At 55.2% G+C, this 56,334-nt stretch carries 56 protein-coding genes and 2 pseudogenes (2 of these 58 running past the window's edge); 33 read left to right on the forward strand and 25 right to left on the reverse strand.

Features of this window, described 5'->3' with window-relative positions; translation table 11 throughout:
* Together ACOTYH_RS13505 and ACOTYH_RS13510 are read right to left on the reverse strand one after the other, a co-directional pair.
* On the reverse strand, positions 1-364 hold the 5' portion of the coding sequence (locus ACOTYH_RS13505; RefSeq protein WP_086626538.1) for a glycosyltransferase family 8 protein. It extends 659 nt beyond the left edge of the window; the window shows 364 of its 1,023 coding nt (coding positions 1-364); the start codon lies at positions 362-364; its stop codon lies off the left edge, out of view.
* A gap of 220 nt (positions 365-584) precedes the next feature.
* The gene (locus ACOTYH_RS13510; RefSeq protein WP_127348473.1) at positions 585-1,943 is read right to left on the reverse strand and encodes an esterase-like activity of phytase family protein; all 1,359 of its coding nucleotides are present in this window, start codon (positions 1,941-1,943) and stop codon (positions 585-587) included.
* A 411-nt stretch (positions 1,944-2,354) separates the two neighbouring features.
* Here ACOTYH_RS13510 and ACOTYH_RS13515 point away from each other — a divergent pair, with 411 nt between their 5' ends.
* Entirely contained in the window at positions 2,355-2,900 is a 546-nt protein-coding gene (locus ACOTYH_RS13515) for a YfaZ family outer membrane protein (protein WP_006810254.1), read from the forward strand.
* A 181-nt stretch (positions 2,901-3,081) separates the two neighbouring features.
* On the opposite strand, the gene ACOTYH_RS13520 is transcribed toward ACOTYH_RS13515, so the two are convergent.
* Positions 3,082-4,452: an NAD-dependent succinate-semialdehyde dehydrogenase gene (locus ACOTYH_RS13520; protein ID WP_017694568.1), complete on the reverse strand. Its 1,371-nt coding sequence runs from the start codon at positions 4,450-4,452 to the stop codon at positions 3,082-3,084.
* A 153-nt stretch (positions 4,453-4,605) separates the two neighbouring features.
* Between ACOTYH_RS13520 and ACOTYH_RS13525 the strand changes: the two genes are divergently transcribed.
* From ACOTYH_RS13525 to ACOTYH_RS13535, 3 genes are read left to right on the forward strand one after another with little or no spacing between them, the layout of a single operon-like run.
* The gene (locus ACOTYH_RS13525; protein ID WP_058688946.1) at positions 4,606-5,358 is read left to right on the forward strand and encodes a helix-turn-helix domain-containing protein; all 753 of its coding nucleotides are present in this window, start codon (positions 4,606-4,608) and stop codon (positions 5,356-5,358) included.
* Between the two features lie 38 nt (positions 5,359-5,396).
* Positions 5,397-6,050 (forward strand): LysE family translocator, encoded by a 654-nt coding sequence (locus tag ACOTYH_RS13530; protein WP_017383862.1) that lies wholly within the window; start codon positions 5,397-5,399, stop codon positions 6,048-6,050.
* Between the two features lie 3 nt (positions 6,051-6,053).
* On the forward strand, positions 6,054-7,325 hold the full coding sequence (locus ACOTYH_RS13535) for a DUF445 domain-containing protein (protein WP_015572579.1): 1,272 nt from the start codon (positions 6,054-6,056) through the stop codon (positions 7,323-7,325).
* Here ACOTYH_RS13535 and ACOTYH_RS13540 read toward each other — a convergent pair.
* The 6 genes from ACOTYH_RS13540 to ACOTYH_RS13565 form a co-directional block, all read right to left on the reverse strand.
* Positions 7,322-8,398 (reverse strand): DUF2955 domain-containing protein, encoded by a 1,077-nt coding sequence (locus tag ACOTYH_RS13540; protein ID WP_015572578.1) that lies wholly within the window; start codon positions 8,396-8,398, stop codon positions 7,322-7,324. The genes ACOTYH_RS13535 and ACOTYH_RS13540 overlap by 4 nt on opposite strands.
* The gene (locus ACOTYH_RS13545; protein ID WP_100160624.1) at positions 8,388-9,455 is read right to left on the reverse strand and encodes an HlyD family secretion protein; all 1,068 of its coding nucleotides are present in this window, start codon (positions 9,453-9,455) and stop codon (positions 8,388-8,390) included. The genes ACOTYH_RS13540 and ACOTYH_RS13545 overlap by 11 nt, the downstream gene beginning before the upstream one ends.
* Positions 9,452-9,922, reverse strand: coding sequence for a MarR family winged helix-turn-helix transcriptional regulator (locus ACOTYH_RS13550; protein ID WP_032647140.1), 471 nt, complete (start codon positions 9,920-9,922; stop codon positions 9,452-9,454). Before ACOTYH_RS13550 ends, ACOTYH_RS13545 begins: the two co-directional genes overlap by 4 nt.
* A gap of 149 nt (positions 9,923-10,071) precedes the next feature.
* Entirely contained in the window at positions 10,072-10,791 is a 720-nt protein-coding gene (locus ACOTYH_RS13555; protein ID WP_058688944.1) for an ArsR/SmtB family transcription factor, read from the reverse strand.
* Positions 10,784-11,107, reverse strand: a complete 324-nt coding sequence (locus ACOTYH_RS13560; RefSeq protein WP_032652462.1) for an antibiotic biosynthesis monooxygenase family protein — start codon at positions 11,105-11,107, stop codon at positions 10,784-10,786. The genes ACOTYH_RS13555 and ACOTYH_RS13560 overlap by 8 nt, the downstream gene beginning before the upstream one ends.
* 259 nt (positions 11,108-11,366) lie before the next feature.
* A complete protein-coding gene (locus ACOTYH_RS13565; protein WP_010427243.1) occupies positions 11,367-11,846 on the reverse strand; it encodes a carboxymuconolactone decarboxylase family protein in 480 nt (159 codons plus the stop codon).
* A 102-nt stretch (positions 11,847-11,948) separates the two neighbouring features.
* On the opposite strand from ACOTYH_RS13565, the gene ACOTYH_RS13570 reads away from it, so the two are divergent.
* A complete protein-coding gene (locus ACOTYH_RS13570) occupies positions 11,949-13,337 on the forward strand; it encodes a PLP-dependent aminotransferase family protein (protein ID WP_017694575.1) in 1,389 nt (462 codons plus the stop codon).
* 85 nt (positions 13,338-13,422) lie between these two features.
* Here the strand turns inward: ACOTYH_RS13570 and ACOTYH_RS13575 are convergent, their stop codons facing one another.
* Positions 13,423-13,584, reverse strand: a complete 162-nt coding sequence (locus ACOTYH_RS13575; protein WP_015572572.1) for a DUF1127 domain-containing protein — start codon at positions 13,582-13,584, stop codon at positions 13,423-13,425.
* A 176-nt stretch (positions 13,585-13,760) separates the two neighbouring features.
* Between ACOTYH_RS13575 and ACOTYH_RS13580 the strand changes: the two genes are divergently transcribed.
* Positions 13,761-15,176, forward strand: a complete 1,416-nt coding sequence (locus ACOTYH_RS13580; RefSeq protein WP_026080655.1) for a PLP-dependent aminotransferase family protein — start codon at positions 13,761-13,763, stop codon at positions 15,174-15,176.
* A 76-nt stretch (positions 15,177-15,252) separates the two neighbouring features.
* Here ACOTYH_RS13580 and foxA read toward each other — a convergent pair whose 3' ends face one another.
* From foxA to ACOTYH_RS13595, 3 genes are all read right to left on the reverse strand, one after another.
* On the reverse strand, positions 15,253-17,361 hold the full coding sequence (gene foxA, locus ACOTYH_RS13585) for a ferrioxamine B receptor FoxA (protein ID WP_421637798.1): 2,109 nt from the start codon (positions 17,359-17,361) through the stop codon (positions 15,253-15,255).
* 121 nt (positions 17,362-17,482) lie between these two features.
* Positions 17,483-18,439, reverse strand: a complete 957-nt coding sequence (locus ACOTYH_RS13590) for a helix-turn-helix domain-containing protein (protein WP_017694577.1) — start codon at positions 18,437-18,439, stop codon at positions 17,483-17,485.
* Between the two features lie 135 nt (positions 18,440-18,574).
* Positions 18,575-18,808 carry a DUF2171 domain-containing protein gene (locus ACOTYH_RS13595; protein WP_003863067.1) on the reverse strand — a complete coding sequence of 78 codons (234 nt, stop codon included), beginning with the start codon at positions 18,806-18,808 and terminating at the stop codon, positions 18,575-18,577.
* 219 nt (positions 18,809-19,027) lie between these two features.
* Between ACOTYH_RS13595 and ACOTYH_RS13600 the strand changes: the two genes are divergently transcribed.
* Complete coding sequence (locus ACOTYH_RS13600) at positions 19,028-19,213, forward strand: hypothetical protein (RefSeq protein ID WP_023295865.1); 186 nt, start codon at positions 19,028-19,030, stop codon at positions 19,211-19,213.
* Positions 19,214-19,251: 38 nt separating this feature from the next.
* On the opposite strand, the gene ACOTYH_RS13605 is transcribed toward ACOTYH_RS13600, so the two are convergent.
* Positions 19,252-20,373: a cupin domain-containing protein gene (locus tag ACOTYH_RS13605; RefSeq protein WP_015572567.1), complete on the reverse strand. Its 1,122-nt coding sequence runs from the start codon at positions 20,371-20,373 to the stop codon at positions 19,252-19,254.
* 87 nt (positions 20,374-20,460) lie between these two features.
* The gene (locus ACOTYH_RS13610) at positions 20,461-21,372 is read right to left on the reverse strand and encodes a LysR family transcriptional regulator (protein WP_128772000.1); all 912 of its coding nucleotides are present in this window, start codon (positions 21,370-21,372) and stop codon (positions 20,461-20,463) included.
* An 80-nt stretch (positions 21,373-21,452) separates the two neighbouring features.
* Between ACOTYH_RS13610 and ACOTYH_RS13615 the strand changes: the two genes are divergently transcribed.
* The 4 genes from ACOTYH_RS13615 to ACOTYH_RS13630 are packed head-to-tail and all read left to right on the forward strand — an operon-like array spanning position 21,453 to position 26,199.
* Positions 21,453-22,109, forward strand: a complete 657-nt coding sequence (locus tag ACOTYH_RS13615; protein WP_223230152.1) for a cysteine hydrolase — start codon at positions 21,453-21,455, stop codon at positions 22,107-22,109.
* Positions 22,106-23,143, forward strand: coding sequence for a hydrogenase expression/formation protein HypE (hypE, locus tag ACOTYH_RS13620; protein ID WP_058688020.1), 1,038 nt, complete (start codon positions 22,106-22,108; stop codon positions 23,141-23,143). The genes ACOTYH_RS13615 and hypE overlap by 4 nt, the downstream gene beginning before the upstream one ends.
* Positions 23,115-25,493 carry a carbamoyltransferase HypF gene (hypF, locus tag ACOTYH_RS13625; protein WP_337277336.1) on the forward strand — a complete coding sequence of 793 codons (2,379 nt, stop codon included), beginning with the start codon at positions 23,115-23,117 and terminating at the stop codon, positions 25,491-25,493. Before hypE ends, hypF begins: the two co-directional genes overlap by 29 nt.
* A complete protein-coding gene (locus ACOTYH_RS13630) occupies positions 25,486-26,199 on the forward strand; it encodes an HAD family hydrolase (protein ID WP_077580355.1) in 714 nt (237 codons plus the stop codon). The genes hypF and ACOTYH_RS13630 overlap by 8 nt, the downstream gene beginning before the upstream one ends.
* Before the next feature lie 78 nt (positions 26,200-26,277).
* Here ACOTYH_RS13630 and ACOTYH_RS13635 read toward each other — a convergent pair.
* A pseudogene (locus ACOTYH_RS13635) lies at positions 26,278-26,883 on the reverse strand (ATP-dependent Clp protease proteolytic subunit); the annotation flags it as partial.
* An 85-nt stretch (positions 26,884-26,968) separates the two neighbouring features.
* Here ACOTYH_RS13635 and ACOTYH_RS13640 point away from each other — a divergent pair.
* Complete coding sequence (locus ACOTYH_RS13640) at positions 26,969-27,355, forward strand: VOC family protein (RefSeq protein ID WP_017383871.1); 387 nt, start codon at positions 26,969-26,971, stop codon at positions 27,353-27,355.
* Positions 27,356-27,534: 179 nt separating this feature from the next.
* On the forward strand, positions 27,535-28,152 hold the full coding sequence (locus ACOTYH_RS13645; protein WP_017383872.1) for a response regulator transcription factor: 618 nt from the start codon (positions 27,535-27,537) through the stop codon (positions 28,150-28,152).
* A 3-nt stretch (positions 28,153-28,155) separates the two neighbouring features.
* Here ACOTYH_RS13645 and ACOTYH_RS13650 read toward each other — a convergent pair whose 3' ends face one another.
* From ACOTYH_RS13650 to ACOTYH_RS13670, 5 genes are all read right to left on the reverse strand, one after another.
* Positions 28,156-33,741: a trifunctional serine/threonine-protein kinase/ATP-binding protein/sensor histidine kinase gene (locus ACOTYH_RS13650; RefSeq protein ID WP_421637779.1), complete on the reverse strand. Its 5,586-nt coding sequence runs from the start codon at positions 33,739-33,741 to the stop codon at positions 28,156-28,158.
* A 9-nt stretch (positions 33,742-33,750) separates the two neighbouring features.
* The gene (locus tag ACOTYH_RS13655; protein WP_017383874.1) at positions 33,751-34,131 is read right to left on the reverse strand and encodes a response regulator transcription factor; all 381 of its coding nucleotides are present in this window, start codon (positions 34,129-34,131) and stop codon (positions 33,751-33,753) included.
* A gap of 23 nt (positions 34,132-34,154) precedes the next feature.
* Positions 34,155-34,415: a XapX domain-containing protein gene (locus ACOTYH_RS13660; RefSeq protein WP_421637780.1), complete on the reverse strand. Its 261-nt coding sequence runs from the start codon at positions 34,413-34,415 to the stop codon at positions 34,155-34,157.
* A complete protein-coding gene (locus tag ACOTYH_RS13665; RefSeq protein ID WP_022646923.1) occupies positions 34,412-34,633 on the reverse strand; it encodes a DUF1427 family protein in 222 nt (73 codons plus the stop codon). Before ACOTYH_RS13665 ends, ACOTYH_RS13660 begins: the two co-directional genes overlap by 4 nt.
* A gap of 61 nt (positions 34,634-34,694) precedes the next feature.
* Positions 34,695-35,381, reverse strand: a complete 687-nt coding sequence (locus tag ACOTYH_RS13670; RefSeq protein ID WP_003863053.1) for a hydrolase — start codon at positions 35,379-35,381, stop codon at positions 34,695-34,697.
* Positions 35,382-35,601: 220 nt separating this feature from the next.
* On the opposite strand from ACOTYH_RS13670, the gene ACOTYH_RS13675 reads away from it, so the two are divergent.
* From ACOTYH_RS13675 to ACOTYH_RS13690, 4 genes are read left to right on the forward strand one after another with little or no spacing between them, the layout of a single operon-like run.
* Entirely contained in the window at positions 35,602-37,473 is a 1,872-nt protein-coding gene (locus tag ACOTYH_RS13675) for an amidohydrolase (RefSeq protein WP_421637781.1), read from the forward strand.
* Positions 37,473-37,880 (forward strand): DoxX family protein, encoded by a 408-nt coding sequence (locus tag ACOTYH_RS13680; RefSeq protein WP_017383877.1) that lies wholly within the window; start codon positions 37,473-37,475, stop codon positions 37,878-37,880. Before ACOTYH_RS13675 ends, ACOTYH_RS13680 begins: the two co-directional genes overlap by 1 nt.
* Positions 37,877-39,496, forward strand: a complete 1,620-nt coding sequence (locus ACOTYH_RS13685; RefSeq protein WP_023303025.1) for an MFS transporter — start codon at positions 37,877-37,879, stop codon at positions 39,494-39,496. The genes ACOTYH_RS13680 and ACOTYH_RS13685 overlap by 4 nt, the downstream gene beginning before the upstream one ends.
* A gap of 30 nt (positions 39,497-39,526) precedes the next feature.
* Positions 39,527-40,348 (forward strand): alpha/beta fold hydrolase, encoded by an 822-nt coding sequence (locus ACOTYH_RS13690; protein ID WP_047637761.1) that lies wholly within the window; start codon positions 39,527-39,529, stop codon positions 40,346-40,348.
* Between the two features lie 39 nt (positions 40,349-40,387).
* Here the strand turns inward: ACOTYH_RS13690 and ACOTYH_RS13695 are convergent, their stop codons facing one another.
* Together ACOTYH_RS13695 and ACOTYH_RS13700 are read right to left on the reverse strand one after the other, a co-directional pair.
* A complete protein-coding gene (locus ACOTYH_RS13695; protein ID WP_421637782.1) occupies positions 40,388-41,782 on the reverse strand; it encodes an MFS transporter in 1,395 nt (464 codons plus the stop codon).
* 45 nt (positions 41,783-41,827) lie between these two features.
* A complete protein-coding gene (locus tag ACOTYH_RS13700) occupies positions 41,828-42,916 on the reverse strand; it encodes a cellulase family glycosylhydrolase (RefSeq protein ID WP_023295856.1) in 1,089 nt (362 codons plus the stop codon).
* A 185-nt stretch (positions 42,917-43,101) separates the two neighbouring features.
* Between ACOTYH_RS13700 and ACOTYH_RS13705 the strand changes: the two genes are divergently transcribed.
* The gene (locus ACOTYH_RS13705; protein WP_421637783.1) at positions 43,102-44,109 is read left to right on the forward strand and encodes a LacI family DNA-binding transcriptional regulator; all 1,008 of its coding nucleotides are present in this window, start codon (positions 43,102-43,104) and stop codon (positions 44,107-44,109) included.
* Here ACOTYH_RS13705 and fosA read toward each other — a convergent pair.
* On the reverse strand, positions 44,095-44,520 hold the full coding sequence (fosA, locus tag ACOTYH_RS13710; RefSeq protein ID WP_023303023.1) for a FosA/FosA2 family fosfomycin resistance glutathione transferase: 426 nt from the start codon (positions 44,518-44,520) through the stop codon (positions 44,095-44,097). The two genes, ACOTYH_RS13705 and fosA, sit on opposite strands and share 15 nt — an antisense overlap.
* Before the next feature lie 185 nt (positions 44,521-44,705).
* On the opposite strand from fosA, the gene ACOTYH_RS13715 reads away from it, so the two are divergent.
* The 10 genes and pseudogenes from ACOTYH_RS13715 (at position 44,706) to ACOTYH_RS13760 (ending at position 52,005) form a co-directional block, all read left to right on the forward strand.
* A complete protein-coding gene (locus ACOTYH_RS13715; RefSeq protein WP_032634092.1) occupies positions 44,706-45,257 on the forward strand; it encodes a hypothetical protein in 552 nt (183 codons plus the stop codon).
* A 200-nt stretch (positions 45,258-45,457) separates the two neighbouring features.
* On the forward strand, positions 45,458-46,462 hold the full coding sequence (trpS, locus tag ACOTYH_RS13720; RefSeq protein ID WP_086524230.1) for a tryptophan--tRNA ligase: 1,005 nt from the start codon (positions 45,458-45,460) through the stop codon (positions 46,460-46,462).
* Positions 46,463-46,634: 172 nt separating this feature from the next.
* A complete protein-coding gene (locus ACOTYH_RS13725; protein WP_421637784.1) occupies positions 46,635-47,318 on the forward strand; it encodes a hypothetical protein in 684 nt (227 codons plus the stop codon).
* Complete coding sequence (locus ACOTYH_RS13730) at positions 47,311-47,658, forward strand: hypothetical protein (protein ID WP_421637785.1); 348 nt, start codon at positions 47,311-47,313, stop codon at positions 47,656-47,658. Before ACOTYH_RS13725 ends, ACOTYH_RS13730 begins: the two co-directional genes overlap by 8 nt.
* A gap of 2 nt (positions 47,659-47,660) precedes the next feature.
* A pseudogene (locus tag ACOTYH_RS13735) lies at positions 47,661-48,139 on the forward strand (Hcp family type VI secretion system effector).
* Positions 48,140-48,254: 115 nt separating this feature from the next.
* Complete coding sequence (locus ACOTYH_RS13740) at positions 48,255-48,626, forward strand: hypothetical protein (protein WP_058689002.1); 372 nt, start codon at positions 48,255-48,257, stop codon at positions 48,624-48,626.
* Positions 48,627-49,114: 488 nt separating this feature from the next.
* The gene (locus ACOTYH_RS13745; protein ID WP_023303016.1) at positions 49,115-49,597 is read left to right on the forward strand and encodes a hypothetical protein; all 483 of its coding nucleotides are present in this window, start codon (positions 49,115-49,117) and stop codon (positions 49,595-49,597) included.
* A gap of 3 nt (positions 49,598-49,600) precedes the next feature.
* Entirely contained in the window at positions 49,601-51,259 is a 1,659-nt protein-coding gene (locus ACOTYH_RS13750) for an S-type pyocin domain-containing protein (protein WP_058688931.1), read from the forward strand.
* A 1-nt stretch (position 51,260) separates the two neighbouring features.
* Entirely contained in the window at positions 51,261-51,509 is a 249-nt protein-coding gene (locus ACOTYH_RS13755) for a bacteriocin immunity protein (protein ID WP_077266469.1), read from the forward strand.
* Between the two features lie 124 nt (positions 51,510-51,633).
* A complete protein-coding gene (locus tag ACOTYH_RS13760) occupies positions 51,634-52,005 on the forward strand; it encodes a hypothetical protein (protein WP_248042673.1) in 372 nt (123 codons plus the stop codon).
* Between the two features lie 77 nt (positions 52,006-52,082).
* On the opposite strand, the gene ACOTYH_RS13765 is transcribed toward ACOTYH_RS13760, so the two are convergent.
* The gene (locus ACOTYH_RS13765; RefSeq protein WP_421637786.1) at positions 52,083-52,556 is read right to left on the reverse strand and encodes a SymE family type I addiction module toxin; all 474 of its coding nucleotides are present in this window, start codon (positions 52,554-52,556) and stop codon (positions 52,083-52,085) included.
* A 448-nt stretch (positions 52,557-53,004) separates the two neighbouring features.
* On the opposite strand from ACOTYH_RS13765, the gene ACOTYH_RS13770 reads away from it, so the two are divergent.
* The 5 genes from ACOTYH_RS13770 to brxC all read left to right on the forward strand — a co-directional run.
* Complete coding sequence (locus tag ACOTYH_RS13770; RefSeq protein WP_421637787.1) at positions 53,005-54,018, forward strand: HNH endonuclease; 1,014 nt, start codon at positions 53,005-53,007, stop codon at positions 54,016-54,018.
* The gene (locus ACOTYH_RS13775; protein WP_058688928.1) at positions 54,018-54,608 is read left to right on the forward strand and encodes a class I SAM-dependent methyltransferase; all 591 of its coding nucleotides are present in this window, start codon (positions 54,018-54,020) and stop codon (positions 54,606-54,608) included. The genes ACOTYH_RS13770 and ACOTYH_RS13775 overlap by 1 nt, the downstream gene beginning before the upstream one ends.
* A 294-nt stretch (positions 54,609-54,902) precedes the next feature.
* The gene (locus ACOTYH_RS13780) at positions 54,903-55,505 is read left to right on the forward strand and encodes a DUF1819 family protein (RefSeq protein WP_086626232.1); all 603 of its coding nucleotides are present in this window, start codon (positions 54,903-54,905) and stop codon (positions 55,503-55,505) included.
* The gene (locus ACOTYH_RS13785; RefSeq protein ID WP_044865654.1) at positions 55,502-56,104 is read left to right on the forward strand and encodes a DUF1788 domain-containing protein; all 603 of its coding nucleotides are present in this window, start codon (positions 55,502-55,504) and stop codon (positions 56,102-56,104) included. The genes ACOTYH_RS13780 and ACOTYH_RS13785 overlap by 4 nt, the downstream gene beginning before the upstream one ends.
* An 11-nt stretch (positions 56,105-56,115) precedes the next feature.
* Positions 56,116-56,334: the 5' portion of a BREX system P-loop protein BrxC gene (gene brxC, locus ACOTYH_RS13790; protein ID WP_058688926.1), read on the forward strand. 3,423 nt of this gene lie beyond the right edge of the window; 219 of the gene's 3,642 nt are visible here — the first part of the coding sequence; its start codon is at positions 56,116-56,118; its stop codon lies off the right edge, out of view.

Raw genomic sequence — 56,334 nt, forward strand, 5'->3', positions numbered from 1 at the left:
TAATTAAATACGGAGCCAGGAGACGGAAATATATTGAGACCGGGAAAATTGAATTCTTAGGAAAAACATCCAGAGCGTCAGCAGATACAATAATAATTGTCAGTGCATGTTGAGTATTCTTGATAATAGACTGCAATCTGGAAAACTCAACTTCATTGCTTTTATCTGTAATAATGAAAAAATGCAATGGAACTTCCGAAGTTTTTTCCACAATTGATAACATCGAGATCCCACAATGCTTTAGAAAATTTTCATCGACACCATAAACAACTGCTGAATATTGAACTTCAACATCGAGATTAAAATTCGTTACTTGCACGCCCAATATATTTTCGTTTAAATTAAGAATGGTTGGGTTCATCATTATTTATCGAGCTCAAAAATACTTATAATACATAAGATAACAAATAATAGCTGCCTTCCCCAGTACTTTCTCTAATTTGTTTAGCAATCATACAAAACATGATAATCTTGGAAAAAATGACAGGTTAACCTTTTGAATAACATATAAAAAAGCACTATACCCATAGACGCATGGGTATAGTGCTGCGTTACTTTAGAAATGGTCGATTAACCAACCGCTCTCATTTCAACGCCTCCGGCAGCGTCACAATCCATTGCTCGCTGTCGGACTCCGGTTTCTTCAACGGCTTCACGCTGAGGGTGGTTTCAACCGGTTTGTCATCCAGCGTCAGCGCCCCCTGCGCGTTCACCCTATAATCCTTGAGCTTCTTGCCTTCGACTGGCTTCTGCATCGCCACCTTCACGCCAAAGTCATTATCGTTCGCCACTGCCAGCGTTTTGCTGTCAATCAGCGCCAGCCCTTCGGCCTTTTCCTGCTGCCAGCCCAGCGCACGCAGATCGACCACCTGCGTTTTTTCCGCAAGCGTGATGCCGCGCTGCGCCAGCGTTTTCTCATCATCAAACTCCGGGTATTCGCCCGGCTTGTCGAAGGCCGCCAGATCGCTCGCCTTGCTCAGATCAACCCTGTAGATGAGGTTACGCATTGCGTCATTTTTATCCTCGCCCTGTTCAATCAGCAGGATGGTGTGGTTATCCAGCGCCACTATGTCGCCGATTTTGGCGTCGCTGTTTTTGCTGTAGGCCGCGCTGTCGACAGGGTAGCCGTACATCGCGGTTTTCCCGGTCGCCGGATCGAAGCTCACCAGACGCGTAAACAGCGCCTGTTTTTTGCTCTTCCCGTCGATATCCAGCGTGCTTTGCACGGCGGCGATAATGCGTCCGTCCGGCATGCGGGTCAGCCCTTCAAAGCCCCGGTTTGCCTGACGCCATTTGATAACGTTTGGCAGACCGCCCGCGATGGATTTCTCCCCTTCCGTCGCCTGCGGACCGTGGATCGCGAGGATTTTCCCTTTACTGTCGACGTTAATCAGGAACGGGCCATACTCATCGCACAGCCAGTAACCGCCCTTCCCGTCCGGCGTGATGCCTTCCGTATCCAGCCCGCGGTTATCGCCTTTCAGCACTTTTAAGGTGTCGCTTAGCGCGACTTCATTGGTAGATCCAATCACGCCGCTTTGCAGCGGCAGGCCGTTGATCTCGCCTTTATCATCATGCAGCGGTCGCGCGTCCACGGCCTCCGCTTTGCCGTTTAGCACACGGATCGTCATCAGCAGCGGGGCGAAATCCGGGGTAGCAAAGATTTTGGCATCGCTTTTCCCCATTTTTGGCGAATCCGCGTTAGGACCGCGATCGGTCACGGTCGCAAACGTCAGCGCATCGCCCTGCTTGCCCGTGAATAACAAACCCGAACCAATCCCCACCGGGAGCCCGTTCGGGAATGCGCTGGCAAACGCACCGCTGTATTTGACATGCGCGCCTTCGGGAAAGCTGACGACGTAGCGCTCCGCGGTTGGCTGTGCCGCCAGGCCAGAGAAAGAGAGCGCACAACCGATTAGCACAGGAATAATTTTTCTTTTCATATTGTTAGCATCCAGTAAGTGAAGCCAACAACGTAATGAAGAAAGGTGTCAGAAAAATGACATGTAATGGCAACGAAGCGGCGCGTACGGACGTATATCAATCACCAGAAATGTAAACCTCTGTCTTTATCTGTGTCAGCTGAAATACTTTTGGAAATTATTAGAAACCCAATTAATTCATGGCGAAGGACTATTTGCACCTCGTTCATTTTACGTTTAGCCAGGAATGTAAACTGTCCCTAAACGCGAATGTATTGGACATTGACGATTTGCCATATAAACAACTCATCAACATTTACCATTCAAAAACCCAACAAAAACAGCATATAAATGCGAGACATATCACATTTGCAGTCATAAACATCGCTTGTTAAGGTGTCCTCAGATTAATTTAATGACGAGGAAACACTCATGAAAAAACTTAACATCCTGATCCTTTCTGCTCTGACCGCCGTATCGGGCTCCGCACTGGCCATGGGTGGCAGCATTGAGCAGGGTAAAAACTTTACTAACCTCAATCTGGAAATGGGGAAATCCTCATCCGGCCTGTATGCGGAGAGCAACTGGCTGAAAAACACCGATGACGGCACCCAGACCGGCGGCGTTGGGGCAGGCTACAACCTGGAAGTGGGTCCGGTGATGCTGAACGCTGGCGCGAAAGCCATCTACATCGGCCCGAAAAAAGGCGATAACGGCGTAGCATTCCCGATTGGCGGCGGCGTTAACGTTGCGCTTACGGACAGCATTCACGTGTTTGGTGAAGGTTATGTGGCGCCAGACGGCCTGAACAACAGCGTGAAGAACTATGTTGAAGCTAACGGCGGCGTAAGCTGGACGCCAGTCAAACCTGTCACGCTGAAAGTGGGCTATCGCCACGTGAGCGTAGACGGTAAAGACGGTCGTCCAAACCACACGCTGATCGATGGTGCATATGTAGGCGGTGGAGTGTCCTTCTAAGCCTGTTTGCGCGTTTCGCCCGGCGGCGCTACGCTTGCACGGGCCTACAATGAAGGGTGCAATGTATTAAAATTATTGCACATTGATTGTAGGCCGGGTAAGCGCAGCGCCACCCGGCAAGAAAGGCGATGCGACCGTTAATAAAAAACCTGCCGGATGGCAGGTTTTTTTTATTACCGCATTACTTGCGAACGACCACCAGCTTCTGGTTCACAAACTCTTTGATCCCCAGGTCCGACAGCTCGCGTCCGTAACCCGAACGTTTTACGCCGCCGAACGGCAGCTCTGCCGCAGTGTCGGTGAGCCAGTTGATGTACACCATCCCGGTCTCAATGCGCGACGCCATTTTCTTCGCGCGCTCGATGTTCTGGCTGAACACCGCGCCGCCCAGACCGTAGTGGGAATCGTTAGCCAGTGCGACCGCTTCGTCGTCGCTTTTCACCACGTAAACCTGCGCTACCGGACCGAAGAACTCCTCGAAGTACGCCGGGTTATCACGCGAGATATGCGTCAGGATGGTCGGCTCAAAGAAGCTTCCGTCACGCTGAACCGGCTTGCCGCCATGGTGCAGCTTCGCGCCATTTTTCACCGCCTCGTTAACCTGTTTGGTCAGCGTTTCCAGAGCATCTTTAGACGACAGCGGCCCCAGCGTGGTGCTTTCGTCCAGCGGATCGCCAATTTTCACCTGCTTAAACGCCTCGGTGAATTTGCTCAGGAAGGCGTCTGCAATCTTTTCATGCAGGATAAAGCGCTTCGCCGCGGTACAGACCTGCCCGGCATTGTTCAGCCGCGCGTTAACGCCGATCTTCACGGCTTTATCCAGGTCGGCATCGTCCAGCACCACGAAGACATCGTTCCCGCCCAGTTCCAGGGTCGATTTTTTGAGGTGCTTCGCAGCCTGTGCCGCAACCACGCTACCCGCTTTTTCTGAACCGGTCAGCGCCGCCCCCTGTACGCGATCGTCGGCGATAATGTTCGCCACCTGTTCGGACGAGATAAACAGGTTGGTCCACGCCCCTTCCGGCGCGCCCGCTTCACGTACCAGTTGTGCAAAGGTCTCTGCACAGTGCGGCACGATGCTGGCGTGCTTGGCGATCACCGGGTTGCCCGCTGCCAGGTTTGGCGCCAGAACGCGCATCAGCTGATAGTACGGGAAGTTCCATGGCTCGACGGCCATCAGCACGCCGATGGGGTGATGTTCAACCCATGCTTCCCCGAGTTCAGAGTCATACTTCACCGGGGCCAGGAACTGCTTCGCGTTGTCCGCATAGTAGCGGGCGATTTGCGCGCACAGCTTCACTTCGCCGCGGCTTTGTTCGATGAGCTTACCCATCTCCTGACTGGCGATTTTCGCCAGATCCTCCACGCGTTCGTCGATCAGGTCCGCCAGCTTATGCAGCACCGGCAGGCGCTGGCTTATGTCGCCTTTCGCCCAGTCGGAGTGATAGAGCGCATCGGCTGCCTTCAGCGCCGCTTCAACGTCTGCGTCAGTGTGAGAGGGATATTCTTTGATGAGCTGGTTCGTGGCAGGATTTACTGTCTGGTAAGCCATATCGAATCTCCTTGTTTTACCGCTTAGGGTATTAAGGGTAGTCAATCTGACTGGCTTTGAAGGTAAAGTTGGGTATATACGGAGGGTTCTTAACAAGACGCTGCCAGGCGATGCGCAGACATGGTATAAAAAATGCTCATCAATGGAGTTCCTATGACCGATACCCGCCACATCCGCCAGACCTTTAACCGCGCAGCAGGCCTTGAGCTGCGCAGTACGTGGCAAAGCACCCGGGCATATAAACGTCATTGCCATCCACAGCTCTCCATCGGCGCGATTGTGGAAGGCCAGACCTGCTGCGTAAGTCATGGCAATGCGTACGATCTTGATCCCGGTGATCTTATCGTGATCCCGGCTTATGCCCCGCACAGCTGCAACCCCGTTGCCGGGAAGCCGCGCAGTTACCATATGCTCTATATCGACACCGATCTTCCCCTGGCGCTACAGGTTATTCGCGATCCCACGCTCTTTAAGCACTTTCTTGCCGTTGTCGGGACGATGTCCTCCGCATCCGTGGAGACTCTGCTTTCTGCCCTTCCCCGTTGCGCGGGTGAGATGAATGCACCTCGCTCAACCAGCCAGCAGGTTCAGCAGGCGTTACTCTCCGACCTTGCCGCACCGCCTTCCCTTGACGAACTCGCCCAACGATTCTCACTGCGCAAGGAGACGCTGATCCGCACTTTCAGGCAGGATACCGGCCTGACGCCGGGCAGTTTCCTCAACATTTCGCGCGTGGAGTACGCCAAAGCGCGGCTGCGCGCGGGGGATAATATCGCCGACGTGGGCTACCAGAGCGGGTTTGCCGACCAGAGTCATTTTCATAAGACCTTCGTGAATTATACCGCTGCCACGCCGCGCCAGTACGCCACGGGCCGATCAATATCAGACAATAATCAGGATACGTAACGTCGTAAGGTGACCTCAGATTTGTCACTGAGGTCGCTATGGAACTGTTATTTCCCTCCGCCTTTCTTGCCCTGGCGCTGGCGCATTTTGTTGCCCTGTTAAGCCCGGGCCCGGACTTCTTCCTGCTGGTAGGCTACGCCGCCCGCTACCGGCTGCGCGGCAGCGCCGGATTGTGTCTCGGCATCGCAGCAGGTAACGGGTTGTATATCTTACTGGTGATTATCGGCTGGAGCGCGCTGCGCCAGTTTGGGTGGCTGTTTACGCTTATCGAACTGTCCGGCGCGCTGTACCTGCTGTGGATTGGCTCGCACCTTGTGCGCAGCCGCCCGCAGCCGCTGGCGCTGGAAGAACCCCGCCAGCGCTGCCCTTCTCTGCGTAAGCAAATCCTGCTGGGGCTGGGTTCGGCGCTGTTAAATCCCAAAAACGCGTTGTTCTACCTGGCGCTAATGACAGCGTTACTCGGGCCGGACGTCACGCTGCTTCAGCAGGCGACCTGCGGCGTCTGGATGGTGATGGTGGTGCTGGTATGGGATCTGGCGCTGATATCCCTGATGGGGTTACCGGCGGTTCAGCGAAAGCTCAGCCGTTCGCTCTGGCTGATAGAGCGCACGGCAGGGGTGGTGTTGATGGGGTTTGGTGGGTGGGTGCTGTGGCGGTTTTTGCACTTTTCCCCCGTATCCCTCTATCCTTAACCCATGGAAAAACATACCGAACTCAAACGCGCCAAGCTTCTCGCGCTGTCGCTGCTGCTGATTGCCGTCGCAGCGTTTATCACCACTCTGTTCCTGCCGCAAACCTTCTGGGTGCGCGGCGTAAAGGCCATTGCCGAAGCGGCGATGGTCGGCGCGCTGGCGGACTGGTTTGCCGTTGTCGCGCTGTTCCGCCGGGTGCCAATTCCCTTTATCTCGCGCCATACGGCGATTATCCCGCGCAATAAAGACCGCATCGGCGACAATCTCGGCCAGTTCGTGCAGGAAAAGTTTCTCGATACGCAATCCCTTGTCGATCTTATCCGTCGCTACGAGCCCGCACAGATGATTGGGACCTGGTTCAGCCAGCCCGATAACGCCCGGCGCGTGGGGCAGCATCTGGTGCAGGTGATGAGCGGTTTTCTGGAACTTACCGACGATGGACGCATTCAGCGCCTGCTCAAACGCGCCGTGCACAAGGCTATCGACAAAGTCGATCTAACCGAGACCAGCGCCGTCATGCTGGAAAGCATGACCAAAAACAACCGTCACCAGGTGCTGCTGGACGCCATCATCAACCGCCTGATTACCCTGATTCAGCGGGAAAGCACGCGGGAATTTATTGCCGACCAGATCGTCCACTGGCTTAAGACCGAGCATCCGCGCAAGGCGATGGTGCTGCCCACCGAGTGGCTGGGCGATCAAAGCGCGGAGATGGTGTCGAACGCGGTGAACACGCTGCTGGACGATATCAGCCACGACCGCACGCACCAGATCCGTCAGGCGTTTGACCGCGCCACGATCAAGTTCATCGACAATCTGAAAAACGATCCGGAGATGACGGCGAAAGCCGAGAATATCAAACACTACCTGAAGAATGACGAAGCCTTTAACCGCTATCTGGGGGAAATGTGGGCTGACCTGCGCCAGTGGCTGAAAAATGACATGCAGAGCGATGATTCCCGCGTGAAGCAGCGTATCGCCAACGCCGGGCTGTGGTTTGGCGAAACGCTGACCAACGACGCCAGCCTGCGGGCGTCGCTGAATGAGCATCTGGAGCAGGCCGCGCACCGCGTGGCGCCGGATTTCGCCGCGTTCCTGACGCGCCATATCAGCGACACGGTGAAAAGCTGGGATGCCAAAGACATGTCACGCCAGATAGAACTCAATATCGGTAAAGATCTTCAGTTCATTCGCGTTAACGGTACCCTGGTGGGCGGAACAATTGGCCTGATCCTGTTTCTGCTCTCGCAGTTGCCTGCCGTGCTGGGGCATTAATCTGCTTTTGGCGGCGCGATAACGTAGCGCGTCGCCTCGAAGCGGTTCAGGATCAGGTGCACCAGAAAGACCATCGTCAGCGTGACCACCAGCGCGAAGGTGACGGAGGTGATGCGGTACAGATCGCTGAACACCAGGTCGCTGTCCGGGTGCATGTTCTGCCCGAACATAATGCCGATGGTGGTGATACTGGCGAAGCCTACCCCGGCGCCGACCTTCTCCATTACGTGCAGACGCGCGCCAAACGCCAGTCCAAGGCCAATCAGCGGCATCATCAGCAGCATATGGCTGCTGTGATCGTAGAGGATAAGCTGGACGACAAGGATATAAAGACACCCCAGCACCACGCCGACTACGCGCCAGATGGAGCTGATAACCGATCCGCGATAGTGCATCGGGAACAGGATCAGAATGCCCGCCATCAGCGCCGAAAGAGAATCGCTTAAGTCGCTCATCTGGAACACCACGAAAATCAGCGTCGCCACGGTGCCCGAGAGCAGAGACTCGTGGCGCACGCGGGCGTCATCTTTCTCGATCAGCGGCGGCGGCTTACGCGGCTCCACGTCCGGCAGCAGGTAGTTCATCAGCGCGCTCAGGCACACCGCCATCACGCTCGCTTCGATGTTAGAGAATAAAAGCGTGTGCCAGTTGGTGGTGGGGTAGCTCATAAAGTTGAGCATCACGCTCTGGCAAACCACGCCCATCGAGCCGAACAGGAACAGCGGCCCCTTACTCATAAAGCGAAAACGCATCACGTACAGGGCAAACACCACCAGCGTCATAATGACCGGCCACTGGGACAGATAGCCGATGATAAACACCATTTCGATGCAGTTCAGCGAGGCGCTGAAGATAAACTGCTTCGCCACGTGGCGGTTAAACACCGGCACCAGCGAGAGCAGCATGATCGGATAGACCACAAAAAACACGCCGTAGCTGGTGTTGTAGAAACTCGAAATACTGAGCGCAATCATCCCGGCAAAGACGATACGCAGGGTCTGGCGAAAGTCGTTTGCCGTATAGACGATGTTGCCGTGCGGGGTAAATACCCGCGCCAGGGTGCTAATAGACATAGTGAAGCAGGCTCACCAGATGGATTTGCATCCCGGAGAAGAATCGCGCAAACGGCCCTTCGCTATTGTAGAGCTGCACGGTGGCGCGCGCGCCGGTCGGCAGCGACTTCGGTAAGGCTTCGTCCAGCGCCACGTGAATGCGCATACGCTGGGCATCACGCACCCAGCGGTTGGAGGTTTCCGGTTCAGAAAGTTGACCGTTTACGGCCTCCTGTCCGGCGAGGATCCCCGCGTCGCTGCTGGTGACGTGGGCACGGAAAACTTGCCCCGGGAAGGCGTCGAACACCACGGCGGCGTCGGTCCCCTGGTGGGTATGCCGCAGGCTCTTCTCGCGGAAATCCGCCACGATATCGATCCGGGTGTTCACCAGCGCCAGCGCAGCCGAACCGGACGAGGCGTAAAAACCGGGGCTTAATTGCAGGTTACTGACCGTGCCGTCCGCCTCGGCGTAGACCTTCGTCCAGCCAAGATTCAGCTCCGCTTCATCCAGCGCGTTACGGTATTTTTGCAGCGTCACGTTGTGGTGCTCGTCCCGCTCGCCGCGCTGAATGCGCAGGTTATGAATATTCGCCTGAATCGAGCTGACGGACTGCTCGCTGCTCTGCCAGGTGGTACGGACCTTATCCAGATCCGCCTGCGACACGCTCTGCAAGGTGCTCAGTTTCTGGTAGCGGTCGAAGGTCACTTTGTCATTACGCGCCGTCAGCACCGCGGTTTTCAGGCTGGCCTGCGCCGCGGCAATCTGCGCGTCCAGCTGATCGTTAGACAGACGCGCCTGTTCCAGCGCAATCTGCGCCGCTTCGACCTTATTGCGAAACGGCGTGGCGTCGAGCTCAAACAGCAGATCGCCTCTCTTAACCTGGCTATTGTTGTGGACATGTACCGCCGCCACATACCCGGAGACGCGGGCAGACACCGGGGTCACCACGCGCATCACGGTGGAGTCCGGCGTCAGCGGGATCCAGATATCCGCGACGATAAAGTAGACAAACATCAGCAGGAAAGAGGCAATACTCACCCTTACCCAGCGGGCAAACTTTTGTTCAGGAGTCATTATTTTTCGGTCTTATTATCTTCTTCGCGGATTGTCCGCAAATTGCAGGCGATTTGATTGAGTGTGGCGCTGAAAATATCGAGATGTTCCGGCGCGATGTTTTGCGATACGCGCGCCTGATACGTCTCAATCACCTGAGAGAGCCTTTCAAGAATGGCTTTTCCCTCAGGCGTCAGCGTCAGCAGCCGGATACGCTTGTCATACGGCGAGACGGTGCGCAGCAGGTAGCCCTGCTTTTCCAGCTGTGTCAGCGTACGCATTAGCGGAGGCAGTTCAATCCCCTGCACTTCCGCCAGCTCGCTGACCGAGACGTTATCCCCGAGTTGATGAAGCTGCATCATCACCGTCCAGCTCGACTGGGTTAACCCGGTGTCGAGAATGGCGTCGTCGATGACTGCGCGCCACTGACGCACGATCATCGCCATCCGCATGCCCATCGGCCTGCGGTTAAACAGATCTTCTTCACTCATGGGGAATCCTCTCGTAGTACGCCATTACGATAATAGTTATCAGGGTAAGTATCAAGAAACGCGAGGTGAAAGAGCAGGAATTGCGAAACGATGTTCTCCCTCTCCCTGTGGGAGAGGGTCGGGGTGAGGGCATCAGCCCGCAACGGCGTTTAGCGGCTAAAATGCTTCCTGACGGCACTTTTCCCCGAAGCCGTCACCACCACCTCCCTGTACCCCGCCACCCGCTGGATCCAGCCTTTGCTTTCCAGATAAATCAACAGCGCAGCGCCCGCCTCACCGCCAAGATGAAACCGCCGCTCGCTCCAGTCCAGGCAGGCGCAGCACGCCTTGCGACGGGTATTGGGATTTAACGGAATACCAAGCTTCAGAAACTGCTCGCGGCCATGTAGCGTGAGCGCTGAACCGTCTGCCTCAAGCCAGCCTTCCGCCTGCATGAATTCATAGATATGCACCGCCACCGTTCCGGCAAGATGGTCGTAGCAGGTTCGTGCTTCGCGCAGGGCTTTTGGCGCGGAGGTTTCCGGCGGCGTGATGCGGCTCCAGGAGAGCCCCATCATCTGCTCGACAAGCGCCGCCACGTCGTGTCCCGCCAGGCGATAGTAGCGATGCCGCCCCTGAGACAGGCAGGTAATCAACTTTCCCTCCACCAGCCGCGCCAGATGCCCACTGGCGGTCGACGGCGCAACGTCTGCCGCCACGCTCAGCTCTGTAGCCGTCCACGCCCGCCCGTCCATCAGAGCACAGAGCATCTTCACGCGCGACGGATCGGCCATTGTAGCCGCTACAGCGGCAATGGCCTGTTCCAGCGCCGCCGCAATTTCACCCTGCTCGCCGGGCCTGTTGTCGAAAATCACATGAACGTCATACATCCGCGTGCCCTCCCGTTTCGGAGCTGTACTCCCGCATCAGCTGCGCCACGCGAATACGGTAGAAAGAAAAAATCGACGCCCGGCCTTCGGCCTGCGCGGCCTGATGGAAGACATTCTGCTTCCAGCGGCGGACGGCCTCTTCATCCCGCCACCAGGAAAGGGACAGGATTTTGCCGTCGGTCGTCAGGCTCTGGAACCGTTCGATATCAATAAAGCCGTCGATATCGGCCAGCAAAGGCTTAAGCTCTGCGGCAAGTTGAAGATAGCGCGCCTGATGCGCCGGTGCAGCTTTAGCTTCGAAAAGGACTGCGATCATGAAGGTCTCTCCGTTGTGATGATATGGAGAGAATGCGGGACTAATGGTGTGGATGCTTCGGTATGGAGCGAAGTGTTTGCCGGATGGCGCTGCGCTTATCCGGCCTACGGTGTTTTGTAGGCCCGGTAAGCGTAGCGCCACCGGGCAGGGTTTAACCCACAATCGACCTCGGCTCCATAAACGCCCGAATCCCCCACTCGCCATCGTCACGTCCCGCCAGGCTTACGGGCGCTGGTGGCGATAATCCGCGGGCGCGGGATTACTCCAGGTTAGCCTTGTTCAGCCCATATGCCGCATCCAGCGAGCCCGGCTCCATGCGGGAGGTAATGCCCAGGCGGTTCCAGGCGTTGATCGCTACGATGGCGAAGTTCAGCTCTGAAATCTCCACGTCCGAGAAGTGCTCCGCCACGCTGCGGTACAGCGCGTCGCTCACGCCGTGAACGCCAATCTGGGTCAGCGCTTCGGTGAAGGCCAGCGCGGCTTTCTCGCGGGCGCTGAACAGCGGCGACTCCCGCCACGCCGCCAGATGGTACAGGCGCAGCTCGCGCTCGCCGGCAATTTTGGCCTCTTTCGAATGCATATCCAGGCAGAAGGTACAGCCGTTCAGCTGCGAGACGCGAATATCGATCAGGTGCTTTAGCGCCGGATCAATGGAGGTTTTCGCCACTTCCATGCTCAGGGCGGAAAGCGCGTTGGCGAGTGCAGGTGTGGCTTTGTGGTGGTTTACGCGGGTGCTCATTGTCTTTCCTCTTTTTTGTGCGGTTTTTATCATGCGATGAGGCAAATCTACGCCGTTAATGACATAGTAAAAAGACACAAAAAACCTGAAATGAGGTAGGACATGAAGCCAGGCTATCACGACATTTATACCCGCTATCGCGATAACATCACGCGCGGCGTACTGAAGCCCGGCGACAAAGTGCCTGCCATCCGCGTGCTGGCTGAAGAGCTGAAGGTGGCGCGAAAAACCGTTGAAACAGCCTATGCCATTCTGACGGGGGAAGGATATCTGGTAAGCCAGGGCGCGCGCGGGACGCGGGTGAATCCGGATCTTCTGCTGCCCGCGCAAAACGCTCCGGCAGAACAAGCGACCGGCACGCTGCCGGCGTCGTTGATTAGCCAGCGCGAACGGGCCGGTTTTCTGCGCCCCGGCATTCCCGCGCTCGACAGCTTCCCCTATAAAAAATGGCTGCTGCTGGCAGGCCAGGCGACGCGCGCCATGCGTCAGGATGAAATGCTCAACCCGCCGGTGCTGGGCTGGTATCCGCTGCGCGAGGCAATTGCCCGCTATCTCAATATCTCGCGCGGGTTGTCCTGCACCGCAGAACAGGTGCTGATCACCAGCGGCTACAGCGGCAGCCTGCGCCTGATCCTCGACACGCTCGCCAGCCGCAGCGATAAGGTGGTATTTGAGGATCCGGGCTACTTTATGGGCCAGCAGTTGCTCAAGCGCATTGTGCCCCGCCTGCACACCGTGCCGGTCGATCGCGCAGGGATGGATACGGACTACCTGCTGCGTAATCACCACGATGCCCGCTTCGCCATCGTTACCCCGTCGCACCAGAGCCCGCTGGCGGTGACGCTCTCCCTGCCGCGCAAGCAGCAGCTGCTCGACTGGGCGTCACAAAACGAGGCGTGGATTATCGAAGATGACTATGACGGCGAATTTCACTACACCCGCAAAGTGCTGCCGTCGTTGAAAAGCCTCGACCAGCATGACAGGGTGATCTTTATGGGCACCTTCAGCAAAACCATCATGCCTTCACTGCGCATGGGCTACGTGGTGATGCCCGCCAGCACCGTCGGCGCGTTTACCGACAGCGCGGACATCCTCACCAGCGGCCAGCCGGTCCTGACGCAAAAGATCCTCACAGCCTTTCTCAACGAGGGGCATTTTTTCCGTCATCTGAAAAAGATGCGCGCGCTCTATCAAACCCGCCGCGACTGGATGATTGCCGCCCTGCGTGAGGTCTATGGTGATCTGTTCTTCACCGAGCAAAACGACGGTGGAATGCATATTGTCGCGTTCCTCGCAAAGGGAAGCGCTGACCGGGAGATCGCCCGCTGCTGGCAGGAACAGCAATTGCAGGTCAATGCGCTTTCGGCGTGGTATCGCGGGTCGGGCAAACGCTACGGGCTGGTGATGGGCTATAACAACGTGCGGTCATATCAGGAGGCGGTTGAGCTGCTGGAAAGGCCGAAACGGCAGACGCTTGCGCTGTTGAGCTGAAAACCGCCGGGTGGCGGCTGCGCCTTACCCGGCCTACGGTCTCCTGTAGGCCCGGTAAGCGTAGCGCCACCGGGCAACCCTATGCTCACACATCATATCGCGATAACCCGACGTCCTTGAGCTGCTCGTCGCTCATCTGGCTCAGAATACGGCGGGTACGGTTGATGCGATACCAGTTACGCAGCGTTTTCGCTATCCAGACAAACGCGATAAACGGACGTTTTGAACGATTCTCGTAGAATTCCATGATGCTATCCTCGCTGTGCCAGTGGAGTTATCATCATGGAAAACGGCCAGTACAATACAGATTCAAAAACCGCTTTTGTTTACCATACAGATCCGCTAAAACGGTATCTGCATGGTGGTTTACCCATCAATCTGTACTGGTTTAATGCTCTGTATGGTGAAAAAAAAGGATACAGCATGACGCGCTATCAACATCTGGCCAACCTCCTGGCGGAACGTATCGAACAAGGGCTGTATCGCAGCGGTGAACGTCTGCCGTCGGTACGCACGCTGAGCCAGGAGCACGGCGTGAGCATCAGCACCATACAGCAGGCCTACCAGATCCTCGAAAACCGCCAGCTGATTACGCCTCAGCCGCGCTCCGGCTATTTTGTCTCGAAACGCAAAGCCCAGCCGCCCGTCCCGGCGATGACGCGCCCGGTACAGCGCCCCGTGGACGTCACCCAGTGGGACGAAGTGATGATGCTGCTGGACGCCCGCGCCGACAAAGAGATGATCTCCTTTGGCGGCGGCTCACCGGACATTAACCAACCGAGCCTGAAGCCGCTGTGGCGTGAGATGAGCCGCATTGCGCAGCATAATCCGGGCGAAATGCTGAGCTATGACGTGCTCGACGGGCGCCTGGAGCTACGCGAGCAAATCGCCCGTCTGATGCTGGATGGCGGCTCCACCGTGGCGGCAAACGAGATTGTCATCACCAACGGCTGCCACGGCGCGCTGTCGATCGCCCTGCTCTCGGTGTGCAAGCCGGGTGACATCGTGGCAGTCGAGTCACCATCGTTTCACGGCACCATGCAGATGCTGCGCGGCTTTGACATCAAGGCCATTGAAATTCCCACCGATCCCGAGACCGGGATCAGCATCGAGGCGTTAGAGCTGGCGCTGGAGCAATGGCCGATCAAGGCGGTGATCCTGGTGCCGAACTGCAATAACCCGCTCGGGTTTATCATGCCGGAGTCTCGCAAGAAGCAGGTCTTAGCCCTGGCACAGCGGCACGATATCGTGATTGTTGAGGATGACATTTACGGCGAGCTGGCGGCGGAGTACCCGCGTCCGCGCACCATTCATTCTATGGACATAGATGGCCGCGTGCTCTTATGCAGCTCATTTACCAAAACCGTGGCGCCGGGCCTGCGGGTCGGCTGGATCGTGCCGGGGCGCTATTACGACCGGGTGATGCACATGAAGTACGCCGCGGGCGGGTTTAACGTGCCGGGCACGCAGATGGCGGTGGCGGCGTTTATTCGCGACGGCCATTACCATCGCCACGTGCGCCGTATGCGTCAGATTTATCAGCAGAATATGGAAACCTATACCTGCTGGGTGCGGCAGTATTTTCCGGCAGAGATTTGCGTCACCCGCCCGCAGGGAAGCTTCCTGCTGTGGGTTGAGCTGCCGGAGACGGTCGATATGGTGTGCGTCAGCAAGCAGCTGTGCCGTCTGAAGATCCAGGCTGCGGCCGGGTCGCTGTTTTCTGCCTCCGGGAAGTACCGCAACTGCCTGCGGATCAACGTGGCGTTGCCGCCGACGGAGAAGAACCGCGAAGCGCTGAGGAAGATGGGCGAGGCAATTGTGATTGCGATGGAGGAGTAGTGCGGCCTGTTGCCCTCACCCCAACCCTCTCCCAAAGGGAGAGGGTGGAAACCGCCACCGGGCAATGGTCAACGACTCAGAACTTCCACGAAACGCTGCCAACAATGCTGCGTTCTGCACCGAAGTAGCAGTAAGAGAGCGAGTTACACGCCGCGACGTAGCTTCTGTCCGTCAGGTTATTGACGTTCAACTGCGCGCTCACGCCCGTGAGCCCCACTTTCGACAGGTCATACCCCACGGTCATATCCACCAGCGTGTACGACGGAAGCGTATGGGTGTTCTGGCGATCGCTGGCGATCCCGTTGACATAGCGCACGCCGGAGCCGACGGTCAGGCCGTCCAGAGGGCCGGTTTTGACGTCGTAACTCAGCCAGGCGCTGGCCATGTTACGCGGGGCATAAACGGCGCGCTTGCCCTCCTCTTCCGGGCTGCTCTTCTTGTAGCGAATATCCGTGTAGGTGTACGCGGCCTGCATACGCAGGCTGTCGGTCAGCTGACCAATCGCCTCCAGTTCAACGCCTTCGGATTCGATTTCACCGATGGAACGGTACGGATCGGTCGGCTCCTCTTTAGTGGCAATGTTCTTCTGGTTAATGCGGAACACCGAGGCGCTGAACTGGCTGTTCATCCCCTCCGGCTCATACTTCACACCCGCTTCCCACTGCTTGCCCTTCATCGGATCCAAAATGTTGCCCTGCTCGTCGGCAAAGCTGGTCGGCGTAAAGGCGGTAGAGTAGCTGACGTACGGCGCAACGCCGTTATCAAACAGATACAGCAGCGCCGCGCGGCTGCTGAAGTTATTTTTATCCAGATCGCTGCGGGTGTGGTTGAAGTTGTCGACGTTCGACACGCTCACCTGGTCGTAACGCCCGCCCAGCGTGAGGTGCCAGCGGTCAATGGACATCTGATCCTGTAGGTAGTAGCCGGTCTGGCGCAGCTTGTGTTTTTCCCTGCTGTACTGGGTGATGTAGTCCGGCTTCGCGCCGTAAACAGGATGGAAAGCGTCAATCGGCGGGAAGCCGCCGTAGTAGCCGGTGACGTTGTTGGTGCGGTCCTGGTAGTCCATGCCGATCAGCACGCGGTGGTTTACCGCCCCGGTATCGAAGCTGCCGTCGACCTGGTTATCCAGGGTGATGGCGTTCATCTTCTCGTCGGAGCCGGAATAGCCGCGGTTCAGCTCGGTGTCATTCAGCCAGCCTGCGGCATACACCTGGTTCAGCTCGACTTTGGTGTGCAGGTAGCGCAGCTTCTGGCGCACGGACCAGCCGCTGTCAAACAGGTGCTCAATGTTATAGCCGACCATGTTTTCCCGACGATCGTACTTGTCGTAATCGTCCTCGCCCTCGAAGAAGGTGTTGGAGATTTTCTTACCGCTGTGCGGTACAACGGTGCCCTCATATGGCAGGCCGGAGTGGCTGCCGCCTTCCGGATCGCGGTGCAGGTAGGCCATCAGATCCAGACGGGTGTTGTCGGTGATACGCCAGGTCAGGCTCGGCATCAGGGCGTAACGCTCTTCCTTCAGCGGATCGAACTGGGAATCGGCATAGCGGGTCATCCCGCTGAGGCGCACCGCCACGCGGTCGTTATCATCAACCGGGCCAGTGACGTCGAACATCGCCCCACGCTGGTTATTGTTACCGGCGAAGAGCTTGATCTCCCCGCCAGGATCGAACGATGGCTTACGGGAGGTGAGCGCCACAATCCCGCCCGGCGATGAGCGACCATAGAGCACGGAGGCCGGACCGCGCACGACTTCAATACTGTCCAGGAACCACGGGTCAACCACCAGCGAGCTGTGGGAGTTGGTGTCGCCCATCATCTTCAGGCCGTCGAGGTAGACGTTGTCCAGGCTGCCGTCCGAGAAGCCGCGCAGCACCATGTAGTCAAAGCGGTTTGACGCCCCGATCTGGTTGCTGTAGACCCCCGGCGTGTAGCTCACGGCCTGACGCACGCTGGTTGCGCCCTGCTCTTCGAACTGCTCGCGAGTGACGATAGAGACCGACTGCGGGGTTTCAATATCCGGTGTTTCAAGCTTGGTGGCCGCAGACTGCATCTGCGAGGTCACCACCACGGTGTCAGTTTTTTGGGCATCCTGCGCCAGTAAAGGAAAAGCAACGCTACCGGTAACCCATCCCACCAGCAGTGCCAGACGCGATTTAGCAAACATAACCCTCTCCAGAGATATTTCTTATTGTTAATAAGAATTATTACCTTTTTGAGAGTGCAAACGGCTATGCGTGCCGCCAGGTTACGTATGCGCGATGCTAAACCACACGGAATGCATTCGCGCGACAGGAGAAATTACGTTAGCGGAGTTTGCGCACGTCCCCCGGTGAAATCCCGTAATGACGACGAAACGCGGTGGCGAAGTTGGTGGCATGCTGATACCCGCACATCCAAGCCGCCTGCTGCACGCTGTGGCCTTCCAGCAGATAGCGGCGCGCCAGCGCAAGGCGACAGTCGCGAAGGTAATCGAAAAGCGTGCAGCCGTAGCGCTGACGGAACTTGCTGCGCAGGCTGCTTGGGCTCATTGCGGCAAGGGCTGCCAGCTGCGCGAGAGTATGATCCCGTTCAGGAGACTGTTCCAGCAGGCTCCGCACGCGTTCAAGACGCGCATGCTCAGGCCGCCGCGGGCAAGGCTGCTGGCGCTGGTTGAGGCCATGGCCGAGCAGCTGATACATCAGCCCCTCCAGCAACAGCTTGCGTGAGAGCACGCTTCCCCCCTGCCGCTGCGCATGCAGAATACCTGACATCACAAACTCGGGAACCTGCCAGACAAACGCGGGTGCATTCAGGCTTTGCCATTCCAGAAGCAATGACTCAAGCAGGGCTTCACGTCCGGCATCGTGCGGGTAGACGCCAAACGAGAGCGTTTTCAGCGTGCTGTCGGCATCGTGACGCGCGCTCATCACCTGATCTTCACTCAGACGTGAGCTGAACGCCATGCCCGGGCGGACGGGATAATTGATACCATTGAGCGTGAGCGTCACGCACCCTTCCAGCACCACCAGCATATAGAGCGGGCTGCTGTGGCGAGAGGTGGTTTCATAGGGCTGTAATACACGTACGTCGGAGTGGGTCAGCGAAATGCCGGACGAGAGCATCATCTCTTCAACATTCCCCTGCAACACGGGGCTACCGCTGACCTGCGCCTCTTTTAACTGGGGGAAACGGTAGTCGATGCCGTAGCGCTCGCCGAATACCTGAAAATCTTCAACAAAAAATATGCGTTTCGCTGATCTATTTTCACTCTGGAGCATCATTTGGGGCCTGCATCGGGGAAAGGACAGGCAAAACAGTACCATCCATTTGTAATGGCAGCAATCACCGGGCGCAGACACTATTACGCTCCGGACGAAGCCGGAGCGAAGGCATATATTTCCTTGCGAGAAATATATTTATGCTTCCTGCCACTCAGCAAAAACCTCTTTATGGTTTTTGGTCAGGACAACTTTATTATCTTCGACCTTATCAACCCAGCCGAGAGGAATAAAGTGGTGCTTGCCGCCCGATTCCGGATCGCTCTTCGCAAGCTTGATACGCTCACCATCAAGATGGTCCACAACCCCGACGTGCGTTCCGCAGCTGGCGACAACCTGAGTGTGATCCTTAATTGCGCTTTTATCTACCATAATTATTCTCCTGTTTCGGTTATTTGCCTGTTGCACGAAATTAACTGTAGCGCATAAATTCAGGCTTAAACGTCTTATTAGCATTTTGAAACATCATTGACAGAACCGAATATTAAGTCTACTTAACGCCGAAATGAAAAAATAAGAATGAGATGAATTATTACCGACTGATTATTTCCCGTTCATAATTAGATTATCGCAACCAACGAGGAGGTATTTATGACGATTCGCAATAATCGGGCAGAAATTTCACTGGCTCTTGGTGAAGCGGTTTTAGACATCGTGCAAAAAGGCCATGAAGTATCGCGAGAAAATCTCGCCCAGGCGATGAAAATCAAAGCGGAGAAAGAGCGCGACGATGAGCGGCTTCTTAACTACTGGAAGGCCTGTAATATGCTGGTCTGAACCTGGCGGCGTTTAGCCTGACTAAACGCCGCCTGCTGTTACTCGTCGAAGAACCAGTAGCCCTGGTTAATCAAACCGGTCAGCTCTTCCACAAACGCCGGATTATTCAGCGCATCGCCCAGCTCAGCCTGGCCGAGCTCGGTGAAGCGGCACAGCGCGTCCGCCCCGTTCACATCCGCCGTTTCCAGCTGTTCGCTGTTGATAAAGACGCTGCCGTTGATGTTCAGCACGCGCAGCCCGCTCAGGCGGGAGAGCGTTTCGCCCCCTTGCAGCGCGTCGAGCACCTCTTCTGCGGAATACGGCGGCTCGGCGGCGGCAATATCCAGCTCGTGACGCGGCGTGGAGACGAAGCTGCCAAACCATTTCGTAAAATCATCTGGCTTGCTAATCATGTCGATCATCATCTGGCGAATGCGATCGAGCTCGTACTGCTCCACGCGGCCAGGGTGTTCGCGGCAGGTCAGATCCGGATCGCTGTAATGTTCGCCGCCCAGATCGTTCTCCAGCGCGTAGTCGGCAAAGCTGCTGATCAGATCGCGACCGTTCGGCCCGCGGAAACCGACAGAGTAGTTGAGCGCGGTTTCATGGGTGAAGCCGTCATGCGGGAATCCAGGCGGAATGTAGAGGATATCGCCCGGGGCCAGATCTTCGTCGATGATCGGCTCAAACGGATCGACATGCAGCAGGGCCGGATGCGGACAGAACTGACGCATCGGCAGCTTGTCCCCCACGCGCCAGCGGCGGCTGCCCATCCCCTGGATAATAAACACATCGTACTGATCGATATGCGGCCCAACGCCGCCACCCGGGACGGAGAAGGAGATCATCAGGTCATCAAGACGCCAGTCCGGCAGGACGCGGAACGGACGCACCAGCTCTGCTGCGGGCATATGCCAGTGGTTCACCGCCTGCGCCAGCAGGGACCAGCCGGTTTCACCGAGGTTATCGAAATGCTCAAACGGGCCATTGCTCGCCTGCCACTTGCCGTTAGCATGGCTTACCAGGCGGCTATCAACTTCCGGCTCCATCGCCAGACCCGCCAGTTCATCAGGGGTAATGGGGTCGACAAAATTCGGGAAGGCATTTTTCAGCACAACGGGTTGTTTTTGCCAGTATTTTTCAAGAAACTCCGGCCAGTTCAGGTTCAGTTGATACGCCATGGGTAGCACCAGTGAGAGGGGAGACAGGCGCGATTATGGAAGAGAGCGCATCAAACTGCATTGTCATGGGTCAATGTCGAAGACTCTTCAGCGGACGGAATGATGAGATCGCATCAAATCTTTTCCCGTATGCGCTTCAACAATACGTAAAAATTCATCCCGATATGGACGTATTATTTTAGGATCCCACGCCACACAAATTTCCCAGTACAGTGATTCCAGGTCAGGTGCAATAAGCCTTACTCCTTCTGGTGAAAAATGCCTTACGCTTTCAGGCAAAAAAGCGACTCCATTTCCTCCCGCGATCAATGCCATCAGAGTTGGCATATCATCTGTCACCGAGACAGGGTCAGCATGTAATTGGTTGGTAAGGAGAAACTGATTAGTTTGTTCTGCAAGACATGGACCAACAGCAGGAGTTAATTGTAATAAAGGATACTGAGATAGCACATCACGGATATGTGTAATATCGTTTTTATGAGTTGATGGTATAGCCAGTATCAACTTTTCTTTGTACAGCACCCTAGAGGTTAACTCATTGCCAGCCGGCATCCGGAAGAATCCGATATCAAGTGTTCCTTCAAGTAGCATTTTACGCTGCACTCCTGAGGGGAGATTGCTTATATTTACCTCACACGCCGAAAATTTATTCCGGAAGGTATTTATCCATAAAGGTACTGTATGAAAAGTTGAAATCCCAAAACCAAGCATAAGTTTTTCATGGCTATCTTTAAATATTTTTTCGGCATAATTCAAAAAATCAGCATGAATCTTCAGTAACTCATTTGCCTTCAAAAAAAGCTGGCAGCCGTGCTCAGTTAATATTGCGCCATATCGACCGCGAGTGAAAAGAGGACCGCCAATAAGCGTCTCTAACATTTTTATCTGCTTTGATAACGCGGGTTGCGTCAAAAACAACAGCCGCGAAGCGCGATGATAACTCCCCTGCTCTGCAAGTGTTACAAACGCCCGTAACAACTTGATATCGATTCCTTTCATTTATCAAACCCTGAAAAAATGGAATTTTACAAGAACACGTCATAAACACATTATAGAAAATACCAGCCAAAGAAGAAACCGTGTCTGGCAGTAAGATTTATGTAATTCACTATATGAATATAAAGGAATATATAAAAATGCCAAATGTTGCTGTACTAACTAACGATCTGCAGTATGAGTTCACTTATAAAATTACGCATTCTGAAGCAGAACTCGCGCAAAAGTTGACAGCTTTCAATGCCTTTTTAGATGGTGTGAGAAAAAAAAATCAAACGGTCATTCATCTGCAACTCATAAATGACCCCAGCGATCCCGCTGTTCAACGGCGCTATAAAAATCGCGCTGCGGGCATTCCCGCTCTAGCCGGAAGACCTGAAAATCAAATTATCAGTAGTATATGCCATTCATCAGATCTTATCGTTGTAAAAGGTCGAGATAGTGGTTTCTTCAACAATAACCTTGATGAGACGCTACAGGAACTCGGAATCAAAACGGTCATCGTTACGGGTTTGCAAACCCATGTTTGCGTACAGACAACGGCTGCAGATGCATTTTTTCGCGGATACAACGTTTGGGTCCCGGAAGACTGTGTATTTGCCCCTTCTTCAGAAGATACAGCCCGTGCTCTGGAATGGCTTTCAAGTTATTGCGCTACCGTAGCGTCCTCCATTGAGATTCTTTCTTTATTAGAAAAACATGGCGATCTTCCGGAACGTAGTGAAAGGAGAGGATCATGAGCAACGTATTAGAAATTCAAGGTAAAACAACAGAGACCGTCGTGCTGGATCATGGTACTGGCGCTCGCTTAAGTCGTGAATTGGTTGAGTTGATCGCGCATATTCTGGGAGATACCTACCTTGGAACAATGGAAGACAGCGCACTGCTGGAACTTCCTTCCCGAAAGCTCGCATTTACTACGGACTCATTTGTCGTAACACCGATCATCTACGGCAATGGCGACATAGGAAAAATTGCGGTATGTGGTACCGTCAACGATCTCGCTGTGAGCGGAGCAAAACCGCTTTATCTGACGCTCAGTCTGATCATTGAAGCTGGGATGTTAATGTCAGACCTGATCAAGATTATTGAATCAGTGCGTGAAACAGCGAAAGCGGCCGATATTAAAATTGTAGCAGGGGATACAAAAGTTGTAGATAAAGGTGAAGCCGATCAGTTGTTTATTAATACCGCAGGCATTGGTGTCTTCGAAAATCCGTCGGTTTCAATCAAAAATGTACGTCCAGGACAAAAAATCATTCTCAGCGGGTACATTGGAAACCACTCTATTCACCTTTTATCTATCAGAGAAGGTCTGGGATTTGAAAGAAATATTCTGAGCGATTGCGCACCTCTCAACCATATGATTCGATCCCTGCTCAATAATCTTCCTGCTGGGAAAATAGCGTCCATGAGGGACGTTACGCGTGGCGGCTTATCTGCCGTTCTCCACGAGCATGCCCGAGCTTCCGGAAATGAGATTCGTTGCGAGAAGCAATCCTTGCCGATACAGCCTGAAGCAGCAATGGCTGCCAATATGTTAGGAGTGGATGTAATAAACCTTGCTAACGAAGGTTGTCTTTGCCTGTTCGTTGAGCCAGATAGCGCAGATGAGGCGCTTGCCCTTTTAAGGACCCATCCGCTCGGCCAAAATGCGGCTATTGTCGGTGAAGTTCTTCCAACCATTGAGCCAAAAGTTACCATGCTTGAGCCAGATGGAACACTGTCAACAATTGAGGAACTTTATGGTGCTGAACTCCCACGACTCTGTTAATCAATTCGATGACATTTTAATACGGCGTTATCGCGTATGTGGCATCGTCCAGGGGGTCGGATTCAGGCCCTTTGTGCATCGCCTGGCACAGTTATTTGATGCTACAGGCTGGGTTCTTAATGATTCAGAAGGCGTATTAATTGAAATACAAGCAACACAAGACAATATTACCCGTTTCCTTGACGAACTGATATTAAGCCCTCCTCCTATGGCCAAAATTATCAGTGTGCAGGAAGTGCAAAGAGAAAAAAGCGATCTGCTGTATAACAAGTTCACTATTCGAGAAAGTCATCTTCTTAGCAGTATGAATACTATTATTCCTCCAGATTCGAATGTTTGTAGTGACTGTCTGGAAGAAATGAACACACCAGATAATAGGCGCTATAAATACGCCTTTATAAATTGTACGAACTGTGGACCACGTTATAGCATCATTAAAGGGATGCCTTATGATCGAGAAAAGACCACAATGCGTGCCTTTTCGATGTGTAGCGCATGTCAGCATGAATATGATGATATTGAAGATCGTCGCTATCATGCCCAACCAAATGCCTGTCCCGAATGTGGTCCACAATTGCAATTAACCCAACGCGACGGCACAACAATCGTTACCGATGATATTATCGATTTCGCCCTCGCACGGTTACAGGAAGGAGCCATTGTTGCCGTGAAAAGCTTAGGTGGATTTCATCTCGTCACCGATGCAAGTAACGATAAGGCTGTTCAGGAATTAAGAAAACGTAAACGCAGAGACTCAAAACCTTTCGCGGTGATGCTCTTAAACAGTGATAGTGCATCACGTATTGCTTATGTAAATGTGCAGGAGCAAGAAGTTCTTGAAAGTTCACAGCGACCAATCGTATTGCTACGAAAGCGACACAATATGCTCGCAAACTCTGTTGCACCACATAATCCCAGTATTGGAGTAATGCTGCCCTCAACTCCCCTTCAATATCTATTACTGAGCGATCCGAAAATGCCAGCGCTGGTGATGACGAGCGGGAATCGCTCTGGCTACCCTATTGTTTGTGATAATGTTAGCGCAATTGAACAATTAGGTGACATTGCTGATTATTTTATTCTCAACAATCGTGACATACATACGCGCGTTGATGACTCTGTCGTTCGTGTTATGTCGCTACCAGAGGGAAGACATAGTCACCTTTCTTTCATTCGACGCTCGCGCGGGTATGCTCCTTATCCTGTTCATCTGCCGTTTGATGCAGGTAAGGCTATTGCGCTAGGTGCTGAACTAAAGACCACCGTGAGTATCGCTAAGGGTAAAGAGGTTTTTATCAGTCAACACATTGGCGACTTAAAAAATGACCAAACGTTCAATTCCCATATCGAATGTGTAAACCATCTGCAAACATTGCTTGGCGCAAGCGCTGATGCAATAGCCTGCGATCTGCATCCTTCTTTTCGCTCTACACGTAATGCACTAAAGCAATCAAAGCTACACGTTGTTCAGGTACAGCATCACCACGCACACATGGTGTCATGCATGGCAGAAAATGGGCTTTCTGGTAAAACTATCGGCGTTATTTTCGATGGTACGGGGTATGGAACAGACGGCACCATATGGGGTGGAGAATTTCTTACCGGTGATGAAAAAAGCTTTGAAAGGGCTGCACACCTTCGTGCCTTCTCTCTTCCGGGCGGAGACAAGGCTGTTAAAGAGCCTGTCAGGGTTGCCATATCGTTGCTAACAGCACTATACGGAGAACATTTAGAGGGCGTTAATCTTCCTGCGCTTAATGCGCTGCCGGCTCAGCAGCTTAGCGTGTACGCTAAAATGGCTGCAAGGCATTTCAACTCCCCCAAAACCAGTAGTATGGGCAGGTTATTTGACGGCATATCAGCGTTAATAGGTATTTGCTCGTATGTCGAATATGAAGCACAAGCGGCTATTGAGCTTGAAGCCTTACTGAATCGCGATCTCTACATGTCACAACCTTTTTCATATTGTGTCCAGGAAAAAAATGGTCACCTGGAAGTGGATTATCGTCCAATGATAAGGGAATTAGTGTCTGAGCTTACTACGACGGCGCCTAATCTCCCCCTATTGAGCAGGCGTTTTCATTCAACAATTGTGGATATGATCATCTCAGTATGTATACGTTTATCAAAAGTATGCGCAACAAGACAGGTCGTATTAAGCGGTGGTGTATTTTTGAATGAATTTATCCTGCTTAATACTGTGGAAGGTTTACATGCCGCTGGCCTGAAGCCTTATTTCCACCATAGCGTCCCCACCAACGATGGCGGTATATCACCAGGACAAATTGTTGTAGCGAGGGGGCAATTACAGGCAAAACATATTGATGTCAGGGAGATCGAGCATGCGTGAATACGTAAATCATTTTTCAGCCGTATTATTTGACATGGATGGCGTGCTTATTGACTCCAACTCAGTCATTGAAAGAGGCTGGCGAGAAGCTGCGGAAACATTTGGCAAGACAATTTCGCAAGACGACATTATCAAGCACATACACGGACAGCCGGGACCTCATACTATCCAGGCACTTTTTAGTGACCTGCCTGTTGAAGCGCAGAGAAAAATTCAGGCACACATTATTTATGTTGAGAATACAGCCGAATATGATCCTATACCGGGCGTTGCTGCGCTAATTACTTCCCTTGATTCAGTAGGAATCCGCGTTGGCATAGTGACTAGCGGATGGAGAGAGAAAATTGATCGTGTAACGGCCATGCTAGGAGTGCAACACTGTATTTCGGTTATCGTTGAGCGTGATGATGTCAAAAAAGGTAAACCCTTTCCAGAACCCTATCTACTTGCAGCAGAACGACTCTCAACGCCACCCGAGAAAATCATTGTTTTTGAAGATTCAAGGAGTGGAGTGACTTCTGCAGTGAGCGCTGGCACCTGTTGCGTTGGAATAGGTGGGATTGAACTGATTGCTAATGGAGCCAGGTGCGTTATCCCTGATTTCACAGGAGTCGAGGTATTAACTCGTCTGGATAGCAACGTCGCAATTTCATTATGCCCAGGGCACGTATTAGTTGCAGAAAGATTTATTGAGTCTGACGAGTAGCTACATGCTTTCTTTGGATTGTTCTTGCTCCCCTTAACAGGGAGCAAGAACTTTCAGGCTTATAGATGGATAAAAAACTTAATCCAGGTTCAGCTCGTCATAATGGGTAATCAGTTTACCCACGATGCCGTAGTCCAGCGCTTCCGCCGGTGACATCCAGAAGTTACGGTCGGTGTCTTTCTTCACTTTCTCCAGCGGCTGGCCGGTGGCGTCAGCAATCAGCTTGTTCACGCGCTCCAGCATGCGGATGATCTCGCGCGCTTCGATTTCGATATCCGTTGCCTGACCGCGCACGCCGCCCAGCGGCTGGTGGATCATAAAGCGGGTATTCGGCAGAGCGTAGCGGTGCTCTTTTTTCGCCGCCAGGAAGATGGTGATCCCGGCGCTCGCCACCCAGCCGGTGCCGATCACATGCACTTCCGGACGGATAAACTTAATGAAGTCGTGGATGGTGTCGCCCGCTTCTACGTGGCCGCCCTGACTGTTGATGTACAGCTTGATCGGATCGTTGCTGACGCTTTGCAGCAGGATCATCTGAGTGATGACCTTCTGGGCCAGCTCCTGGTTAATCTCTCCGGAGATGACAATCGAACGGGATTCCAGCAGTTTTTGCTGTAGAGCGCCCGCGCCGTTTGTTCCTTCCGCTTTTTCCTTGTCGCTTTCTTTCAGTGTGTAGTGCATTGTTGTTTCCTCAGCTTGTCGCGCTCAAAACCAGAGTGTAGCCTGTTTTACCGGTGAAAGTCCTCACAGACAAATAACGAGGGATCTTATGAATATTGCACATGTCGCACTCTGGACCCGCAGCCTGGACGCGCAGGTTCAGTTCTGGGAAACGGTGTTTGGCGGCCGCAGTAATGACCGCTACGTCAGCAAAAATCGTCCGGGGTTTAAATCTCACTTTATTACCCTGGATGACGGGCCGACCATCGAGCTGATGACGCTGCCGGGCCTGCCCAGTGCACCTTCGCACCCGGAATTTGTCGGCTGGGCGCATATCGCCATCAACGTCGGCAGCAAAGCGCAGGTGGACAGTATGGCAGCGCAGGCGCAGGCAAGCGGCTCCCTGCTCAGCGCCCCGCGTATGACCGGGGACGGTTTCTATGAAGCGGTGATTGCGGACCCGGACGGCAACCGTATTGAGCTTGTCGGTGCATAAAAACAGCGTTTCGTTCCTTCATCGCCTCCGCTCAAGCTCGCTATACTTCATATGGTTATCATATTGCTAAATGATAATGATATTTAATGTGTTAAGATGAAAGTCAGCATAAACAGTCTCTTACGTAGCCATAGTGACTGTTTACATCCTCGACATTTAAATCAACACCGGGGCGGTGAATGGAACACATTGTTTATGTGGTTGATGACGATGACACAGTCAGGCAGTCCGTTGTCAGGCTGCTGGAATCTGCGGATATACATGCCCTTGGCTTTTCCTCAGCAGAGGCCTTTCTCAGCCATCCCTTTGAGGATCTGCCCTCCTGCGTGATCCTCGATATGCAAATGCCCACGATAACCGGGTTTGATGTCGCAGATGCGCTGAAAGACAGCGGGCGGGAAATACCGATCATCTTTCTCACCGGCCACGGCACCATCCCTATGTCCGTCCGGGCGATCAAAGGCGGGGCCTACGAATTTCTCACTAAGCCCGTTGAATCCAGCGCGCTCATCGGCTCCATCGAATCCGCGCTCAGGCTGGCACAGCACAACGCCGCCCGCGTCAAAGAGCACTACGCCCTGAAACAGCGCCATCTGTCCCTCACGCCGCGCGAGCATGAGGTGCTTGAGCTGGCCGTCAGCGGCAAGCTCAACAAGCAGATCGCCGCCGAGCTGGGCGTCAGTGAGATTACGGTGAAAGTGCACCGCCGCCGGGTGATGGAGAAAATGCAGGTCCGCTCCGTGGCTGAACTGGTCAGGGCCGTCGAGCGCCTGACCAAACATCAGCCAGCGGAATAACCGTTACATCTCCTGTCCGGCAAGCGGCAACGCGAAGGTAAACACCGTGCCGTACGGCTCTCTGCGGCGCGCGCTCAGTTTCCCCCGGTGCCGTTCAATGATGCTGGCGCTGATGGTCAGCCCCATCCCCATTCCCTGCGCTTTGGTCGAATAGAACGAGTCAAAGATCCGCTCGGTGAGCTCCGGCTCAATGCCGCTGCCGGTATCGGCGATCTCAAAGATCACCTTCCCCTCGGCGCAGTTCGCGGTGGCGATCGTGATGCTGCACGGGCGATCCGTCACTTCCGCCATCGCTTCCATCGCATTCATCACCAGGTTAAGCAGCACCTGCTGGATCTGCACGCTGTCGCCGATGATAAAGCTGTCGTCAGCGTTCAGAAGATAATCAACGCTTATGTGTCGCAGCTCAAGTTCGCTGCGGGAAAGCATAATGATGTGGTGGATCAGGAAGTGCAGATCGATTCGCGTAAACGTGGGGTCCTGTTTGCGCGTCAGAGACTGAATGCTGCGGATGATCTCCCCTGCCCGCTCGCCCTCGGCGGCGATCTCCTCCAGCCCCTCGCGCACTTTTTCCAGCCGCGCCGGATCGCGGTTGAGCCAGCGCAGGCTCGCGCCGGCGTTCGAGACAATCGACATCAGCGGCTGGTTGATCTCGTGCGCGATCGAGGAGGTCAGTTGCCCGACGGTAGTGGCTCGTGAGACCCGCGCCAGATCCGCCTGCGCCACCCGCATCGCATCCTCCGCCGCCCGCTGGCTGGTGATGTCGGTAATGATGCCGTAATACTCATTCACCTCGCTGCCCACCCCCACCGGATCGCCAATCCCGAGGAGGTAACGAACGGAGCCGTCGGTGCGGATGATGCGAAACTCCGCGCGCATCGACAGCCCGTCACGCACGCTCTGATTAACGAGGGTGCTGATCCGGCCATAATCATCCTCATGCACGAAGGTCAAAAACTCCGCCATTGAGATCATCTTTTGCTGTTCCGGCAGGCCAAGGATACGGGCGTACTCTTCGGACATAAACATCAGATCCTGCACCAGTTCCCAGCGCCAGCTGCCGGTATGGCTGATCTGCTCGCCCAGCATCAGTGAGGTCTGGCTGGCGCGCAGCTCTTTCTCCACCCGTCGGCGCTGGATGTTTTCCGCCAGCAGCTCGGCGTAGAGCCGCGCCGTCTCCAGCGAAACCGCCGCCTGCGCGCCCAGCAGGCTGACCACGCGCGAATGTTCGGCGGTAAACACCTCCGGCATCAGGCGGTTTTCCAGATACAGAATCCCCACCAGCCGCGCCTGTTTGAACATCGGCACGCACATCACGGCGGCGCCGGACGTCACCAGATACGGATCCTGGCTGAACGGGTGGAACTCCTCCAGTTTGCCGGTGCGGATCTCCTGCCCGGTGCGGATCACCGCGGCCAGCACCGACAGCGGCATGTCCGTCGCCATCGGTGACGCTTTCAGGATGCGTACCCGCACGCCGTCGGTACTGGTCCAGGCGCTGGCTTCAATCTCCGGGATGTGATTATCGCTGACGCGCAGCAGCAGGCCACGCTGCGCCCCGGCCCGTTCAAGCAGCAGCGTCATCAGGTTTTCGATTAAACGTTCAAGGTTGATCTCTTCGGATAAGGCGCGTGAGGCTTTGATGACGCTCTGCAAATCGCGGATCACCTCGTTCTGGGCAAACGCCGCCGTGTCATACGCGCGGCTCTGCCCGGAGGCCAGCAGATGGGGGAAATCCTGCTCCAGCTGGCGCACCTTGGCCTGCGCCCCGACGCGCCCCCAGGCGGCAATCGCGCCGCGGAAATGGGCGTCGGAGGCGGTCGGGTAGCCGCAGGCCAGCGAGAAACGCCCGGCCAGCTCGTGCGCCAGGGCATTGATCGGGTTAAACCCGCCCTCCCGCGAGAGTCGCACCGCTTTTTCATACTGCTCCAGCGCGATGCTGTTCATGCCGTCCAGACGGACGATTTCGGCATAAATCAGCGCCTCTTTATCGGCAAATGTGCCCGGATTGATCCGCGCCCAGAGGGCAATTTTGTCGTAATGGTGATGAATACTGCGGCGATAATCCGCCGAAAAGGTTTCCGGCGTGAGCTGGCGGGAGAGCGCCAGCGCGCTGTAAAAATGGTAATCCAGCAGATGAATATGACCCGGCGCGGACCACGCATACCAGCCCGTCATTTCTAAATCCGCCTGTGCGTCGGCGTATTCGCCGCAGGAAAAGTGCGCCATCCCGCGATAGAGCCAGTACCAGAAGAGCATAGTCGAGGTCTGCTCGGGCGCCTGCTCCGGCGGCGCGGGCAGCAGATCGTCAGGCAGCGCCTGGGCGGCGCTCCATGGGCCCGTCACCGGCGTGCGTAAAAACTCCACGTAGCGGCGCTGAATGTGCAGAACGGTTTCAATGTCCTGGTAATCCGTTTTGCGCACAAAGGCCAGACCGCGATCGATGCTGGTCAGCACGCCATCCAGATGATCGCCCCGGGAGAGGAAGTTAATGATCTGATGACAGGCCGCGAAGCAGGCCATCGTCATGTCGCCGTGGGTCACCGCTGAGGTAAAGCAGGCCTTGGCGCACTCGATAGTGTACGACAGCGGCTGGGTCCAGACGCTGAGCTGGTCGAGCGGCAGCAGAGTTTTGGCTTCATAGGCATCATAGCCGTGGCGGTTCACCAGCTCACGAGCCAGCGTGCCGTACTCAAACCCGAGACGGTATTCGGCGTAGCGGTGGCCAATCAGCACGCCAAACCAGGCCATCGCCGTGGTGGAAGCACCGGTTATGCCGTGATCGAGCGTGAGGTGCATCATTCGGCACAGGAGTAAAAAGTGCAGGCGCGGGCAGGTAAAGCTGGCGAAAATACTGGCGCTGTAAAGCAGGTTCATCACCGCTTCGGTCTCTGCGTTCTCCATCAGCTTAAGCTGAGAAAACGGGTTCTGCGGCGCGTCGGCGGTGCGTTGACAGAACTGCTGCCAGGCCTCGTCACATTCGGCATTTTCCGGGTAGCGGCTGATCTGGATCCCGAACACGCCCAGCCAGCATAACGACGCCTCCAGCGCCAGGCGGATCTCCGACTGGCGCATATAAACTTCCGCCAGCAGGTTGGCGGCCAGCGCTTTCTCCGTCAGCCCGCCCGGTGAACCGAGGATCGCATCGCACAGCGCACGCGTGCGCTCCAGGTGTCCGAGCGCAAACTCACAGCCCGCCTCTTCGATATCCAGCATAAAGTCCGAGACCGGGCCCGCATTCCCCAGCGCTCTGGCGGTCTGGATATAGCTTAAGGCGGAAAGGTAATCGCCGGTACGCTTCGCACGCCGCGCGGCCTGAAGGCTCAGTTCCCGGAATCGCTGCCGCTGGGGTGCAGGCTGGATGCAGTCCAGCGCGGCGCTGACGTGGTGAACCGCGCGGAACAGCAGTTCGTTGCCCGCCGTCTGCCGCGCGGCATCCGCCAGCAGGCTGGCGGTGGTCAGGTGCAGATGGCTTTTCTCGCCCTCATCCAGCAGGGCAAAGGCGGCTTCCTGCACCCGATCGTGGGTAAAAGCGTACTCTTTCTCCGTCAGCACAATCAGCTGAGCGGTCACCGCCGGATGAAGCGCGTAGCGGATTTCCGCCGCCGACCGCCCCACCACGCGGCACAGCATCTCCAGCTCGCCCGTGCAGCCGAGGCAGGCGATGCTGCCCAGCAGGCGGCGCGTCTCGTCGGGCATCTCCTTGAGCTGTTCAAGCACCAGCGTCACCACGTTCTCGGTGTAGTGCCGGGCGCGGATGGCCTGGAGATCGTAATGCCATTTCCCCTGATATTTGTTGTGCACCACCAGTCCGTCATCGACGATGCGGCGGAAAAATTCCTGCACGAACAGCGGGTTGCCGCCAGTTTTTTCATGGATCAGCGTGGCAAGATCGGCGGTACCGGTACTGCGGGCATGAAAAATCCCCCCGAGCCAGCGCGCCACGGCCTTCACCGACAGCGGCTGCGGCACGATCGTCGTGGCGTGCTGCGCCGCCTCCGGCAGGCTCGCCAGCGCGGTCTGCAAGGTGGGCTCAGAAAGCGAACTGAGATCGCGGTGCGCCACCACCACCAGCAGCGGGATGGCGCCGCAGGCGCGCAGCAGGTGATCGAGCGTTTGCAGGCTGGCGGCGTCGATCCACTGCACATTATCCAGCAGCAGCACCAGCGGCGCGCCCTGGGTGGCGAAGGTTTTCACCAGCGCCAGCACCATATGGCTGAAGCGCGCCCGCGCGTCGATGGAAAAGGTATCCGCAGAGAAACGCGGTTTGTTCTCAAGGAGTAAATTCAGCTCCGGCACCAGGCTAACGGCCAGCTCCTCGAAGCCTTCCAGCGCGCGCGACAGGCGGATTTTCCACGTCGCTACCTCCCCGGCTGGCAGCCCGAGCAGGTGCAGCGTGAGCGTCCGAAACGCCGAACTCAGCACGCCGTAGGGCAGCGTGGGAGAATATTGATCGACCTTGCCCACCGCCAGCAGCACCTTGCGCTGTTGCAGCGATTTCAGCGTGGTGGCGATCACGGAAGATTTGCCGATCCCCGAAGGCCCCCCAATAGTCACCAGTTCCGGCGCACCGCTCTGGCTGACCCGCTCAAACGCGGCGATGACGTCGCTGGCCTGCGGATGCGCAGAGAAAAGCGAATCGGCAAGATGGATCGCCGGAGAGCGATCCTGCTGGCCGGGAATAAAGTCGACGATCTCACCTTCGGCGGTCAGCGTCGCCTGGCAGCGCCTGAGGTCGGCAATCAGCCCGTCGACGGTCTGATAGCGATTCTCCGGATTCTTCTCCAGCAGCTTAAGGATAATGGTCGACAGCATGCCGGGTACGTCCGGGCGCACCCGCCCCGGCGCAAGCGGCTCAGAGGCAATGTGGTAATGCGCCCAGTTGGTCTGGTCATCAGCGCTCAGTTCAAACGGCAATCGCCCGGTCAGAAGTTCATAAAGCACGATACCCAGACTGTAGAGATCGCTCCGGCTGTCGACGGCGCGCCGGGTACGCGTGGTGTGTTCCGGTGACATGTAGGCGGGCGTGCCGCCAGACGCGGCAAGCCGGGACTGGGAGAACGCGTCGGAGGTGCCGCAGGAAAGACCGAAGCTGCAAAGACGGCAGGTGGCGTCGTGATGAACGAAGAACGCCCCGGGTTTGATATCGCCGTGGATCAGGTTGTGCAGATGCATCTGGCGCAGGGGACCGCAGATGCGGATCGCCATTTCGATAAAGCGGGCGATCCCGGAAATCGCCTTACCTGCCCGGCACGCCAGCAGTTCAAAGCAGAACGGCGCGTAGACCAGCGCAAAACGTCCGCGGTACTGGGTTGAAGCGACGGGCCGGATAGCCCAGCCGTCATGAAGCCGATCGCGCAGGGCAAACTCGTTTTTCAGCAGCCGGGTGGCCCGCTCCTCTTCTTCATCGCTGACCGCGGTGGCAATAATAAACGAACCGCCGGACTGGGGATGTCGCCCGTTCATCCAGGAGATGCCGCCCTCCTGCGCCAGCACGGTAAAAATGACATCCTCTTTCAGAACAAAAGCCCGCCCTTCATGGAGACCTCCCCGGGCGGGCCAAAATGCAGGCGACGTATGTTCGTTCATCCGCGATCCTTATTGTCGGCGGGCCAGCTCCCGCTGAATATGATCCAGCAGAATATCGATGTTAATCGGCTTACGCAAAAATGCAGCGGCGCCCAGACTGAGTGCATACCGCTGCATATTTTCATCAGCATGACCGGAGATAAACAGTATTGGCGGTGGCGGCGTGGCCAGCAACCGCAGCTTCTCAAACAGCTCGATGCCGTTCATGCCGCGTAGCTTGATGTCGGTGATCACCAGCGACGCGCCGGACAGGGCGAGAGGGTGGCTCAAAAACACCTCTGCCGAATCGAAGGTATCGGTAGCATACCCTTCCGATTGCAGCAGGTTACTGAGCCCGCTGCGAACAGAGCGTTCGTCATCAATGATGGCAATGCGCCACGGCAGCGTCATGCTGTCTTTCCTCAAACAAATCGTTACGCGTCGCGGCTTTCCTTCGCGGGCGCTGGGGGCGCGGTACCGCTGATCTTCGGTACGCATTCATGACGAAACCAGGCCAGGGTCAACGGTTCGCGGCTCACCAGACGCCGTCCGATGGGGATCAGCTGTTCACTCACCAGCATGCCGAACAGGCCAAGCAGCGCGACGACCGGCGGCGCCGGGGAATGCACGTCGAGCAGTGCGTAAAGTACCCCAGCCGCGACCCCGCACACCAGCGAAATAATCCAGGCCTTCATGATGACGCTCCGGTCAGGTGCTGAACGTGGGGAACCGTCACCTGCACGCCCGCGGGATTATCGCGGGATAAAAGATGACGCATCGCCTGTTCCCCCGCCAGCATCCCCAGCAGGCCAATCAGCGCCAGCGCGGGCGGCGCGGGGGAACGCACCTTCAGCACGGCATACATCAGGCCAATCAACACGCCTGCCGCGAGGGATATCAACCCTGTACTCATTGTGAACTCCAGAGAAAAAGGCAGCGGCGAGCCGGATGAGGGACCAGCCCGCCAGCGGGACTTAGCGTGCCGGAACCGGCGCTAAGGTGCGGTGCTCGCTCTTCTGACGAGACGGCGCTTTGTGCACCATGGTGTAGGCGTAATCCACACCCATTCCGTAGGCACCGGAGTGCTCGCGCACGATATCCATCACCGCGGTGTAGGTCTCTTTGCGCGCCCAGTCACGCTGCCACTCCAGCATCACCTGCTGCCAGGTCACCGGGATCACGCCCGCCTGGATCATGCGCTGCATCGCGAAGTCGTGGGCTTCTTTGGAGGTGCCGCCGGAGGCGTCTGCCACCATATAAATTTCGTAGTCGCCTTCCAGCATCGCGCACAGGGCAAAGCTGTTATTGCACACTTCGGTCCACAGGCCAGCGACAACCACCTTCTTCTTGCCGTTGGCCTTCAGCGCGTCGCGCACCTTCTGGTCGTCCCAGGAGTTCATGGAGGTACGCTCCAGGATATCCTGGCCCGGGAACACGTCCAGCAGCTCCGGATAGGTATTGCCGGAGAAGCTTTCGGTCTCAACGGTGGTGATGATGGTTGGGATGTTGAACACCTTAGCCGCTTTCGCCAGCGCCACGGTGTTGTTTTTCAGCACCTGGCGGTCAATAGACTGCACGCCGAACGCCATCTGTGGCTGGTGATCGATGAAGATGATCTGACAGTTGGCAGGGGTTAAGACTTCGAGCTTAGAAGTGGTCATAAGATTATCCAGTGAGGTTAAAGGTTAAAATCGCCGCGAACAGCACGCCGATAAAATCGCGTTCATCCTATGACCCACAGCGCTGTGGTGTAATTATCTCTTCGTATAGTTAACCTTAGGTATAGTTATACTTTGGTATACCTATCCTATTGTATAACTGGATCTTTGCCGAAACCGGTTCCCATAATCCTGACCATTCCCCTCTGAGTCTGGAGCTATTATGGTTACCCTCGGTAAAGCCGATCTCATTCTGGTTAACGGCCAGTTTCACACCGTCGATCGCGAGAATCCTGTCGCGGAAGCCGTTGCCGTGCGTGACGGAAAATTTCTGGAAGTGGGTACCGTCGCCGAGGTGATGCAACACCACTGCGACGGCACTAAGGTGGTCGACTTAAATGGCCACACCGCCATCCCCGGCCTGAACGACTCGCACCTGCACCTGATCCGCGGCGGCCTGAACTACAACCTCGAGCTGCGCTGGGAAGGCGTGCCGTCCCTGGCCGACGCCCTGCGGATGCTAAAAGAGCAGGCCCTGCGCACGCCGTCGCCCCAGTGGGTGCGCGTGGTGGGCGGCTGGAGCGAGTTCCAGTTCGCCGAGCGCCGCATGCCGACCCTCGACGAAATTAACGACGCCGCGCCTGACACCCCGGTGTTTATCCTCCACCTGTACGACCGCGCCCTGCTCAACCGCGCCGCGCTGAAGGTGGTCGGCTACACCAAAGACACGCCAAACCCGCCGGGCGGGGAGATCCAGCGCGACGCCAACGGCAACCCGACCGGAATGCTTATCGCCCGTCCGAACGCCATGATTTTGTACGCCACGCTGGCGAAAGGGCCGAAGCTGCCGCTGGAGCAGCAGATTAACTCCACGCGCCAGTTCATGCGCGAGCTGAACCGTCTGGGGCTGACCAGCGCCATCGACGCGGGCGGCGGCTTCCAGAACTACCCGGAAGATTACGAGGTGATTGCCGAGCTGCACGAGAAAAAGCAGATGACCATCCGCATCGCCTACAACCTGTTTACCCAGCGTCCGGGCCACGAGCTGGAAGACTTTGAAAAATGGACCGATATGCTTACGCCGGGCCAGGGCAGCGATTTCTTCCGCCACAACGGCGCAGGCGAGATGCTGGTCTTCTCCGCCGCCGATTTTGAAGACTTCCTCGAGCCGCGCCCGGATCTCGCACCGGGCATGGAGGACGAGCTGGAGCGCGTAGTGCGCCATCTGGTGGAGCACCGCTGGCCGTTCCGCCTGCACGCCACTTACAACGAATCCATCAGCCGCATGCTGGACGTGTTCGAGAAGGTGAACCGTGACATTCCGTTCAACGGGCTGCACTGGTTCTTCGACCACGCCGAAACCGTGTCGCAGGCCAACATTGACCGCATCAAAGCACTCGGCGGCGGCATTGCCGTCCAGCACCGCATGGCCTTCCAGGGCGAGTACTTTGCCGAGCGCTACGGCATCGAAGCCACCCGCCACACGCCGCCGGTGGCGAAAATGCTCGAGACCGGCGTGCCGGTGGGCCTGGGAACGGACGCCACCCGCGTGGCGAGCTATAACCCATGGACCGCGCTCTACTGGCTGGTCTCCGGCCGCACCGTTGGCGGGATGCAGATGTACGATCACAGCGCCCGTCTGGATCGCGATACCGCCCTGATGCTCTGGACCCAGGGCAGCGCGTGGTTCTCCAGCGAACAGAACCAGAAAGGGCAGATCAAAGCGGGCCAGCTCGCGGATCTGGCGGTGCTCAGCAAAGATTACTTCCGCGTGCCGGAGGAGGAGATCAAGGGCATCGAGTCCGTCCTCACCGTAGTGAACGGCGATATCGTCTATGCCGCAGGCGCTTTTGGCCCACTCGCGCCGCCCGCCATTCCGGTCCTGCCCGAGTGGTCCCCGGTGGTGAAGGTGCCGGGCCACTACCGCAGCGCGCCGCCGCAGGCCGCACGCGTGGGTATGAGTGTGGCTCACCACTGTAGCGGCCCGTGCGGGGTTCACAACCACCAGCATGACTTTGCCCGCACGTCAGAGATGCCGGTATCCGACGATAACGCTTTCTGGGGTGCGCTGGGTTGCAGCTGCTTTGCATTCTGATGAAACAAAATGACGCTTCGCCCCGGATCGATCCGGGGCTGTTCTTTCTGCGCCTGACCGGCAGTCTGCTGCTGCTTTATGTGCACGGCCTGCCGAAGGTGCTGCACTTCAGCGAAGAGCTGACGCGCATCGAAGATCCGTTTGGTTTTGGGCCGTATGCCAGTCTGATCCCGGCGATCGTCGCCGAGGTGATCTGCCCGCTGTTTATCATTGCGGGCGTGTACACCCGCCTGGCGTGCCTGCCGATTATCGCCGTGCTGCTGGTGGCGATGCTGGCGGTCCACCCGAACTGGTCGATTGCCGAGGGGCAGTTTGGCTGGCTGCTGCTGATTATCTTCACCACCCTCGCCCTTACCGGTCCGGGCCAGTGGCGAGTGCAGCGTAAAACAACGGAGAGGTTCGCATGACCCAGGTAAACGACGTTCGCGACGCACACGTCGAGACGACGCCCGCCCCCGCGGTTTCACCCTGGCAGCCGCTGAGCCAGCCGGTGTTCCGCATGCTGTGGATCGCCACGGTGGTCTCTAACGTCGGCTCATGGATGAGCGACGTCGGTATCAACTGGAGCATGCTGACGCTCAGCGCCGATCCGCTGGATATCGCGCTGGTGCAGGCGGCGAGCAGCCTGCCGATGTTCCTTTTCGCCCTGCCGTCCGGGGTGATGGCGGACATCGTTGATCGACGTAAATACCTGCTCTTCTCCCAGCTGTGGGTGTTCATTGCCGCCGCCGGGCTGACGCTGCTCTCTTTTACCGGACACGTCACCCCCACCGTTCTGCTGGCGGCGACGTTTCTGCTGAGCGTGGGTGCGGCCATGAGTTCGCCGCCGTTTCAGGCGATTGTCCCTGACCTGGTGAGCAAGCCCGAGCTGGGTTCCGCCGTGGCGCTTAACTCGCTCGGGGTCAATATCAGCCGGGCAATTGGCCCTGCGCTGGGCGGTTTTCTGCTGTCGCTTGCCGGGCCGTGGATGGTGTTTGCCCTGAACGCGCTGTCCGTGATGGGCGTGGCGTGGGTGCTGTGGCGCTGGCGTCCGGCACCGTCCGTGCAGCGTTTGCCACCGGAGCACTTCTTCTCTGCGGTGCGCTCCGGGATTCGCTACGTGCACGCCGCGCCGGTGCTGCGCAACGTGCTGGTGCGCACCGTGGCCTTTTTTGTTTTCGGCAGCGCGGGCTGGGCATTGCTGCCGCTGGTGGCGCGCCGCGAGCTGGGCTTAGGCCCGGCGGGCTACGGCGTGATGCTGGCGTGTATCGGCCTTGGCGCCATTGCCGGGGCCATCCTGCTGCCGCGTCTGCGCCAGCGGCTGAACGCCGATCGGCTGATGGTGGCCGCCAGCCTGACGTTTGCGATCACCATGCTGGCGCTGGCATTTGTACGTCACTTTTGGCTGCTAAACTTGTTTGAGTTCTTTACCGGCTTCGCGTGGATTGCGGTGCTCTCCACCCTCAACCTTGGCGCGCAGCGCAGCGCCGCACGCTGGGTAAAAGCCCGGGCGCTGGCGGTGTATCTGACGGTCTTTTTCGGTTCGATGACCGCAGGCAGCGCCGTCTGGGGCCAGATCGCCTCGCAGTTCGGCACTCCGGCTTCGCTGGTTGTCGCCACGCTTGGGATGGTGCTGGCGAGCATGACGGTGTTCCGCTGGAAGCTGGAGAAAGATCCGGATTTAAATCTCGACCTGAGCGGGCAGCCGCTGGACGGGGTGGAGATTGAACTCCCGAACGAGCGTGGCCCGGTGCTGGTCTCGCATGAGTACATCATCGACCCGCAGAACGCGAAAGCGTTTTTGCAGGCCGTGCACGAGCTACGCCGGGTGCGCCGCCGCGCCGGGGCGATGAGCTGGGCGGTGTACGAAGATATTGAACGTCCGGGTCTGTTTATCGAGACCTTCCTGATGGGTTCCTGGATCGAGCATCTGCGCCAGCAGGAGCGCCACACCATGAATGACCTCCTGTTGCAGAGCCGCGTTCTGGCTTTTCATCAGGGCACAACATCACCGGCAATTCGTTATCTGGTCGCGCCGGTCTGAACATAACAATCACCTGTAGAGGAACACACTATGGCAACGTTTAAGGCAAAAGATGGTACGCAGATTTATTACAAAGACTGCGGCGCGGGCAAACCGGTTCTTTTCAGCCACGGCTGGCCGCTGGATGGGGATATGTGGGACAGCCAGCTGAACCACCTGGCCGAGCGCGGCTACCGCACCATCGCCTTTGACCGTCGCGGGTTTGGACGTTCAGATCAGCCGTGGAACGGCTATGACTACGATACCTTTGCATCCGACATTAACGACCTGATCACCACGCTGGATCTGCGCGACGTGACGCTGGTGGGCTTCTCCATGGGCGGCGGCGACGTGACGCGCTACATCAACAACTACGGCAGCGAACGCGTGGCCGGTCTTGCCCTGCTGGGCGCGGTAACGCCCATTTTCGGCAAATCCGAAAGCTACCCGGAAGGGGTCGATCAGAGCGTGTTCAGCGGGATTCGCGACGGACTGCGTAAAGATCGCGCTCAGTTCATCAGCGATTTCGCTACCCCATTCTACGGCACCAACGCCGGGCAGACCGTTTCTGCCGGTGCCCTGACGCAGACGCTGAACATCGCCCTGCTGGCGTCCCTGAAGGGCACCATCGACTGCGTAACCGCCTTCGCCGAAACCGACTTCCGCCCGGATATGGCGAAAATCGACGTGCCGACGCTGGTGATCCACGGCAGCAACGACCAGATCGTGCCGTTTGAAACGACCGGCAAGCTGGCGGCAGAGATGATCAAAAACGCCACGCTGAAAGTGTACGACAACGCGCCGCACGGCTTCGCGCTGACCCACCAGGACCAGCTCAACGAAGATCTGCTGGCGTTTGTGCAGTCGCTGTAAGTCATTACGCGAAGCCTGATGGCGCTTCGCTTATCAGGCCTACAAGGGCTGGTCCTGTAGGCCGGGTAAGGCGCAGCCGCTACCCGGCGCTTTCGCAGACGCATTCCGCTCCGCCAGCAGCCGACAAATCTCCGCATGCTTCTCTTCGGTAAAGGTAAAGCGCGACATAAACCCCATTCGGATCAGCGAGCCTATCGCCGGTAACAAACAAATCCCGAAGAACAGTCCCGCCAGTACGCTGTCGCTCTGTGACTGCGCCTGCGGCACATAGTCGATCATCGTCAGAAACACGCCGATGAGCCCGCCGCCCACCGCCACCGACATCTTGCCGGTAAAGGTCTGCCCGGAGAAGGTGATCGCCGCGCAGCGCTTGTGGGTGTGGTATTCCGCGTACTCGATGGTGTCAGCAATCATCGACGAGGTGAGGATGTTGGCCATCATCACGAACAGCGTGCTCAGGCCGAGCAGGATAAACAGCAACGCCGTGTGCTGATAGCCCGTGAACCACATCACCACGCGCACCGCCACGTCCAGCCCGCAGAGGATCATAAACAGCTTCCGCTTCTGCATCCGGCGGGTCAGCAGCGGGGCGACCAGGCACAGCACCGCCGCCACTATCCCCATCACGCCAATTGCCATTTGCAGGCTGCCGTCGCCCATATTGTTGATAAAGAAGTAGATATAGAGACCGCCCGCCACGTTATGGAACACGCAGAAAAAGAACGACAGCAGGACAATAAACAGCGGCTTGTTCTGGCGCAGGTTGTGGAAGGTGTCGCGCATCGTCACCTTTTCCGGGCTCGGCGGCACGCGCTCTTTGATCTGCATAAAGCCGTTGAGCATCATCGGCAGGCCCACCAGCATCATCACCAGCGCCGCCATAAAGTAGCCTTTATCGTTGCTGTACTGGGCAAAGAACGCCGCCAGCTTCGGGAAGAAGATGTTAGCGCAGGCGATCCCGGCATTCACTCCGAGCATCGCCGCCGTCACCGCGCGGGTGCGCTGGCCGGAGTCGTTGGTCATCACCGATGACATCGACCAGAACGGGATATCGGAGATGGCGTACAGCGTCCCCCACAGGATATACGTCACCCCGGCGTAGAGGATTTTGGTGGTCATATCCGCTTCGATTTTATAGAACGCGAGCAGGGTGACCCCGGTGATCAGCAGCGGGGCGATCAGTAAAAAGTGGCGAAACTTTCCGAACCGGCTGTTGATGGTGTCCATAATGCTGGCAAACAGCGGATCGTGAACCGCATCCCACGCACGGGCAATCAGGAAGATGGTACTTGCCGCCAGCGCCGAGATCCCCAGCACGTCGGTGTAAAAATAGTTAATAAACGAACCCACTAAACCAAAGCTAAAACACTGACCTAAACCATAGCCAAAGTAAGACCACAACTCGCGAGACGGTATTTTCATTGTCATTGCCATAGTGCGTACCTGGTTGCCCGGCGACAGCGCGCCGGGTCATTATTATTAGCCCTGCGGATTCGGGGCGATTTTGCGCAGCTTCTTCATCAGCGCGATTTCAGCGCGTGAGAACGGGATACCGTTCTCCTCAAACACGTCGTGGAACCACAGGCGGCAGTAGTCCGTGGACTCCTTCATCACTACCGGCCACGGCAGCCAGGTCTGGGTTTTACCGCGCACCAGCCCCCACTGATACGGCGCGACCTTCGCCATGTACATCAGCGGGAGCTGCTCTTCGATGGTGCCGCCCACGTGACGCGCCAGCCATTCGGTGCAGAAGATTGGGCGGCCCAGCGCCTGAAGCTGCTGGATAATCGCCGTCATGCGCCCGGTATTGGTATAGGCGTGGTAGCTCACCACATCTGACAGCGCCAGCGCGGTCTGGTCCAGCGGGTGCTGGTAAAACGTCTCGCCCTCTTCTTCCGCCGGCAGACGCCACGCGCAGATGGTGAGCGGCTGGGTCGGGTCTTCCTCACGCACCCAGCGGAACGCCTGCTTCATCAACTCGTGCGCGCAGGTCTCCAGCTTCTCGTCGTACAACACCTCCTCCGTGCCGGTCGCGAAAATGCCGCGGTTGCCCGGCTCGTTATACAGATCCCAGAGCAATACGCGCTTATCCTCGCGAAACTGGCGCACAACGTCGCGGATATAGCGCTCAATCTGTGGCCAGCAGTCGCGATCGCACACCTTATCGCGTCCCGGGCTCGCTGCCGCCTGGCTGTTGTGCTTGCCCGGTACGGGCGGCTTTTGCGGGCCGAGGTACGGCTCGTCGCCGGAGAACCCGCAGTCGTCCATCAGGGTCAGCATGGTGCTGAACCCATGACCGTCGGCAATCGTCAAAAAGCGGTCGATGCGCGCCATCAGCCCGTCGCGGTCGTGCTCCCAGACGATGAACGGCAGGTTGATGCGCAGGGTGTTATAGCCCGCGTCCGCCGCCCAGCCCAGCTCGCGGTCGATGGTGTCGGCATCGAAGGTCTCTTCCTGCCAGATATCGGTCCAGTTCACCGCCGTCGACGGCAGATAGTTAAACCCGCACAGCCAGCCTTTCTGCTGATACCACGCCTGTGCCTGCTCCCTGCTCCATTGCTCTTTCATTACGCATCCTCTTACTGATAATATTTAGCTAATAAATATTAGTCGCAGAATAAATGCGCAAATCGTGGCGCTCAGAAAAGCGACGCCTCTCACAAAGTTCACGCTTCGATGGATGAGAAACGTGATCGACGGCGCTAAAGCGTGCGGTTAGGGTATGATGCGAAATCGCGAAAGGGAGAGGACGGATGAAGCGAAAAACAAAAGTGACGATGAACGATATTGCGCGGGCGGCAGGGGTGTCGCAGGCGACGGTATCGCTGGTGCTTAACCAGTCCCGCAACATCAAGCTCAGCGACGATACCCGCCAGCGGGTGATTGGCGTCGCCACCGAGCTCGGCTACGACCGCCTCCCCGCCGTTCACGCCCCGCGCAACCAGGAGGAGATCGCCCTGCTGGTCAGCTCCATGCAGAGCTTCGACCCGTTTATCGACGCCATCAGCCAGGCGCGGGAAGCGGCGTGGCGCAACGAGACCCTGCTCACCGTCTACGACTACGGCGACGACGTGGAGCTGGCCCTGAACATCATCCGCCAGCTGGACAAGCGCAACTGCATCGGGATTATCCTTGCCTCTCCGGTCACGAACGTCGTCGATATGACGGCATTCCAGGACTGCACCCGCATCCCGCTGGTGCTGCTCAACCAGCGCGACCCCGGCTCGCCGCTGCTGCCGTCGTTTATTCCGGACGACTACGCCAACGCTTTCCAGGTTACCAGACACCTCATCGCCTGCGGCGCCACGCGCATCGCCCACATCACCGGCGAGAGCTGGATGGAGGCCTCGCGCCAGCGTCTGGCGGGCTACCAGGCGGCATTACAGCAGGCCGGACTGGCGTGCGACGACGGTCTGGTGCGCCAGACCAACTGGCAGTTCAGCGAGTCCTTTACCGCGACAGCTTCGCTGCTGGAACTGGCCGAGCGCCCGGACGCCATCTTCTGCGCCAGCGACTGGCTGGCGATTGGCTGCTATCAGGCGCTGGCGGTGAACGGTGTGTGCATCCCGCAGGATATGCTGCTGGCGGGCTACGACGACCAGAAGATCTCCGAGCAGTTGACCCCGCCGCTGACCAGCATCCAACTGCCCTACAGCGAGCTGGGACGGCTGGCGGTGGAGTACCTGTGCAATCAGGAAGATGCTGCCACGCACGTGACGCTGGCGGGCAGGCTGAAAGTGCGCGCCTCAAGCCTCGTCTGAGGTAAACACCATGCCCGCGTAGGGCTTCTCGCGACACGCCGCCAGCCGCGCGGCGAGGCTGCCCACGTGCAGCTCCAGCTTGTGCCCGTCCGGGTCGAGAAAATAGAACGACGCCCCCTCGCTTTTGTTCTGCTTCCAGACGGTGACGCCCGCCTGCTCAAGCCTTTGCGAGAACGGTTCAAAATCCTCCTCCGCCACGGTAAACGCGTAGTGGGTGTAGTCGCTCTCCTGCGGCGGCACGTACTGGCGCGCCTCGTCGTACGACAGGCAGACCCACAGATCGCCGCAGGTGAGATAGGCCCCGGTATTCCAGCGGGCGTGCAGCGCAAGCCCCAGCAGCTCGTGCCAGAAGGTGACGCTCTTTTGCAGGTCGCTGACCGCAAGGGTCAGGTGGTTGAGTGATTGCAGCATGACGTGCCCCGCATGACTGAAATTTAGTTAATTGATCTTACCTCTACAGAGCCTTTTCAAAAGCATTTCGGAGTAATTTGCATTAAGTGAACTCCATATTTAGCCCCCCCCATAATTGACAGCAGTAGATGCAGAGGATCTTGTTATATGATACTCGCTATTATATACCTCGGACATATAACCAAATGAAAAAAATCATAAAATACCGTTTAAGTAATCTTCAGACATTCATAATTTCTTTCTTCTTAATAATTATCGGTTGTAGTATAACGCGGTATACCAGCCTTGAAACCGCATGGCTTTTTTTGTTGGGTGGGCTTTTTTTAGCATTTATATCACTTCTGGAAAGCAAGCGTCTTTCGCGCGTTGAAAAAGGGGTTTCTCTCATTTTCTTTGGGATATTCATGGGATTAGGAATTCCAGAACTGTTCCAAAAAAACTATAAAGACTTAATGACCCCTGATTTCAACGAGAACCTTGCTATATTTACTCAAATGGCTTTTTTTGTTTGTGCCGGAGCCGGAGGAGGTGTACTCGCCAACCATGCTGAGAATATTAAGACGGTCGACGTCACACCAAATACGCAAAATGGAAATGTTGATACAGCATTAAACTATATAAAAACATTGCAAGTAGAAGCCATATCACAGCGTAAAAAGATAGAGCAGTTAAGGTTAGTTATAATCGTAGCTGTAGGCTTGGGTTTGGCAAACCTTATCGTAACCATTTTAAAGTAGAGAAGGATGCAATTGAATTGTTCAATAATTATGATACTGTAGTTCTATGAACATAAACCACGCCGTGCTCACCGTAAACCGCTGGTGGCTGCCTTCTTAAAGGCGGCACGGAGTAGTTTTCCTCATTTTCAGATAGCCGCCGAAAGGCGGCTTTCACATTTCTAAGACCCCTTTCGGCTACTGCACATTAAGGAGTCTTTATGAACGCACCCACCATCCTCACCGGCGATCGCCCAACCGGCCCGCTGCACCTCGGTCATTTCGTCGGATCGCTGCGCCAGCGCGTGGCGCTCCAGCACACCCACAACCAGTTTGTGCTGATTGCTGACCTTCAGGGGCTGACCGACAACGGCAGCAACCCGCAAAAAATTCGCGACAACATCCCCGAAGTGCTGGCCGACTACCTCGCCGCGGGCATTGACCCGAACCAGACCACCATCTGCCTGCAGTCCGCCCTGCCCGCCCTTGCCGAGCTGACGATGCTGTATATGAACATCGTCACCGTCGCCCGCGTGGAGCGTAACCCGACGGTGAAAAACGAGATTGCGCAGAAAGGCTTCGCCCGCTCGCTGCCGGTCGGGTTTATGGCCTACCCCATCAGCCAGGCGGCGGACATCACCGCGTTCAAGGCCGAGTGCGTGCCCGTCGGCGACGACCAGCTGCCGATGATTGAGCAGACCAACGAGATTGTGCACAAGATGAACAGCCTGCTGCCCGCCCCGGTGCTGCGCCGCTGCAAGGCGATGCTGAGCGACACCAGCCGCCTGCCCGGCATCGACGGCAGCGCCAAGATGTCGAAATCGCTGGGCAACACGCTGCACCTTTCGGCCAGCGAAGAGACCATTCACCGTGCGGTCAGCGCCATGTACACCGACCCGAACCATCTGAAGGTGAGCGCCCCGGGGCAGATTGAGGGGAATGTGGTGTTTACGTACCTCGACGCGTTTCATCCGGACAAGGAGAAAGTGGCGGCGATGAAGGCGCATTATCAGGCGGGCGGGCTGGGCGACAGGGTGTGTAAGAACGAGCTGGAGGCGTGTTTGCAGGAGCTGATTGCGCCAATGCGGGAGCGGCGGGCGATGTATATGCAGGACAAGGGGGAGTTGATGGCGATGCTGAAGCGCGGGACGGAACGGGCGCAGGGGGTGACGCAGGCGACGTTGAGGGAGGTGAAGGTGGGGCTGGGGGTGCCGGTGTTTAGTTAAAGTAGATTTAGCGGTGGAGTGCGTGGGATTGGCACGAAGCCGCTGATTATCTCATTAAAGATGAAATTGATACCTCTAACAATTCTTAATTCCTTATTTAGATAAGATAAATTGCTTCAATCACATTAATATTACATTGATAAATCCTTTATTGCGCATTTAAAGGATTATTATGGCTGATGTAGAAGATATAGCCCGGAGATTATGCAACATTATCGCTTCTCCTGATACAGTTACTGGGCTTATAAATGGAGGGTTATCTGTACCGCTAGATTATGGATATCTGGTTTATGGTATCTTTGACACGGATACCAGATATGCTCGTGAAACTCAACGCATACGAATGATTACTGCCATAAAAAATGACATTTTGAATTACGAGAATATTGTCAGCGCCGTCAAAGTTATACTTAAAGAATTCAACAGATATTTAACGGAAGCGGAGCAGGATAAAATATACAGATCTGTAATGACTTCAATTGCAGGTAGAATATCAACCAATATTATTGCATCAACTATCGCAAAGCATGTCATTGAAAGAACGTCCTTCACGTTTATTGTTTTCAAAGGGAAAAGTAACCCAATCACGGCACTGAGCACACTCCTTTTGTTTGGGGGAATGGCTGAACGATCAATTAGAACATCTGACAGACTCAAAGCAGAAGCCCCAGAAGTATATCAACTTCTGAGACCAATAGACTATGACTTACTTTATTTTCTGTTCGCTGATGCCGTCCAGCCTTTCGTAGATGCTATCCATGCAGGTTATTCAGAAGGAAAACCTGTATTTAATCAAATCATGAAGAAAGTTAATGAAAAACTAACTGCACACACTACGGCAGGCGCGTATGAGTAAGTTTATCACCCCAATTATAAACCTGCTTCTTTGCTCATATTTAGTTTTAGCCTATATCCTTAGCTGGGTTGAATTCGAAACCTGGCATGATAAAACAATCGCCTTTTGCATCATTACCCTAAGTGCCTACCTTATTTCATTAGTAATGAATAAATTACTGCCAGGAAAGATACATATTTTTGGCGGGGTCCTGGATGTGTTATCAGGTCCCTTACTTATCATCGGTGCATTTGCTTGTATAGCTGTCCTTCAACCATGGCCGCTGAAAATAATTGGCTTATTCATATGGGTCGTGGCGATGTTGCACCTACCTTCTTTTGTAAATATAGATGAGGAATAATCATGTCAAATCCAGCATATCTATGGTTAACCGATGCTAATGGCTCACCCGTCGTAGGAGGTTCCATGGTGTCCGGTCGGTTAGGTGCTATTGAATTAAAGGCAGTCGCTCATCACCTCACCATTCCTGTGAGTGGAAATACAGGCCGACTAACAGGTACCCGTGTACATACACCGATTGCTGTTCAGAAAGAGTTTGATAAAACAACTCCGGTTCTTATCAGGGCACTGTGTGAAAACCAAACGCTAAAATCGGCTACGATAAAAATGTATCAAATTGATGATGCAGGAATCGAGAGAGAATATTTCAACATTATCCTGGAGAATGTAAAAATCACGGGGATTACGCCAAATCTGTTCCCGAGTTCTGGAACAGGAACGCATTCAGAGACGATCGAGCTAAGATATGAAGCAATCACCTGGAAACACTGTGACGGGAATATAGTTTACAGAGATGCTGGAATCATATGGCGATCGCCTGAACTGACTTGAAAATTTCTCGGGCCGGGGTAACGTTGTTCTTGTCGGTCCGACCAAGCGGAACGCCGCCGGAAAGCGCTGGCGATGATTTCTACCGCTTTAAAGGAGAGCATCATGGTGGAACCCACTCTCTCACAAGTTATTGAGGTTGTTCGAAACTCCTCAGGGGAGCATCGTAAATCTATCGATAGCAATACGTTGATTGAGGCCGATTTGCATATTTGCGGTATGGACGGCGAAGACCTACTGGAAGACTGCGAAGAAGCGTTTGGCGTTCAGCTTGCCACGGAAGAGGATGGCTATAGGAAAACGTTCTCTCTCGCGGAGAATGAGTATCTGTTTACGGGTGAAGGTATAGACTTTTTTGGCATCTGTCGGTTTATCCGCTGGGTACGTGGCATACCAGAACCTGTTATACGCGATTTAACCGTCGGCGAACTTCACGCTGTGCTGGTTAAGGCTGTGAAAGAGCAGGTAAAGCACGAGTGATTTCTGAAGATTACGGGCATGGGATAACGTGCCCGTATCGTTTTATTGCTTCAAGGATTACATGAGGCGGGATAAAGAGATTCATATGTCGCATCAACCGTTAACTATTTGATTATCCGAATTAAAATACCAGTCTTACAAGTCAGAGCATGGCCAGGCCAGGGAGCCCTAAGGTTTTTGTCGCAATCAAAGGGTTAGGACAAATGTTATTCCTTTTTGATTTTATATTACTGGAATGACACAGGATTTCTAACACTCCCATTTTAAAACACATACGCTGCATAATATTATTTATCGGCAATTCAGCGAATATTACATTTATAATTAACAGGAACCATTACTATCCCATCTTTAAAAGATGACCAATATCAATCTGGATATTTATTTCGGATTTTAGCCCGGCTTATTAACCACTTTATGTATATTCGCCTTACAGGCTAAAACCTAACATTGCTGCATTTACTCTTCTGCCCCTACAAGGAATTGTCATGCAGCTTTATACCAATGAATTTACCGCTGAGTTGAAAGCGGAAATAGATCGTTCCCCTTTTACCTATGAAGAACTGGCCGCCATGCCCGAGGACGCACGCGCCATCATTGCCGAACAGGAAGCCTTTCATCGACAACATCCCGTCACCGCCATCTGGCGGATCGCCACGGCTGGCAGCCAGACCCGACTGGGCGGCGTTGTTCTTCCCGTCGATCGTGAAGCCACAATGCTCATGGACGATGGGAGTTACACCAGCGTGATTGTCGAAGGGGATTGTGTGGCCTATCCGGATGGAACGCTCGCCACGATTATGACCTCAGCAGGAGAAGCGTTTTCCTGGAGGCATCAGGGCGTTGCGCTGGTCGGCAGCCTGCTTGATAACGATGACGAGATTATCAGCACACCGCTCGGCAGTACTTATCTGGTCACCCGCGAAGGTATTCCACCTCAAGAGGATTTCTTAACCTGGCCCGGAGAATAGGCCATGGGCTATCGTTCAACGAACTACGGCCGCGGTCAGGCGCTACACGGCGACAGAACGACCACCGGCGCAATATGCTGTAGCACCTTGCCCAACTGCACCGAGCACGGTCGCGGCGTTATCCGCGTTGGCGATAAAACGACGGCATGCCCTAAATGCGGCAAGCAGGGCTTTGTTGCAGACGGCGAACCTCGCGTTAACTGGATGGGGCAAGCCTCAGCCGTCGATGGTTCTGTCGTCATTTGTGGCTGCCCGCACGGAACCAACCGCGTGATCGCCCCATCGGGAGAGTGGCTCGGCTCCGGTCCCTCTCCTGAACAGATCGCACAGGAAAAGCATCAGGCCATGCTCGCGGCACGCCGAAAAGAGGAAGAAGCCGAGGCGCAGCGACAAGCAGAAGAACGCGATCGCAACCGGGTCTTTGCGAAATCCTGCCTGCGCGGTGAAGGCTGTAACGATGCAGGCACCGGCAGTGAGCCGCACACCAACTTCGCCGAAATGGCGTTTTACCAGGCCATACCCAACAATGCCCCGCAACACGCCCAGGCGGCAAAGCGTAAGGCGATCCCAAAACCAAAGCAACGCAGCGCGCTTTATCTCTGGTGGAATGGGCATCACGAGGAGATGGACTATCAGGCTGCCGTTGCAGCCGAAGAAAGGGCCTGGACCGCGCGGAACGCGATAGCCGATGCCAGCGAACTCGTACTGGTTAGCGGGCGTACTGTCATTTCCGGCACATGGGCCGTGCGCGGCGCTGCACTTGGCGAGATAGCCATGGGAGGCCTTGGTGCACCTGTCGCAGGGCTGCTGATAGGGATGTATCCCGGCAAGCTAAACGACGGAGAGCAGGATTTTATCGACAGGATGCGCGCCGAGCAGATGCGGGAAGCCCCTACCCGCGTTCGCTTCACTTGGGAGAACGACGCCAGCGGTAACCCGACACCGCGCGGCTGGCATACGCCGCCGGGCAAAGACAGCGTGCGCGTTCGCAGGATGGAGTGGGATAGCCGACGCCAGGCTTACACCTTTACCACCGAAGAAGACCCCGGTATCACCATTATCTGGACACCGGACCGCACCGGAGAGAATAAGCCGTGGGATACGGGCAATCAGAACCCGGTACGGATACCGAACCCGGTTGTGGTTGATCCGCTACCGGAGGATACGGCGATTGGTGTGACGACTAGCCCGACACCGGAAGAGAAGACGTTTGCGGATTATATTCTGATTCTGCCGGTGGGCGGGGTGCCGCCGATTTATGTCTATATCCGCCACAATCCCGGACAGGTCACAGGCAAGGGACAGAAGATTAGCGGCATTTGGTTATCTGATGCGAATACGGGGAATGGGTCTCCTATTCCAAGCCAGATAGCGGATCGATTACGTGGGCAGACATTTACGGACTTTGACCAGTTTCGTAAGGCATTTTGGCTGGAGGTATCGAGGGATCCGGGACTGCTGGAGCAATTCAACCGAGGGAATACTGGTAACATCAAGGTAGGGAAAGCACCGTCACCACGAGAAAATGAGCAGGTAGGCGGTAAAGTGAAATATGAGATTCACCACATAAAACCTATAGTTGAGGGTGGTGAAGTATACAACATTGATAATATGGGGATAGTGACCCCTAAACGTCATATTGAAATTCATCGAGGGGCATAAATTGAAAACGATAAGTGATTATACAGAATACGAGTTCCTTAATTTCGTAAGAAAATTGTTTGATGTCACTGCCACCACTGAAGCTGAAGATATAAAAAATATCCTCGAATTCAAACGATTGACTGAGCACCCTGATGGTTCCGATCTTATTTACTATCCACGAGAAGATAGAGAAGACAGCCCCGAAGGTGTAGTTCAGGAAGTAAAGGAGTGGCGTAGGGAAAATGGTAAATCCGGTTTCAAACCATAGCAAAGATAATCATGCTTTCTGGACCAGTACTCTACTTCGCACCTTATCGAATAGCGGGTGACTGTTAAGTTCCGGTAAGTTCCGGAAAGCCAATTGAAACTAACGAATACGGAATATTTTGTAAATGGAACCTACTCTCGCACAAGTTATTGAGGTCGTACGTGAGTCATCTGGGATACATCGTAAACCTATTGATAGCAACACCTGGATTGAGGCCGATTTGCATATTTGCGGTATGGATGGCGAAGACCTACTGGAAGACTGCGAAGAAGCTTTTGGCGTTCAGCTTGCCACGGAAGAGGATGGCTATAGGAAAACGTTCTCTCTTGCTGATAACGAGTATCTGTTTACGGGTGAAGGTGTAGATTTTTTTGGCATCTGTAGGTTTATGCGCTGGGTGCGTGGCATACCCGAACCTGTGATACGCGATTTAACCGTTGGCGAACTTCACGCTGTGCTGGTTAAGGCTGTGAAAGAACAGGTAAAGCACGAGTGATTTTTACTTAAAACGGGCATGGGATGACATGCCCGTATTGTTTTATTGCTCCAGGAATATAAGGCAGGAAGCCAGAACTACTCAGGCATCGCTTGCCCGATTCCCCGCTTCACAACGGGTATATCCCCGGTATCATTTAGCGCTCCCGGAAACGTCTTCAACCACTGCGCGACTTTCTGTTTATTTATATTCACCACGCTCATCCCTTCCAGGCATCCCCATAATTCTCTTGTATGCTGTGGCGTAATCACAATGCAGTCTTTCATAGCGCGGATTTTTACGGGCATGGCGTTGATAAAGCCCGCACGGGTTAACCAGTCGCCACCCAGCAAAAGATATTTCATGTCTATGCGAGCATACAGTTCGCAACAGGCGGCACTGTCCTGCGGCGTTTCCGCGCGAGGGTGGACGGGTGCCGCGTTAGTCTGGTTGCCGTGAAGACGGCGGGCGCTGTTTTTGCGTACCAGCTCGCGGTTTTCAATCATGTCGGTGAAAGCGTCTGATTCTGTTTTGCAAACAGCAAACTCTGGCTTAAAATTCGTCGCAGCCATTTTCAACTCCTCAGTAGTTGTTTGTGGTTAGCGGTATGGGGGTGTTGCAGCACCTTCATATCGCGAATTCTCTCTTTAAATATTCCTTGATACTTCCTTTGCCGTTCGGCGTAATTTCTGGTGCTCATTATACAGGGCTGAATATAAATACAGCGGTTTGGGGTGGGGTAAATTTGAAATTTGCGAGGGGGATTCAGGAAATAAGGTTTTAATTCGAGAAATGACAACGCTTCGGCTGGAAACCTGTTCGACTCACCTCTTCCAGATATCTGTTCGTTTATAAACCTGCGCTAATGCCGTATCGGTTGTCCCGATAACTTCCTCTCTGACCTCTCAAAAATTCATCAAACCTATAGATTAACGATTTACATCACCCTGATTTTGTTATGTGATCCTGTTACAGGTTTTAGTAACGCCCTGTCCAGCCAACCGTAACAGGACTTCATCGATGGAATTTTATCAGGCCGATCCGACGCTTGAGAACTACTGGCGTGGTGTGATCCTCTTTGGAAGGAACGTCGCATCTTACAAATTTGCGCTGGCGTCAGCGTTGTATGAAGTGGATAAGACGGGCAGCGATTTGATTACGCTCGACCAGCTTGCCGTACCGTTCAGCCGCTATCTTTGCGAGCACCTGAAACATGCGCCAAAACAGATCACCTCCCGCAGCAGTCAATTTCTGGAAACCTGCCTGAAGTTCAACAGAGGTGAAATCACCCACGCTCAGCTCATTGAAGCGACGGTGCGCCTTGGCTTTAACAATGTGATTGATGCCTTTCATTACGTGAACCAGGGCGAGATCGATAAACGTTTTTTCCTTGATGAGCGCAAAACCCACAACGGGATCCGCCTGACGGATAACTTCTATTCACTGGGCGAACGCCTGCAGTATAAAAACCTCTCCTTTGAAACCAATGCCCGCTGGAACCTGGTGGAACAGGCCTGGTCGATGGGGATTTCACGTAACCTTGTGGGCGTGGAGTTCGACGAAGATAATCAGCTGCTGTTCACGAGGGTGAATGCGCGGCGCGTAGACATCACCAGTTGCCGCGACAGCCTGAATGGTTACCAGAAAGGACGGTGTTTTTACTGCTTCAAACCCATCAGCCTGGTACCGGGAGACGCAGCTCTGGCAGACGTCGACCACTTTATTCCCTGGGCTGCCCGCCAGGAAGTGAGCAATATTAACGGCGTATGGAACTTAGTGCTGGCCTGCCGGTGCTGTAACCGTGGCGTTGAAGGCAAGTCGGCACGCATTCCCGAGCTCAGGCTCCTGCAGCGGTTACATACCCGCAATGAGTATTTTATTCAGAGCAAGCTGCCGTTACATGAGACGATTGTTCTACAGACAGGGCAGCGTCCTGAAGCACGGGAAAGCTTTCTTCAGCGTAACTGGCAGGCCGCGCTGGACAAACTTATCCATACCTGGAAACCCAACGCGGAAGGCGAGGCTACGTTTTAATGACACTTCACTACTATCAAAACCACGCACAGGATTTCTTCGATGGCACGGTCAATGTCGATATGACCCCGCTTTACGAGGCCTTTACCCAACATCTGCCTCACGGTGCCCTGGTTCTGGATGCGGGCTGCGGCTCAGGCCGGGACGCAAAAGCCTTTCATGAGATGGGCTATCTTGTGGATGCTTTTGATGCCTCTTCCGCGATGGTGGAACTGGCAAAGCAACATTCCGGGTTACCCGTGCAGCTGATGACGTTTTCAGAGATCGACTGTAAAGCGCAGTACGATGGGATCTGGTGTTGTGCCTCTTTGCTGCATGTCCCCTCTTCTGAGTTGCCTGAAGTGATGCAGAAGCTTGCGGATGCGCTTAAGCCTGGCGGCGTATGGTATGTGTCCTTTAAGTATGGCAAAGGTGATCGCGTGCAGGGTGAAAGACGGTTTACGGATCTGGATGAAGAGGGGCTGCAGGAGTTGCTGAGGGCGGTTCCGGGTGTCGTGATTAATATGCTATGGATTACAAAGGATAATCGTCCAGGACGGAATGAGGTTTGGCTGAATGGGACATTAAGAAAAGAAGCCCTTAAATTGTAAGTTAGATTTGTAGGCTATTGGAGCCTGTCATTAATTCTTTGTGGTTGTCCCATAGATCAAATGCGATCGCTCATTCGAGCTCGGTCTCTTTGTCTAACCGGTTCTTGCCGTCCGCACTCAACAAAAGAGCCTATTCTTACTCATCGGGGAACCAGGAAGATATAAACACTCTATCATTCGGACCTTGCCCTCTCACAATTTGCCTTTTCTCATGGCGTCCCGCCCCTTCCCCCATTACAATCAGCATTTGTTTTTTGCGAGCAGCATAGCAGTTTTCAGAGGGTAGAAATGACGGTGAAGAACGACAAGGCATGGATTGGAGACCTGTTAGGCGGGCCGCTGATGAGCAGGGAAAGTCGAATCATCGCTGAACTTATGCTTACCGTACCCGATGAACAGACCTGGCAAGAGCAGATCGTCGGTCATAACATTCTGCAAGCCTCCTCGGCCAATACAGCGAAACGCTATGCCACAACGATAAGACTACGCCTGAACATGCTTGATAAAGCAGCGTGGTCACTTATTGCTGAAGGGAGCGAGCGCGAGCGTCAGCAATTACTATTTGTCGCCATGGTTCTCCATTCACCCGTTGTCAAAGACTTCATGGCAGAAGTGGTGAACGACCTGCGCAGACAGTTTAAAGAAAAGCTTCCTATGGATAGCTGGGATGAGTTTGTGGCTAACCATCTTCGCCAGCAGCCCGTACTCACCAGTTACTCAGATTCATCCATCAAAAAAATGGGGAATAACCTGGTTAAAGCGCTGGCTGAGGCGGGTTATCTGGATACACCACGTCGGCGTAATTTACAGTCGGTCTTTCTTTTACCAGAAACTCAGGCAACCTTGCAGCGCCTCGGGCAACAAGAATTGGTTTCTATTCTGGAGGGGCAACGGTGATCGATCCCGTGCTTGAATACCGCCTGTCACAGGTTCAGAGCCGCATTAGCGAAGAGCGCTTTCTCAAAAACAACGGCTCAGGTAATGAGATTGGGTTCTGGATTTTTGATTATCCTGCTCAGAATGAGCTACAGGTACGTGAACACCTGAAGTATCTTTTCCGTAATCTGGAAAAGGACCACAAGTTCACGCACCTCAACATCTTTCAGATCATTATCGACATGCTCACCGAACGTGGGTTATTTGAGCGCGTCTGTCAGCAGGAAGTGAAAGTCGGTACCGAAGCGCTGAAAAAACAACTCGTTGGCTTATTGAATCAGAAAAAGATCGCGGATTACATAGCAAAAAAAGTCGATCTTCAGAATCAAGAATTTGTCATCCTGACAGGCATGGGTAATGCCTGGCCGCTGGTTCGTGGCCATGAGCTGATGAGCGCCTTGCAGGACGTAATGGGTTTTACCCCTCTGTTGATGTTTTATCCGGGAACCTATAGCGGACACGATCTCTCCCCCCTGGCGGGTATTGATTCCCGAAATTATTATCGCGCCTTCAGGCTGGTACCCGAAAGCGGGCCTGCGGCGACATTGAATCCTCGTTAAAGAGCACAGCAATGAATATTGAACAGATCTTTGAGAAACGTCTGGACCGAAATATTAATGGCGTTGTGAAAGCCGAACAGACGGACGATGCCAGTGCCTGGATTGAGCTTGATGAATACGTCATCACCCGGGAACTGGAAGGACATCTTCGCCATTTCTTCGAATCTTATGTTCCGGCAACCGGTCCGGAGCGCATACGCATGGAAAACAAAATTGGCGTATGGGTTTCA

Source organism: Enterobacter cloacae complex sp. SHL001 (genome assembly GCF_049236825.1).
Taxonomy (GTDB): domain Bacteria; phylum Pseudomonadota; class Gammaproteobacteria; order Enterobacterales; family Enterobacteriaceae; genus Enterobacter; species Enterobacter hormaechei_C.

Bases quoted from the DNA above. Each gene is read 5' to 3' on its own strand.
- ACOTYH_RS13590 (WP_017694577.1), bottom strand. From the start codon at position 18,439: ATGATGCTCCAGAGTGAAAATAGATCAGCGAAACGCATATTTTTTGTT.
- ACOTYH_RS13575 (WP_015572572.1), bottom strand. From the start codon at position 13,584: ATGGAATTCTACGAGAATCGTTCAAAACGTCCGTTTATCGCGTTTGTC.
- ACOTYH_RS13515 (WP_006810254.1), top strand. From the start codon at position 2,355: ATGAAAAAACTTAACATCCTGATCCTTTCTGCTCTGACCGCCGTATCG.
- fosA (WP_023303023.1), bottom strand. From the start codon at position 44,520: ATGCTGCAATCACTCAACCACCTGACCCTTGCGGTCAGCGACCTGCAA.
- ACOTYH_RS13525 (WP_058688946.1), top strand. From the start codon at position 4,606: ATGACCGATACCCGCCACATCCGCCAGACCTTTAACCGCGCAGCAGGC.
- ACOTYH_RS13770 (WP_421637787.1), top strand. From the start codon at position 53,005: ATGGAATTTTATCAGGCCGATCCGACGCTTGAGAACTACTGGCGTGGT.
- ACOTYH_RS13765 (WP_421637786.1), bottom strand. From the start codon at position 52,556: ATGGCTGCGACGAATTTTAAGCCAGAGTTTGCTGTTTGCAAAACAGAA.
- ACOTYH_RS13750 (WP_058688931.1), top strand. From the start codon at position 49,601: ATGGGCTATCGTTCAACGAACTACGGCCGCGGTCAGGCGCTACACGGC.
- ACOTYH_RS13665 (WP_022646923.1), bottom strand. From the start codon at position 34,633: ATGAGTACAGGGTTGATATCCCTCGCGGCAGGCGTGTTGATTGGCCTG.
- ACOTYH_RS13550 (WP_032647140.1), bottom strand. From the start codon at position 9,922: ATGAGTGAAGAAGATCTGTTTAACCGCAGGCCGATGGGCATGCGGATG.
- ACOTYH_RS13530 (WP_017383862.1), top strand. From the start codon at position 5,397: ATGGAACTGTTATTTCCCTCCGCCTTTCTTGCCCTGGCGCTGGCGCAT.
- ACOTYH_RS13670 (WP_003863053.1), bottom strand. From the start codon at position 35,381: ATGACCACTTCTAAGCTCGAAGTCTTAACCCCTGCCAACTGTCAGATC.
- ACOTYH_RS13715 (WP_032634092.1), top strand. From the start codon at position 44,706: ATGAAAAAAATCATAAAATACCGTTTAAGTAATCTTCAGACATTCATA.
- hypE (WP_058688020.1), top strand. From the start codon at position 22,106: ATGAGCAACGTATTAGAAATTCAAGGTAAAACAACAGAGACCGTCGTG.
- ACOTYH_RS13655 (WP_017383874.1), bottom strand. From the start codon at position 34,131: ATGACGCTGCCGTGGCGCATTGCCATCATTGATGACGAACGCTCTGTT.
- ACOTYH_RS13700 (WP_023295856.1), bottom strand. From the start codon at position 42,916: ATGAAAGAGCAATGGAGCAGGGAGCAGGCACAGGCGTGGTATCAGCAG.
- ACOTYH_RS13705 (WP_421637783.1), top strand. From the start codon at position 43,102: ATGAAGCGAAAAACAAAAGTGACGATGAACGATATTGCGCGGGCGGCA.
- ACOTYH_RS13695 (WP_421637782.1), bottom strand. From the start codon at position 41,782: ATGGCAATGACAATGAAAATACCGTCTCGCGAGTTGTGGTCTTACTTT.
- ACOTYH_RS13730 (WP_421637785.1), top strand. From the start codon at position 47,311: ATGAGTAAGTTTATCACCCCAATTATAAACCTGCTTCTTTGCTCATAT.
- ACOTYH_RS13520 (WP_017694568.1), bottom strand. From the start codon at position 4,452: ATGGCTTACCAGACAGTAAATCCTGCCACGAACCAGCTCATCAAAGAA.
- ACOTYH_RS13640 (WP_017383871.1), top strand. From the start codon at position 26,969: ATGAATATTGCACATGTCGCACTCTGGACCCGCAGCCTGGACGCGCAG.
- ACOTYH_RS13660 (WP_421637780.1), bottom strand. From the start codon at position 34,415: ATGAAGGCCTGGATTATTTCGCTGGTGTGCGGGGTCGCGGCTGGGGTA.
- ACOTYH_RS13675 (WP_421637781.1), top strand. From the start codon at position 35,602: ATGGTTACCCTCGGTAAAGCCGATCTCATTCTGGTTAACGGCCAGTTT.
- trpS (WP_086524230.1), top strand. From the start codon at position 45,458: ATGAACGCACCCACCATCCTCACCGGCGATCGCCCAACCGGCCCGCTG.
- ACOTYH_RS13685 (WP_023303025.1), top strand. From the start codon at position 37,877: ATGACCCAGGTAAACGACGTTCGCGACGCACACGTCGAGACGACGCCC.
- ACOTYH_RS13760 (WP_248042673.1), top strand. From the start codon at position 51,634: ATGGAACCTACTCTCGCACAAGTTATTGAGGTCGTACGTGAGTCATCT.
- ACOTYH_RS13580 (WP_026080655.1), top strand. From the start codon at position 13,761: ATGACGCGCTATCAACATCTGGCCAACCTCCTGGCGGAACGTATCGAA.
- ACOTYH_RS13680 (WP_017383877.1), top strand. From the start codon at position 37,473: ATGAAACAAAATGACGCTTCGCCCCGGATCGATCCGGGGCTGTTCTTT.
- ACOTYH_RS13540 (WP_015572578.1), bottom strand. From the start codon at position 8,398: ATGTCTATTAGCACCCTGGCGCGGGTATTTACCCCGCACGGCAACATC.
- ACOTYH_RS13690 (WP_047637761.1), top strand. From the start codon at position 39,527: ATGGCAACGTTTAAGGCAAAAGATGGTACGCAGATTTATTACAAAGAC.
- ACOTYH_RS13630 (WP_077580355.1), top strand. From the start codon at position 25,486: ATGCGTGAATACGTAAATCATTTTTCAGCCGTATTATTTGACATGGAT.
- ACOTYH_RS13725 (WP_421637784.1), top strand. From the start codon at position 46,635: ATGGCTGATGTAGAAGATATAGCCCGGAGATTATGCAACATTATCGCT.
- ACOTYH_RS13645 (WP_017383872.1), top strand. From the start codon at position 27,535: ATGGAACACATTGTTTATGTGGTTGATGACGATGACACAGTCAGGCAG.
- ACOTYH_RS13605 (WP_015572567.1), bottom strand. From the start codon at position 20,373: ATGGCGTATCAACTGAACCTGAACTGGCCGGAGTTTCTTGAAAAATAC.
- hypF (WP_337277336.1), top strand. From the start codon at position 23,115: ATGGTGCTGAACTCCCACGACTCTGTTAATCAATTCGATGACATTTTA.
- ACOTYH_RS13600 (WP_023295865.1), top strand. From the start codon at position 19,028: ATGACGATTCGCAATAATCGGGCAGAAATTTCACTGGCTCTTGGTGAA.
- ACOTYH_RS13560 (WP_032652462.1), bottom strand. From the start codon at position 11,107: ATGATCGCAGTCCTTTTCGAAGCTAAAGCTGCACCGGCGCATCAGGCG.
- ACOTYH_RS13775 (WP_058688928.1), top strand. From the start codon at position 54,018: ATGACACTTCACTACTATCAAAACCACGCACAGGATTTCTTCGATGGC.
- ACOTYH_RS13535 (WP_015572579.1), top strand. From the start codon at position 6,054: ATGGAAAAACATACCGAACTCAAACGCGCCAAGCTTCTCGCGCTGTCG.
- ACOTYH_RS13570 (WP_017694575.1), top strand. From the start codon at position 11,949: ATGAAGCCAGGCTATCACGACATTTATACCCGCTATCGCGATAACATC.
- ACOTYH_RS13595 (WP_003863067.1), bottom strand. From the start codon at position 18,808: ATGGTAGATAAAAGCGCAATTAAGGATCACACTCAGGTTGTCGCCAGC.
- ACOTYH_RS13565 (WP_010427243.1), bottom strand. From the start codon at position 11,846: ATGAGCACCCGCGTAAACCACCACAAAGCCACACCTGCACTCGCCAAC.
- ACOTYH_RS13510 (WP_127348473.1), bottom strand. From the start codon at position 1,943: ATGAAAAGAAAAATTATTCCTGTGCTAATCGGTTGTGCGCTCTCTTTC.
- ACOTYH_RS13610 (WP_128772000.1), bottom strand. From the start codon at position 21,372: ATGAAAGGAATCGATATCAAGTTGTTACGGGCGTTTGTAACACTTGCA.
- ACOTYH_RS13745 (WP_023303016.1), top strand. From the start codon at position 49,115: ATGCAGCTTTATACCAATGAATTTACCGCTGAGTTGAAAGCGGAAATA.
- ACOTYH_RS13650 (WP_421637779.1), bottom strand. From the start codon at position 33,741: ATGAACGAACATACGTCGCCTGCATTTTGGCCCGCCCGGGGAGGTCTC.
- ACOTYH_RS13555 (WP_058688944.1), bottom strand. From the start codon at position 10,791: ATGTATGACGTTCATGTGATTTTCGACAACAGGCCCGGCGAGCAGGGT.